Origin of the sequence: Mesoflavibacter zeaxanthinifaciens DSM 18436 (assembly GCF_000422365.1) — a bacterium.
Taxonomy (GTDB): domain Bacteria; phylum Bacteroidota; class Bacteroidia; order Flavobacteriales; family Flavobacteriaceae; genus Mesoflavibacter; species Mesoflavibacter zeaxanthinifaciens.
In genome coordinates this window covers 519,044-576,714 of record NZ_AULQ01000001.1, presented here as the reverse complement: position 1 = coordinate 576,714, position 57,671 = coordinate 519,044, and the positions used below count along the sequence as shown (strand labels likewise).

Annotated in this window: 45 protein-coding genes and 3 tRNA genes (1 of these 48 cut by a window edge); 27 read left to right on the top strand and 21 right to left on the bottom strand. The window is 30.9% G+C overall.

The window, feature by feature from the left end; genetic code table 11:
* From H574_RS0102725 to thrA, 4 genes are all read right to left on the bottom strand, one after another.
* Positions 1 to 6, bottom strand: the 5' portion of a protein-coding gene (locus H574_RS0102725) for a serine hydrolase domain-containing protein (RefSeq protein ID WP_027879084.1). Its footprint begins 1,026 nt before the window's first position; the window shows 6 of its 1,032 coding nt (coding positions 1-6); it begins with the start codon at positions 4 to 6; its stop codon lies off the left edge, out of view.
* Between the two features lie 92 nt (positions 7 to 98).
* Positions 99 to 1,391, bottom strand: a complete 1,293-nt coding sequence (gene thrC / locus H574_RS0102720; protein WP_027879083.1) for a threonine synthase — start codon at positions 1,389 to 1,391, stop codon at positions 99 to 101.
* 25 nt (positions 1,392 to 1,416) lie between these two features.
* Positions 1,417 to 2,337: a homoserine kinase gene (locus H574_RS0102715; protein ID WP_027879082.1), complete on the bottom strand. Its 921-nt coding sequence runs from the start codon at positions 2,335 to 2,337 to the stop codon at positions 1,417 to 1,419.
* 1 nt (position 2,338) lies between these two features.
* Positions 2,339 to 4,780, bottom strand: a complete 2,442-nt coding sequence (thrA, locus tag H574_RS0102710; RefSeq protein WP_027879081.1) for a bifunctional aspartate kinase/homoserine dehydrogenase I — start codon at positions 4,778 to 4,780, stop codon at positions 2,339 to 2,341.
* 268 nt (positions 4,781 to 5,048) lie between these two features.
* On the opposite strand from thrA, the gene H574_RS0102705 reads away from it, so the two are divergent.
* Complete coding sequence (locus tag H574_RS0102705; protein ID WP_027879080.1) at positions 5,049 to 6,608, top strand: bifunctional ADP-dependent NAD(P)H-hydrate dehydratase/NAD(P)H-hydrate epimerase; 1,560 nt, start codon at positions 5,049 to 5,051, stop codon at positions 6,606 to 6,608.
* A gap of 53 nt (positions 6,609 to 6,661) precedes the next feature.
* Here the strand turns inward: H574_RS0102705 and H574_RS0102700 are convergent, their stop codons facing one another.
* Positions 6,662 to 7,696, bottom strand: a complete 1,035-nt coding sequence (locus tag H574_RS0102700; RefSeq protein ID WP_027879079.1) for a TlpA family protein disulfide reductase — start codon at positions 7,694 to 7,696, stop codon at positions 6,662 to 6,664.
* A 129-nt stretch (positions 7,697 to 7,825) separates the two neighbouring features.
* Here H574_RS0102700 and hutH point away from each other — a divergent pair, with 129 nt between their 5' ends.
* Positions 7,826 to 9,337, top strand: a complete 1,512-nt coding sequence (gene hutH, locus H574_RS0102695) for a histidine ammonia-lyase (protein WP_027879078.1) — start codon at positions 7,826 to 7,828, stop codon at positions 9,335 to 9,337.
* On the opposite strand, the gene H574_RS0102690 is transcribed toward hutH, so the two are convergent.
* On the bottom strand, positions 9,330 to 9,716 hold the full coding sequence (locus H574_RS0102690) for a hypothetical protein (RefSeq protein ID WP_051169812.1): 387 nt from the start codon (positions 9,714 to 9,716) through the stop codon (positions 9,330 to 9,332). The two genes, hutH and H574_RS0102690, sit on opposite strands and share 8 nt — an antisense overlap.
* An 83-nt stretch (positions 9,717 to 9,799) precedes the next feature.
* Positions 9,800 to 12,346, bottom strand: coding sequence for an ATP-dependent Clp protease ATP-binding subunit (locus H574_RS0102685; protein ID WP_027879076.1), 2,547 nt, complete (start codon positions 12,344 to 12,346; stop codon positions 9,800 to 9,802).
* Positions 12,347 to 12,604: 258 nt separating this feature from the next.
* Between H574_RS0102685 and gyrA the strand changes: the two genes are divergently transcribed.
* Positions 12,605 to 15,154, top strand: a complete 2,550-nt coding sequence (gene gyrA, locus H574_RS0102680; protein ID WP_027879075.1) for a DNA gyrase subunit A — start codon at positions 12,605 to 12,607, stop codon at positions 15,152 to 15,154.
* Positions 15,155 to 15,186: 32 nt separating this feature from the next.
* The gene (locus tag H574_RS0102675; protein WP_027879074.1) at positions 15,187 to 16,419 is read left to right on the top strand and encodes a tetratricopeptide repeat protein; all 1,233 of its coding nucleotides are present in this window, start codon (positions 15,187 to 15,189) and stop codon (positions 16,417 to 16,419) included.
* Positions 16,420 to 16,470: 51 nt separating this feature from the next.
* Here H574_RS0102675 and H574_RS0102670 read toward each other — a convergent pair whose 3' ends face one another.
* Together H574_RS0102670 and H574_RS0102665 are read right to left on the bottom strand one after the other, a co-directional pair.
* Positions 16,471 to 17,220, bottom strand: a complete 750-nt coding sequence (locus tag H574_RS0102670) for a C40 family peptidase (protein WP_027879073.1) — start codon at positions 17,218 to 17,220, stop codon at positions 16,471 to 16,473.
* 9 nt (positions 17,221 to 17,229) lie between these two features.
* Entirely contained in the window at positions 17,230 to 18,408 is a 1,179-nt protein-coding gene (locus tag H574_RS0102665) for an acetyl-CoA C-acyltransferase (protein ID WP_027879072.1), read from the bottom strand.
* A gap of 205 nt (positions 18,409 to 18,613) precedes the next feature.
* On the opposite strand from H574_RS0102665, the gene H574_RS0102660 reads away from it, so the two are divergent.
* From H574_RS0102660 to pdeM, 9 genes are all read left to right on the top strand, one after another.
* On the top strand, positions 18,614 to 19,015 hold the full coding sequence (locus tag H574_RS0102660) for a hypothetical protein (RefSeq protein ID WP_027879071.1): 402 nt from the start codon (positions 18,614 to 18,616) through the stop codon (positions 19,013 to 19,015).
* Positions 19,016 to 19,062: 47 nt separating this feature from the next.
* Positions 19,063 to 21,105: an HD family phosphohydrolase gene (locus H574_RS0102655; RefSeq protein WP_027879070.1), complete on the top strand. Its 2,043-nt coding sequence runs from the start codon at positions 19,063 to 19,065 to the stop codon at positions 21,103 to 21,105.
* A gap of 94 nt (positions 21,106 to 21,199) precedes the next feature.
* Positions 21,200 to 21,281, top strand: a tRNA-Ser gene (locus H574_RS0102650).
* A 19-nt stretch (positions 21,282 to 21,300) separates the two neighbouring features.
* Positions 21,301 to 21,375 (top strand) — tRNA-Pro (locus tag H574_RS0102645).
* Positions 21,376 to 21,384: 9 nt separating this feature from the next.
* Positions 21,385 to 21,458, top strand: a tRNA-Arg gene (locus H574_RS0102640).
* Positions 21,459 to 21,563: 105 nt separating this feature from the next.
* Positions 21,564 to 22,586: a ligase-associated DNA damage response exonuclease gene (locus H574_RS0102635; RefSeq protein ID WP_027879069.1), complete on the top strand. Its 1,023-nt coding sequence runs from the start codon at positions 21,564 to 21,566 to the stop codon at positions 22,584 to 22,586.
* The gene (locus H574_RS0102630) at positions 22,586 to 24,187 is read left to right on the top strand and encodes an ATP-dependent DNA ligase (RefSeq protein ID WP_027879068.1); all 1,602 of its coding nucleotides are present in this window, start codon (positions 22,586 to 22,588) and stop codon (positions 24,185 to 24,187) included. The genes H574_RS0102635 and H574_RS0102630 overlap by 1 nt, the downstream gene beginning before the upstream one ends.
* Entirely contained in the window at positions 24,180 to 26,636 is a 2,457-nt protein-coding gene (locus tag H574_RS0102625) for a ligase-associated DNA damage response DEXH box helicase (protein WP_036226929.1), read from the top strand. The genes H574_RS0102630 and H574_RS0102625 overlap by 8 nt, the downstream gene beginning before the upstream one ends.
* Entirely contained in the window at positions 26,633 to 27,286 is a 654-nt protein-coding gene (pdeM, locus tag H574_RS0102620) for a ligase-associated DNA damage response endonuclease PdeM (RefSeq protein ID WP_036226928.1), read from the top strand. The genes H574_RS0102625 and pdeM overlap by 4 nt, the downstream gene beginning before the upstream one ends.
* Here pdeM and H574_RS0102615 read toward each other — a convergent pair.
* The 8 genes from H574_RS0102615 to tsaD all read right to left on the bottom strand — a co-directional run bounded on the left by H574_RS0102615 (position 27,283) and on the right by tsaD (position 33,727).
* Complete coding sequence (locus H574_RS0102615) at positions 27,283 to 28,473, bottom strand: THUMP-like domain-containing protein (RefSeq protein ID WP_027879065.1); 1,191 nt, start codon at positions 28,471 to 28,473, stop codon at positions 27,283 to 27,285. The two genes, pdeM and H574_RS0102615, sit on opposite strands and share 4 nt — an antisense overlap.
* A complete protein-coding gene (locus tag H574_RS0102610; protein ID WP_027879064.1) occupies positions 28,466 to 29,560 on the bottom strand; it encodes an AI-2E family transporter in 1,095 nt (364 codons plus the stop codon). The genes H574_RS0102615 and H574_RS0102610 overlap by 8 nt, the downstream gene beginning before the upstream one ends.
* A gap of 14 nt (positions 29,561 to 29,574) precedes the next feature.
* Positions 29,575 to 30,081 carry a TrmH family RNA methyltransferase gene (locus tag H574_RS0102605; protein WP_027879063.1) on the bottom strand — a complete coding sequence of 169 codons (507 nt, stop codon included), beginning with the start codon at positions 30,079 to 30,081 and terminating at the stop codon, positions 29,575 to 29,577.
* A gap of 168 nt (positions 30,082 to 30,249) precedes the next feature.
* Positions 30,250 to 30,891: a DUF4159 domain-containing protein gene (locus H574_RS0102600; RefSeq protein WP_027879062.1), complete on the bottom strand. Its 642-nt coding sequence runs from the start codon at positions 30,889 to 30,891 to the stop codon at positions 30,250 to 30,252.
* 2 nt (positions 30,892 to 30,893) lie between these two features.
* On the bottom strand, positions 30,894 to 31,598 hold the full coding sequence (locus H574_RS0102595) for a 16S rRNA (uracil(1498)-N(3))-methyltransferase (protein ID WP_027879061.1): 705 nt from the start codon (positions 31,596 to 31,598) through the stop codon (positions 30,894 to 30,896).
* Between the two features lie 78 nt (positions 31,599 to 31,676).
* Positions 31,677 to 31,895, bottom strand: a complete 219-nt coding sequence (locus H574_RS0102590; protein WP_027879060.1) for a hypothetical protein — start codon at positions 31,893 to 31,895, stop codon at positions 31,677 to 31,679.
* Between the two features lie 91 nt (positions 31,896 to 31,986).
* Positions 31,987 to 32,613: a peptidylprolyl isomerase gene (locus H574_RS0102585; protein ID WP_027879059.1), complete on the bottom strand. Its 627-nt coding sequence runs from the start codon at positions 32,611 to 32,613 to the stop codon at positions 31,987 to 31,989.
* Between the two features lie 91 nt (positions 32,614 to 32,704).
* A complete protein-coding gene (gene tsaD / locus H574_RS0102580) occupies positions 32,705 to 33,727 on the bottom strand; it encodes a tRNA (adenosine(37)-N6)-threonylcarbamoyltransferase complex transferase subunit TsaD (RefSeq protein ID WP_027879058.1) in 1,023 nt (340 codons plus the stop codon).
* Between the two features lie 183 nt (positions 33,728 to 33,910).
* Between tsaD and H574_RS0102575 the strand changes: the two genes are divergently transcribed.
* The 5 genes from H574_RS0102575 to H574_RS0102555 all read left to right on the top strand — a co-directional run bounded on the left by H574_RS0102575 (position 33,911) and on the right by H574_RS0102555 (position 41,783).
* Complete coding sequence (locus H574_RS0102575) at positions 33,911 to 38,287, top strand: translocation/assembly module TamB domain-containing protein (protein ID WP_027879057.1); 4,377 nt, start codon at positions 33,911 to 33,913, stop codon at positions 38,285 to 38,287.
* Between the two features lie 162 nt (positions 38,288 to 38,449).
* Positions 38,450 to 39,436, top strand: coding sequence for a 6-phosphofructokinase (gene pfkA / locus H574_RS0102570; RefSeq protein WP_027879056.1), 987 nt, complete (start codon positions 38,450 to 38,452; stop codon positions 39,434 to 39,436).
* Between the two features lie 33 nt (positions 39,437 to 39,469).
* The gene (gap, locus tag H574_RS0102565) at positions 39,470 to 40,471 is read left to right on the top strand and encodes a type I glyceraldehyde-3-phosphate dehydrogenase (protein WP_027879055.1); all 1,002 of its coding nucleotides are present in this window, start codon (positions 39,470 to 39,472) and stop codon (positions 40,469 to 40,471) included.
* Positions 40,472 to 40,547: 76 nt separating this feature from the next.
* The gene (locus H574_RS0102560) at positions 40,548 to 41,408 is read left to right on the top strand and encodes an N-acetylglucosamine kinase (protein WP_027879054.1); all 861 of its coding nucleotides are present in this window, start codon (positions 40,548 to 40,550) and stop codon (positions 41,406 to 41,408) included.
* 12 nt (positions 41,409 to 41,420) lie between these two features.
* Positions 41,421 to 41,783, top strand: coding sequence for a methylglyoxal synthase (locus H574_RS0102555; RefSeq protein WP_027879053.1), 363 nt, complete (start codon positions 41,421 to 41,423; stop codon positions 41,781 to 41,783).
* 19 nt (positions 41,784 to 41,802) lie between these two features.
* On the opposite strand, the gene H574_RS0102550 is transcribed toward H574_RS0102555, so the two are convergent.
* The 3 genes from H574_RS0102550 to H574_RS0102540 form a co-directional block, all read right to left on the bottom strand.
* On the bottom strand, positions 41,803 to 42,843 hold the full coding sequence (locus H574_RS0102550; protein WP_027879052.1) for a GMP reductase: 1,041 nt from the start codon (positions 42,841 to 42,843) through the stop codon (positions 41,803 to 41,805).
* 109 nt (positions 42,844 to 42,952) lie between these two features.
* Positions 42,953 to 43,333: a RidA family protein gene (locus tag H574_RS0102545; protein WP_027879051.1), complete on the bottom strand. Its 381-nt coding sequence runs from the start codon at positions 43,331 to 43,333 to the stop codon at positions 42,953 to 42,955.
* An 8-nt stretch (positions 43,334 to 43,341) separates the two neighbouring features.
* Positions 43,342 to 46,122 carry a putative LPS assembly protein LptD gene (locus H574_RS0102540; RefSeq protein WP_027879050.1) on the bottom strand — a complete coding sequence of 927 codons (2,781 nt, stop codon included), beginning with the start codon at positions 46,120 to 46,122 and terminating at the stop codon, positions 43,342 to 43,344.
* Between the two features lie 87 nt (positions 46,123 to 46,209).
* On the opposite strand from H574_RS0102540, the gene H574_RS0102535 reads away from it, so the two are divergent.
* The 9 genes from H574_RS0102535 to bshA all read left to right on the top strand — a co-directional run bounded on the left by H574_RS0102535 (position 46,210) and on the right by bshA (position 57,039).
* Positions 46,210 to 47,319 carry an N-acetylmuramoyl-L-alanine amidase family protein gene (locus H574_RS0102535; protein WP_027879049.1) on the top strand — a complete coding sequence of 370 codons (1,110 nt, stop codon included), beginning with the start codon at positions 46,210 to 46,212 and terminating at the stop codon, positions 47,317 to 47,319.
* 51 nt (positions 47,320 to 47,370) lie between these two features.
* Positions 47,371 to 48,327, top strand: coding sequence for an MlaD family protein (locus H574_RS0102530; protein WP_051169811.1), 957 nt, complete (start codon positions 47,371 to 47,373; stop codon positions 48,325 to 48,327).
* 21 nt (positions 48,328 to 48,348) lie between these two features.
* Positions 48,349 to 49,662 carry a 4Fe-4S dicluster domain-containing protein gene (locus H574_RS0102525; RefSeq protein ID WP_027879047.1) on the top strand — a complete coding sequence of 438 codons (1,314 nt, stop codon included), beginning with the start codon at positions 48,349 to 48,351 and terminating at the stop codon, positions 49,660 to 49,662.
* A 17-nt stretch (positions 49,663 to 49,679) separates the two neighbouring features.
* Positions 49,680 to 50,000, top strand: coding sequence for a hypothetical protein (locus H574_RS0102520; RefSeq protein ID WP_081653162.1), 321 nt, complete (start codon positions 49,680 to 49,682; stop codon positions 49,998 to 50,000).
* A 12-nt stretch (positions 50,001 to 50,012) separates the two neighbouring features.
* Positions 50,013 to 50,801, top strand: a complete 789-nt coding sequence (locus H574_RS0102515; RefSeq protein WP_027879045.1) for a (Fe-S)-binding protein — start codon at positions 50,013 to 50,015, stop codon at positions 50,799 to 50,801.
* Between the two features lie 219 nt (positions 50,802 to 51,020).
* A complete protein-coding gene (locus H574_RS0102505) occupies positions 51,021 to 51,503 on the top strand; it encodes a hypothetical protein (protein WP_027879043.1) in 483 nt (160 codons plus the stop codon).
* An 11-nt stretch (positions 51,504 to 51,514) separates the two neighbouring features.
* Positions 51,515 to 52,738, top strand: coding sequence for a phosphoserine phosphatase SerB (gene serB, locus H574_RS0102500; protein WP_027879042.1), 1,224 nt, complete (start codon positions 51,515 to 51,517; stop codon positions 52,736 to 52,738).
* A gap of 113 nt (positions 52,739 to 52,851) precedes the next feature.
* The gene (locus H574_RS0102495; protein ID WP_027879041.1) at positions 52,852 to 55,812 is read left to right on the top strand and encodes a serine hydrolase domain-containing protein; all 2,961 of its coding nucleotides are present in this window, start codon (positions 52,852 to 52,854) and stop codon (positions 55,810 to 55,812) included.
* 90 nt (positions 55,813 to 55,902) lie between these two features.
* A complete protein-coding gene (gene bshA, locus H574_RS0102490) occupies positions 55,903 to 57,039 on the top strand; it encodes an N-acetyl-alpha-D-glucosaminyl L-malate synthase BshA (RefSeq protein ID WP_027879040.1) in 1,137 nt (378 codons plus the stop codon).
* Positions 57,040 to 57,090: 51 nt separating this feature from the next.
* On the opposite strand, the gene H574_RS0102485 is transcribed toward bshA, so the two are convergent.
* Positions 57,091 to 57,579, bottom strand: a complete 489-nt coding sequence (locus H574_RS0102485; protein ID WP_027879039.1) for a hypothetical protein — start codon at positions 57,577 to 57,579, stop codon at positions 57,091 to 57,093.
* Between the last annotated feature and the right edge of the window lie 92 nt (positions 57,580 to 57,671).

Here is a 57,671-nt window from a genome sequence, read left to right as displayed (position 1 = left end):
TTTCATTAGTTGAAATTAAAAGTTGAAGCAAACTTATCTCTAATTTGAAAAATACTAAATATTATATCACCGAATTGTAGAAGTTAGATGATGAATTGTTATTTCAATAAGAAACGTTTCAATTCTTCATAAGAACTAATTTTAGTCGCCTTTTTCTTTTTATCCATGACGCTTAAAATTTGTGGTGGTAATTCTATATTTTCTTTAATTACATCTTCCACAACATCTAAAAACTTGGTTGGATGCGCTGTTTCTAAAAAGACACAATGCGCGTTTGGATTAGTTTTTAAATAGTCTTTACAGCCTAAATAACCAACAGCGCCATGTGGATCTGCAACGTAGTTGTAATCGTTATACATTTCTTTTAAAGCTTCGCAAGTTTCTTCATCTGTATAGCTGTAAGACGTTAGGTTGTTTTTTAATTCGTTGAAATCTTGATTATAAATTTCTTGTATACGAATAAAATTGCTTGGATTACCAACATCCATCGCATTACTAATGGTTTGAACAGATGGTTTAGGTTGATAATTTTCGGTTTTTAAAAATTCTGTCACAACATTATTTGCATTGTTAGCGGCAATAAAATGTTTGATTGGTAAGCCTAATTGTTGCGCCATCATTCCTGCACAAATGTTACCAAAATTTCCGCTTGGGACAGAAAATACAATGTCTTTATGTGAGTTGTGTAACTGTTTGTAAGCAAAGAAGAAATAAAACATTTGCGGTAACCAACGTGCAACATTTATCGAATTTGCTGAAGTTAATTGCATTTTTGAGGTTAATTCTTCATCTAAAAACGCACGTTTTACCATGTCTTGGCAATCGTCAAAAACACCATCTACTTCTAAAGTTCTAATGTTTTTACCAAGTGTAGTTAATTGTTTTTCTTGAATATCACTTACTTTTCCGCTAGGATAGAGGATCACTACATTTACGCCTTTTACACCTAAAAATCCGTTAGCAACAGCGCCACCAGTATCGCCAGAAGTAGCAACTAAAACTGTAACTTCGTTTGTGTTTTCTTTATTAAAATAACCTAAGCAACGCGCCATAAAACGAGCGCCAACATCTTTAAACGCCATAGTTGGACCATGAAATAATTCTAATGTTGAAATTTGCTCTGAAAGTTTTTCAACAGGAAAATCGAAAGACAATGTGTCTTCAACAATTCGTTTAAGTTCGGCTTCAGGTATTTCAGAGCTTACAAATTGTTTGATAGCTTCAAAAGCAATTTCAGCGTGAGAAAGATTATCAATAGTGTCAAAAAAGGATTGAGGTAAAGGCGTTATTTTTTCAGGAAAGTAAAGTCCTTTGTCTGGCGCTAATCCTTTTACTACTGCATTTTCGAATGTAGTAATTGGTGCTTTTTTATTTAAAGAGTAGTATTTCATATTGTTGTCTTAGCGAAACTTTTGTTTAAATTATTTTTATGCCTTCAGTATTGATTTTACACACGTAAGTATTAAATTTTATATCTGTTTTACTGTACACGTTTTGTATAGCTTTTTCAACGTCTTTTGCTGTTTTTTCGCCTTTACTTAAAGTAAAAATTGAAGGTCCAGAACCAGAAATTCCTGTTCCTAATCCACCAGCGTTTATTGCAGCATTTTTTACATCATCAAAATAAGGTATAAGCTTGCTTCTGTATGGTTCTACAATTTTATCTTTTAAAGATTCACTTAACAAATTATAATCGTTAGTATGCAATGCATGTACCAAACTACCAACATTTGCCCATTGCGATATGGCATGTTGCAATTCTACTTTTTTAGGTAAAATGGCTCTAGCTTCAGCAGTTTTTACTTCTATTTGAGGATGAATTATTGTAGCATATAAATCCGCTGGTGTTGGTAACGACAGTACTCCCAATGGTTGCGTACTTTTTACCAAAGTAAAGCCACCAAAAAGTGCAGGAGCAATGTTATCTGCATGCTCACAACCACTAGCAACAGCTTCACCTTTCATTGCAAATTGGGTTAATTGCGTTGCATTGTATGGTTTGCCTAATAATTGGTTGATAGCAAAAACAACTCCAGATGCACTAGCAGAACTACTACCAATACCACTTCCAGGTTTTATATTTTTATAAATTTCAATCTCAAAACCATAATCTGGTTTTGCGTGATTATAAATAGCCAAAGCAGCAACTCCGGCAACATTTTTTTCAACTTCAAAAGGAAGGTTTGCACCTTCAATTTTTGTGATTTTAATGCCTTTTTCTTTAGTCTTTTTTATAATCATTTCGTCACCAATATGATCTAAACAAAACCCAAGGACGTCAAAGCCGCAAGACACATTGGCAACAGTCGCAGGAGAAAATATTTTAATACAATCCATATTATTTACTTCCGATTTTAATAATATCTGCAAATAATCCAGAAGCAGTTACATCTGCGCCAGCACCTGCACCTTTTACAATTAAAGGTTGTTCTGGATAGCGCTGTGTATGGAACATTACAATATTATCTTTACCTTCTAAATTATAAAATGGATGACCTTCTGGTATTTCTTGTAAGCCAACAGATGCTTTACCATTTTTATATTCTGCAACATATTTTAGTTGGCAATTATTTGCTTTAGCAGACGCATATAACTTTTGAAAATGAGCTTCGTCTTCAATTAATGTTTCATAAAAATCATCGACAGTGTCACTTTCTAAATTCTTTTTGGTTAAAAATGATTTGTTTTTAATATCCTCAATTTCCATTTCTATTCCATTTTCACGAGCAAGAATTAGAATTTTTCTAGCCACATCAATGCCGCTTAAATCAATTCGCGGATCAGGTTCTGTATAACCTTCAAATTGCGCTTGTTTTACAGTGTCATGGAAGTTTTTCTTGTCACTAAAATTATTGAACACAAAATTTAAACTACCCGATAAAACGGCTTTAATACTTATCACTTTATCACCAGAAGCAACTAAATTACTTAAGGTATTTATTATTGGTAATCCTGCGCCAACATTAGTTTCGTATAAAAAAGGTGCGTTATATTTTAATGATAAATCTTGTAACTTTTTATAATTAGCAAATGCGCTAGAACACGCTATTTTACTACAAGCCACAACCGCTACACTTTGTTTTAGGTATTTTTCGTAGATGTTTGCTACATCCTCGTTTGCTGTTACGTCTACAAAAATGCTGTTACGTAAATTAAGATTAACTACTTTTTGATAAAAACCTTCTATACTTGATTTGTCTGCATGATGAAAAAGTGAAGCCCAATTATTTAAATCGATACCTTCTGGTTTAAAGACCATTTTACGAGAATTTGATAGTCCAATAATTCTAACATCAAGTTTTAGGTTTTTCTTTAAATAACTGCGTTGTTGTTTAATTTGCTCTATTAGCTTTTCGCCAACATTACCTACGCCTGTTATAAATACATTAAGTTGTTTAGTGTTGCTTTCAAAAAAACGTTCGTGTAAAGCGTTTAATGCTTTTTTTACATCTTTTTCTGATACAACTGCAGATATATTTTTTTCTGAAGCACCTTGTGCAATAGCGCGAATATTTATATTGTTTTTACCTAAAGTGCTAAACATTTTTCCGCTAATACCTTGATGGCTTTTCATATTATCGCCAACTAAAGCAATGATAGATAAGTCTTTTTCAACTTCTATTTGATTTATTTTATGAAGCGAAATTTCATAATCAAAAGCAGTATCAATAGCTTTCTTGGCACGTTCAGCATCCGATTTATCAATTCCGAAGCAAATAGAATGTTCAGAAGACGCTTGTGTTATAAAAATTACATTGATTTTTTCGGTAGCTAAAACTTCAAATAATCGTTTAGAAAATCCAGGAATACCAATCATTCCACTTCCTTCAAGTGTAAGTAAAGCTACGTCGTTTATATTACTTATACCTTTAACGGTTAAGTTTTTCTCGTTGTCTTGTTTGGTGATTACTGTTCCAATAGCGTCAGGATCAAAAGTGTTTTTTATGTGAATTGGTATGTCTAAATCTAACACAGGTTGTACTGTTGGAGGATATAATACTTTGGCTCCAAAATGCGATAATTCCATAGCTTCTTGATACGATAAATTATCAATAGGAAATGCTTGTTTTACTAGTTTTGGATTGGTTGTATACATACCGCTTACATCTGTCCAAATCTCCAATTGATCTACTTTTAATGCAGCAGCAATAATAGCAGCAGTAAAATCTGATCCGCCACGACCTAACGTTGTTGGTTCTCCAGAAGTAGTTTTTGCCACAAAACCAGGTAATACTGTAATTTGTTTAGGTGTTTTGAAGTAGGATTTGATATTATTGTTAGTTACTTCAAAATTAACTTGGGCACGTGTAAAATTATCGTCAGTTACAATTAAATCTTGGCTATTTTTTAATTCTACATCAAAACCTTGAGTTTTCATTGTTTTAGCAATGATAGTAGAAGATAAGTGCTCACCAAAACTCAATAGTTTATCAGATGTTTTTGGCGATAATTCGTTTATCAAATAAATACCATTCAATAATTCTTTTAATTGATTAAGTTTATCTTCTACAACAGTCGTTATGGGTTTACTTGGTTGTGGTAATAATTGGTTTATTGTTTTAAAATGAATGTCTTTAATAGTTTCAAATTCATTTAAATAACTTTTATCTTTATTTTTAGCTAATTGTCCAGCTTTTAATAATTTATCTGTGATGCCACCAATTGCAGAAACTACGCATATTACAGTATCTTCTTGCGATTTTTCTTTTAAAATGGCTATAACTTTATTTATGTTTTGACTAGAACCTACAGAGGTTCCTCCAAATTTTAGAACTTTCATCTAGTTTGTATGTAATTAATTAAAATTTGTAGTTTTTTAAACTACCTTAAACGGAAGATATATAGAAGCATAACCCTAACGGGTCATTGTCATAAAAAAAGTAATAATTAAAGAAGTTGTTTTCATCTTTTTGCTTCAATACTTATCAAATGTATTACTTTTACCTTAATAAACAAACCTAAGTTTGATTTTTGATAGATTAATAAATTTAAGCTTAAATTTTATTAATAATGAAACTTAAAATGAATGTTATAATAAATTTTTATAGATGAAAATATTTTCGAAAGAACAGATTTATGAAGGTGATGCATTAACCGCTAAAAAACAAAATATAAGTTCTACAGATTTAATGGAACGTGCTGGCATACAAATTTTTAATTGGTTACACATGCGTATGCATGGTGCGCAAGTACCAATTCATATATTTTGTGGTATTGGTAATAATGGAGGAGATGGTTTAGTAATTGCTAGGCACTTAATAACTCATGGTTATAATGTTAAAACGTATATTGTTAATTACAGTACGTCAAGATCAAAAGACTTTTTAATTAATTACGATCGTATTAAAAATACAACTAAAGATTGGCCAATATTACTAAATGAAGAAAGCGAATTACCGCAAATAGAAGAAAGAGATATTATTGTTGATGCTATTTTTGGTATAGGTCTAAACAGACCAGTAGCTAATTGGGTAGTAAATATTTTTGATCATTTTAGAGCTACAAAAGCTTTTGTTTTATCTGTAGATATACCATCAGGTTTGCAAACAGATGCTGTGCCAACATCACCAAATAATGTTGTTAATGCAGGATATACATTAAGTTTTCAATCACCTAAATTAGTTTTTTTCTTACCAGAAACTGCAAAATACACAGTACAATGGGAAGTGTTAGATATTGGTATAGATCCTGAATTTTTATATACGACACCAACAGAAGCAGACTTAATTGGTAAGAATGAAGTCTTAACAATATACAAACCAAGAGAAAAATATAGTCATAAAGGTACTTTTGGTCACGCACTAATAATTGGAGGTAGTTACGGTAAAATAGGAGCAGTAAATTTAGCAGGAAGAGGCGCGTTAAGTGCAGGAGCAGGTAAAGTAACAGCTTTTACACCCAAATGTGGATATATTCCTTTACAAGGCGCTTTTCCTGAGTTAATGTTAATTACAGATAAAGATGAAGAAAAGCTTACCGAGATTAATTTTGATATAGATGTAAATGTTATAGCTTTTGGAGTAGGAGCAGGAACAGATAATGCGTCTATAGATGCTTTTGAAGCTTTCTTAAAAACAAATAAAAACCCTTTAGTCATTGATGCAGATGGTATAAATATGTTGGCTAAACGAGAGTCACTATTAAAGCTTTTACCAGAACGACAAACTATTTTAACACCACATCCTAAAGAATTAGAACGTTTAATAGGGACTTGGAAAGATGATTTTGATAAATTACAAAAAACAAAAGCATTTAGTAAAAAGTATAAATGTATAGTAGTTATAAAAGGCGCTAATACAATAACGGTTGCAGAGGATAAACTATATGTAAACGTTACGGGTAACCCAGGATTAGCAACAGCAGGTACAGGAGATGTTTTAACTGGTATGATTGCAGGTATGATAGCACAAGACTATGATTTATTATCTGCAACAGTATTTGCCATTTATTTACACGGTAAAGCGGCAGACTTACTTGTAGATGAGTTAGGTTATCAAAGTTTTATAGCTACACATGTTGTTGAGGGAATACCATTAGCTTATCTAGATTTATTTAAAAAACCAGAACAACCTCAAGTAGAAGAAGAGGATGATGGCGAACAAGATTAAATAAAAAAAGCGAGCATATAAAGCTCGCTTTTTTTATTTTAAATTATAATAGATTAGATATTTAAAGTATCTAATAAAGTTCTTAGTTGTTCGTCAGAAGGTCTTGGTGCATCTGGTGTTACAATTTTTCCTTCTGGATCAATTAATATAAACCTCGGTATACCATTAATTTTATAGTCTTTAATAAAATCACTTTGCCATCCATTAGGAGCAAATAATTGCACACCAGTTAACTCTTTATCGGCTACCATAGCTTTCCAAGCTTCGTTTGCGTTTTCCATAGATCCTTTGTGTGCTCTTGCGTCATCAATTGATATGCTTACAAAAGTTATGTTTTTGTCTTTGTAGTCTTCATCTAATTTTTTTAATGAAGGAATTTCTACTTTACAAGGTGCGCACCAAGTAGCCCATACATCTATATAAACATATTTTCCTTTTAATTCTTCTAAAGATGTAGTACCACCAGCATAATTTTCGTAGTCTTTAAATGAAGGAGATTCAGAACCTTTTGGTAACTGTGATCTTAGTTTAATAGACTCTCCAACATATCTTTTTAAAGACATAAGCATTGGATTAATTTGACTTTTTGATGTAGCTATAATACTAGAATCTATATTTTTGTTTTTATCATAAAAAGCCATCATTTCAGATTTAAGGCTTTCTAGTTTTTTTTCAAAACCTAAAGAGTCAAGATTTTTTAGAGCTTCTAAATCAATTAAACCGCTTTCAAACCTTGCCTTTTCTACTAAAAAGTTTGAGTTTTCTACGTCTTTACCTTCATATTTAATGGTTTCTCTAAAGTTTTTTGCATCAACAGAAAGTTTGATATCTGCATCATTTTTAAGGTAAACAAAAGCTTGTTCCTTTCCATCATAAATACCATAAACTCCAGGATTTACTTTTAAAGTGTCACTAAAAGTTCCATCTTCATTAACCTTAATAGTTTTTTTGTAATTTCTTGATTGAAATACAAATAAAGAATCACTATTAGCGTTTTCGATTTTACCAGAAAAAGTAGCGTAATCTTTAGGTTCTTGTTTGCAGGCTATTATGGCCAAACCTGCTAAGCACATTAAAACTTTCTTCATTATTGATTATTTAATTTTCAATCAAAAATAAAAGAATAATTTGAGGATTTCTTATTTTGACGAATTATTAACAAAAACTTGCAGAATTTATCTCAAATTATGACTTTTGGGACACAATAAAATATGTCCATGAGTTCAATTCATTATATATCATCACAGCCATTAGATTTGGCAACCATTCAATCAATAATTTTAGAAGAAAAGCATTTAGAGTTGTCTAATGAAGCTATTGACAAAATTGAAAATTGCCGTGCGTATTTAGATGAAAAATTAAAAACAGAAACTAAGCCAATTTATGGTATAAATACTGGTTTTGGATCGTTATATAATGTAAAAATTAATAAAGAAAACTTAACTAAATTACAAGAAAACTTAGTCATGTCTCATGCTTGTGGTACAGGAGATGTTGTGCCTAATGAAGTTGTTAAGTTAATGCTGTTACTTAAAATACAATCTTTAAGTTATGGACATTCTGGTGTACAATTACAAACTGTACAGCGTTTAATTGAGTTTTTTAACAATGATATCTTACCTGTAATTTATACACAAGGATCATTAGGTGCTTCAGGTGATTTGGCTCCTTTAGCGCATTTAGCTTTACCTTTAATAGGAAAAGGAAAAGTGTGGTATAAAGATGCAGTTTTAGAAGCAGAAGATTTAAACACATACTTTAAATGGGATGCTATTAAACTAATGTCTAAAGAAGGTTTGGCATTGTTAAATGGCACGCAATTTATGAGTGCTTACGGTGTGTTTTTATTATTAAAGTCTTATAAATTATCTTATTTAGCAGATTTAATAGGAAGTATTTCTTTAGAAGCTTTTGATGGAAGAATAGAGCCTTTTAATGAATTAATACACTTAGTAAGACCGCATAACGGACAATTAAAAACTGCAGAAAGAGTAAGAGAATTTTTAGAAGGTAGCGAAATTATAAGTCAAGAAAAACAACACGTACAAGACCCTTATAGCTTTAGATGTATACCACAAGTGCATGGTGCAACAAAAGACACTTTATCTTTTGTAGAAAAAACATTTATAACAGAAATAAACTCTGTGACTGATAATCCAAATATTTTTGCAAACGAAGATGAAATTATTTCTGGAGGAAATTTTCATGGTCAACCCTTAGCATTAGCATTAGATTATTTAAAAATAGCAATGTCAGAATTAGGAAATATTTCTGAAAGACGAGTTTTTCAATTAGTATCAGGACTACGTGGTTTACCTGCATTTTTAGTAGATAATCCTGGTTTAAATAGTGGGTTTATGATACCGCAATATACCGCAGCAAGTATTGTTAGTGCTAATAAACAGTTAGCAAGTCCTGCTAGTGTAGATAGTATTGTATCAAGTAATGGTCAAGAAGACCATGTAAGTATGGGTGCAAATGCAGCTACACAAGCTTTTAAGTTAATAGATAATGTAGAGCGTGTTTTGGCTATAGAGTTATTTAATGCTTCTCAAGCTATATACTTTAGAGCACCATTAAAATCTTCTGATTTTATAGAATTATTTTTACAAAGTTATAGGGTAGAAGTGCCTTTTGTTAAAGAAGATGAAATTTTACACGATGATATAGAAAAATCAATACTATTTATTAATAATTTAGGTATTGATGCAAGTGAGTTATTTAGTTAATTCTCTTTGGATTTTTATCTAAAATGTTTTTTGCCCATTTAAGACCTTCGTCTAAATCGTCAAATATTGCAAAAGGAAGATCTAGGAAAAGGCTTTCTATTTCTGCATTTCTTGCAGATAATGAAGTGGAAATAACTCCAAAACCTTTAAGGTTTTCCATTTGATTAACTAAAGTACTATATTTTGTAACGTCAACAGAATATGAGTTTGTTCTAAGCGATAAATATACAAAAGGTGCTTGTTTAAAGTAGTTTGTACAAGCTTGGGCTATAGCCTTACTAATTTCATAGTCTACGTGCACACCTTCATTAATAACTGCAATAGCAATTTTATCAATAAATTCTAAAGTGCAAAAATCTAATGTGATTTTTATAGGCATATAGGTTGGTTTTAACTCTTATAAAGATAGAAAAAACCTGTTAATATAAATAATCAACAGGTTTTTATTATAATTTTATATTGTTATTTAGCTTCTTCAGATGATTGAATAGAAATAACTATTTCGTTATTGTCTTTATCTAAATCCATAACTATATTATCTCCTTCTTTTAATTTAGAAGTTATAATTTCTTCAGCTAAAGCATCTTCAATGTATTTTTGAATAGCACGTTTTAATGGTCTTGCTCCGTATTGCTTATCAAATCCTTTTTCTGCTATAAAGTTTTTAGCATCTTTAGTTAATTGTAAGTTGTAGCCTAAACCATCAATACGTTTTAATAGTTTTTCTAATTCTATATCAATAATCTTATTAATGTCTTCTTGCTCTAAAGCATTAAAGACAATAACGTCGTCTATTCTGTTTAAAAACTCTGGTGCAAAAGATTTTTTAAGTGCATTTTCAATAACGCTTCTAGCATTTGCATCTTCTTGAGCTTTTTGAGACGATGTACCAAAACCTATACCAGTACCAAAATCTTTTAATTTTCTGGCACCAATGTTAGAGGTCATGATTATTATAGTGTTTCTAAAATCTATTTTTCTACCTAAACTATCTGTTAAATAACCATCATCTAATACTTGAAGCAACATATTAAATACATCAGGATGCGCTTTTTCAATTTCGTCTAAAAGTACTACAGAATAAGGTTTACGTCTTACTTTTTCTGTAAGTTGTCCTCCTTCTTCATAACCTACGTATCCTGGAGGCGCACCTACTAATCTAGATATAGCAAATTTCTCCATATATTCACTCATATCTATTCTAATAAGAGATTCTTCGCTATCAAATAATTGTTTTGATAAAACTTTTGCTAATTGTGTTTTACCAACACCTGTTTGACCTAAAAATATAAACGATCCAATAGGCTTGTTAGGGTCTTTTAATCCAGCACGATTACGTTGTATTGCTTTAACAACTTTAGCAACAGCATTATCTTGTCCAATAACTTTACCCTTAATTAATTCTGGTAATTGTGCTAGTTTATTACTCTCGGTTTGTGCTATTCTGTTTACCGGAACACCTGTCATCATAGAGATAACATCTGCTACATTATCTTCTGTTACTGTCTCACGATGTAATTTGGTTTCTTCTTCCCATTTTTCTTGTGCAACAGCAAGTTCTTTTTCTAAACGTTTTTCGTCATCACGTAATCTTGCAGCTTCTTCGTATTTCTGCTTTTTTACAACCGAATTCTTAGTTTCTCTAACTTCTTCTAGTTTCTTTTCTAATTCTAGAATTTGTTTAGGGACATCAATATTGGTAATATGAACACGTGATCCCGCTTCATCTAAAGCATCTATAGCTTTATCTGGCAAGAAACGATCTGTCATATATCTATTAGTTAACTTAACACAAGCTTCAATAGCTTCATCTGTATATTCTACATTGTGATGATCTTCATATTTAGCTTTAATGTTGTTAAGTATTTGAATAGTTTCTTCAACAGTAGTAGGTTCTACAATAACTTTTTGAAAACGACGCTCTAAAGCACCATCTTTTTCTATGTATTGTCTGTACTCATCTAAAGTTGTAGCACCTATACATTGAATTTCGCCACGTGCTAAAGCAGGCTTAAACATATTTGAAGCATCTAAGCTTCCTGTTGCGCCACCAGCTCCAACTATGGTATGAATTTCATCAATAAAAAGAATAACATCATCATTCTTTTCAAGCTCATTCATCACAGCTTTCATACGTTCTTCAAACTGTCCACGGTATTTAGTACCAGCAACTAAACTTGCAAGATCCAAAGTAACTACACGTTTGTTAAAAAGTATTCTAGATACTTTCTTGCTTACAATTCTGTTAGCAAGTCCTTCTGCAATAGCAGACTTACCAACACCAGGTTCGCCTATTAAGAGAGGATTGTTTTTCTTACGACGTGATAATACTTGAGACACTCTTTCAATCTCTTTTTCACGTCCAACTACTGGGTCTAATTTACCTTCTTCTGCCATAGCAGTCAAATCGCGACCAAAATTATCTAAAACAGGAGTTTTAGACTTTTTGTTGCTTTTTGATGAAGGCGTATTAAATATATCTTTTGATGCATCATCTTGTTGTGCATCATCTTCAGGAAACTCGGCTTTAGGGCTTCCTGTTATATCTTCAAAATTATCATCGTTTGTAATCATTGACTTAAATTGTTCTTTTACATTATCATAATCTACTTTAAGCTTATTTAAAAGCTTTGTAGTAGGATCATTTTCGTTTCTTAAAATACATAGCAGTAAATGTGCTGTGTTTATTGATGTGCTTTGAAAAAGCTTAGCTTCTAAAAAAGTAGTTTTTAAAGCACGTTCTGCTTGTCGCGTTAAGTGCAAGTTTTTCTTTTCGTTAGAAGTTATTGATGTATTTGGGTTGGCAGGACTTAAAATTTCTACTTTACGCCTTAAATGATTTAAATCAATATCTAATGCGTTTAAAATATTAATAGCCTTACCGTTTCCGTCTCTTAAAAGACCAAGCATAAGATGTTCTGTGCCAATAAAGTCGTGTCCTAATCTAAGCGCTTCTTCTTTACTGTATGCAATTACATCTTTAACTCTTGGTGAAAAATTATCGTCCATATTTATTTCCTTTCTGCTTTAAAAATAGTAAACATAATTAGTATAGGCAAAAACTGTACCTTAAATAATATGTTAATTGTTTTTGGTTTGAAAGTAAGAATAATCTACAAATTAACAGTGATTAAGTTATTAACTAAAAAAGGGGCTGAAATTGTTAATAAAAAACACTAAAAAAACCTAGTAAAAGGCTTACCGTTACTAACGAAAGTTTTATATTAGCGTGTTTTGAAATAATGAATATAACAAATTAAATTATATATGGCAGAAGGAGAAAAACTCATTCCGATTAACATTGAAGATGAAATGAAGTCGGCTTACATTGATTATTCAATGTCAGTCATTGTGTCACGTGCTTTACCAGATGTAAGAGATGGTTTAAAACCAGTACACAGACGTGTGCTTTTTGGTATGCACGAATTAGGTGTTAGGTCTAACACTGCACATAAAAAATCTGCAAGAATAGTTGGTGAGGTTTTAGGTAAGTATCATCCACATGGTGATACCTCAGTATATGACACTATGGTGCGTATGGCTCAAGAATGGAGCTTACGTTATATGTTAATAGATGGTCAAGGTAACTTTGGATCTGTAGATGGAGATAGTCCTGCAGCAATGCGTTATACAGAAGCGCGTATGCGAAAGATATCTGAAGACATGTTGGCAGATATCGATAAAGAAACTGTAGACCATAAACTAAATTTTGATGATACTTTAGAAGAACCAACAGTTTTACCTACACGTATTCCTGGTTTATTAATTAATGGTGCTTCTGGTATTGCGGTAGGTATGGCTACAAATATGCCACCTCATAATTTAACAGAAGTTGTTAATGGTACTATTGCTTACATTGACAATAACGATATTGAAGTAGACGAGTTAATGCAACATATTAAAGCTCCAGATTTTCCTACAGGAGGAACAATTTATGGCTATGATGGTGTAAAAGAAGCATTTCATACAGGTCGCGGACGTATTGTTATGCGTGGTAAAGCTAATGTAGAAGAAGTTAACGGAAGAGAATCTATAGTAGTTACCGAAATACCTTATCAAGTTAACAAAGCAGATATGATTAAAAAGACTGCTGATTTAGTTAACGATAAAAAATTAGAAGGTATTTCTACAATTCGTGATGAATCTGACCGTAACGGAATGCGTATTGTTTACGTGCTTAAACGTGATGCAATACCAAATATCGTATTAAATAAGTTATACAAATACACAGCATTACAATCTTCTTTTAGTGTCAATAATATTGCATTAGTAAACGGTAGACCAGAGCTTTTAAATTTAAAAGACTTAATCTATCACTTTGTAGAGCATAGACATGATGTTGTAGTAAGACGTACTAAATACGAATTACGCAAAGCTGAAGAACGTGCACATATCTTAGAAGGTTTAATAATAGCTTCAGATAATATAGACGAAGTAATCTCAATAATTAGAGCATCGTCTAATGCAGAAGAAGCAAGACAAAAATTAATAGATCGCTTTGAGCTTTCAGAAATTCAAGCTAAAGCAATAGTAGATATGCGTCTACGCCAATTAACCGGTCTAGAACAAGATAAGCTACGTAGTGAATATGAAGATATTATAAAGACTATAGCAGATCTAAAAGATATTTTAGAAAAGAAAGAACGTCGTATGGACATTATCAAAGAAGAACTTATCGAAGTAAAAGATAAGTATGGTGATGAGCGTCGTTCTACAATAGAATATGCTGGTGGAGATTTAAGTATCGAAGATATGATTCCGGATGAGCAAGTAGTTATTACTATTTCTCATGCTGGATATATCAAGCGTACATCTTTAACAGAGTATAAAACACAAAATAGAGGTGGAGTTGGTCAAAAAGCTTCAAATACAAGAAATGAAGACTTCTTAGAAGATTTATTTGTTGGGACAAACCATCAATATATGCTATTCTTCACCCAAAAAGGAAAATGTTTCTGGATGCGTGTTTACGAAATACCTGAAGGTTCAAGAACATCAAAAGGTAGAGCAATACAAAACCTTATAAATATTGAACAAGATGATAAGGTTATGGCATTTATTTGTACTCAAGACCTAAAAGATGAGGATTACATAAATTCTCATTATGTCATAATGGCTACTAAACAAGGTCAGGTTAAGAAAACAGCTTTAGAGCAATACTCTAGACCTCGTACAAACGGAATTAACGCAATTACCATTAAAGATAATGATGAGTTACTAGAAGCAAAACTAACAACAGGTAACAGCCAAGTTATGTTAGCCTTAAAATCTGGTAAAGCTATTAGATTTGAAGAAGCAAAAACACGTCCTATGGGTCGTAATGCTTCAGGAGTAAGAGGTATAACTCTAGGAAATGATAATGATGAAGTAATAGGAATGGTAACTGTTAACAATCCGCAAGAAGAAACTGTATTAGTCGTTTCAGAAAACGGTTATGGTAAACGTACTTTTATTGATGATCCAGAAGATGGAGAAGCAGTTTACCGTATCACTAATAGAGGTGGAAAAGGTGTTAAAACTATTTCTATCACAGAAAAAACAGGAAGCTTAGTTGCAATAAAAAGCGTTACAGATTCTGATGATTTAATGATTATTAATAAATCCGGAATTGCTATTCGTTTAGCGGTAGAAAACTTAAGGACTATGGGTAGAGCAACTCAAGGTGTTAAGTTAATCAATTTAAAAGGTAACGATTCTATAGCTGCTGTAGCTAAAGTAATGAAAGATGAAGATGAAGAAGAAATAGATATTGACAACCTAGAAGACACTGCCAACACAGAAGATGGCACAACTATTGCTACTAACGAAGAAGAATAAATAATTTATAAAATTTAAAACACAAATTTAAAATGAAAAAACAAGTAATTATTGCTTTAGCATTATTTGTATCTGTTTTTACTTTTGCCCAAAAAAAAGAAGTTAAAGCATTAGAAAAAGCAGTAAAAAAAGACAATTTTGCAGAAGCTAAAACTATAGCAACACAATTAGATTCTCAAGTGTCTGCTATGGATGATGACTTAAAAGAAGATTATTACCTAGCTGCAGCAAAAGCATATTATGCTAACGGGACTTCTACTAATGCAGATACTAATAAAGCTATAGAAAATATACTTAAAGTAGAAGGAGAAGGAGCAGAGTTTAAAAGAATCATAGAAAATGATCTGTTAACAAAAGCAAATAATTTTTACTCAAGTAAAAAGTTTAATAAAGCAGCAGAAACTTTTAACATGATGTATCAAGTTAATCCAGAAGCACAGGACTATTTATATTACACAGCAGTAAGTTATATAGGTGCTCAAAACTTTGATAAAGCATTAGAGTCTTACTTAGAGTTAGATAAATTAGGTTATACAGGAGAAAAAACAATGTTTGTTGCTACAAACAAAGAAACTGGACAAGTAGATAGCTTTAACAGTAAATCTGAAAGAGATATATATGTAAAGAGTGGAACACACACAGATCCAGAGACCCAAAACACAGAATCTAGAGCTTCTGAAATCACTAAAAATATTGCATTAATTTATATTAATAAAGGTGAAAAAGACAAAGCTTTAGCAGCTATAGAAAAGGCAAAACAAGCAAACCCAGATGACGTTAATTTATTAATTAACGAAGCAAACATTTATTTTGAAATGGGTGATGAGAAAAAGTTTCAATCAATCTTGCAAGAAGCTATACAAAAAGAGCCTAATAATGCAGACTTACATTATAACGTAGGTGTTATTTACATGAATAACAAAGAGATTGAAAAAGCAAGACAGTCTTTTGAAAAAGTATTAAGCTTAAAACCTGCTAATGCAGATGCAGCACTAAACTTATCTACATCATACCTTGAAGAAGGAAATGCTTTAGTAGAGCAAATGAATTCTTTAGGAAACAGTAGAGCAGATGATTTAAAATATGAAGAACTTAAAAAGAAGAAGTCTTCTTTATTTGATCAAGCAGCACAAACGCTAGTAGATTTCAAAAACAATAACACTTCTGTACCTACATCTGTTTTACAACAGTTAAAGAATATATATAATGCTTTAGGTGAAGTAGAAAAAGCAAAAGCAATTAATGCAGAGATTGAAGGGAAATAAAACCTTTAACCATTATAATAAAAAAGCCTCCTAAATTTTAGGAGGCTTTTTTTATATTATCTTTTTAATAACTCTAAGTTTATGGGTATGCATCCGTCTATCTGCATTGTAAATACCTGTATGATCTAAACGATCTATCCTTACTTTTCCATGTGCATGTATAATATAATTGTCTTGCATTATTATGCCAACATGAATAATTTGGCCTTCATTATTATCAAAAAAAGCTAAATCACCTGGTTCACTTTCTTCAATAAAACTTAAAGCTTCACCTTGTGTGGCTTGTTGTGAGGCATCACGCAATAATTTATAACCATTAAGTTTATATACCATTTGTGTAAAACCACTACAATCGATACCGAAAGGAGTTTTTCCTCCCCAAAGATAAGGAGCATTTAAATATTTAAATGCAGTTTCAATTAAATGATTTTTTTCTTGTGTTTGATCTACAAAAGCACCTTCATATTTATGATTTAATAGACTAACACCATTTAAGCTAGAACCTAAAACAATTGTATGAAGTTGCTCATTTTCATCCTGAATAAACTCAACTAAATCTGTTGAGATTTTTAAAGGTTGATTATTTAAGTCATTATAATGTTCTTCTGTAATTTCTACATATTGTTTATTATCAATCCAGCCTTCATATTTATCAAAAGCTAATCTGATTTTACTCCATTTTTTTCGTTGCTCTAAAACTTTAAAAACATCACCGTAAATGACCTGAGAAACCATTTCACTTGTGTCTGATGCTTCTAATCTTAAAGGAACAATGCTTAAATTACAAATTCCGTATTGCATTAGTTGTATTTACTGACGTTGTAGTACTAAAGCTGATGCGCCACCGCCACCATTACATATAGCTGCTGCACCAATTTTTGCATCATTTTGTTCTAAAACATTTAATAAAGTGATTAGTATTCTTACACCAGAACAACCTAATGGATGACCTAAAGATACAGCACCACCATTAACGTTTACTTTGTCGTCTGATAACCCTAAAATTTTCATATTAGCTAATCCAACAACAGAAAAAGCTTCATTAAACTCAAAGTAATCTACATCTTCTAATTTAATTCCCGCTTTATCTAAAGCTTTAGGTAATGCTTTTGCAGGAGCAGTAGTAAACCATTTTGGCTCTTGTGCTGCATCTGCATAAGATTTAATAGTTGCTAATGGTGTTAGGCCTAATTCTTTTGCTTTATCAGCACTCATTAAAACCATTGCTCCAGCACCATCGTTTATTGTAGAAGCATTAGCAGCAGTTACTGTTCCGTCTTTAGTAAAAGCAGGACGTAATGCAGGAATCTTCTCAAGTTTAACATTTGTATATTCTTCGTCTTTAGATACTATTTTTGGTTCACCACGACGCTGAGGTACTTCTACAGGTACAACTTCATTATCAAACTTTCCTGCGTCCCAAGCTGCTGCAGATCTACTGTAAGATTGAATAGCAAAAGCATCTTGTTCTTCTCTAGAAAAATTATATTCTGTAGCACAATCATCAGCACAAACACCCATTGCATTTTGGTCATAAGCATCTACCAAACCATCTTTTTGCATACCATCGATTAAACTTGCAGGACCAAATTTAGTTCCAGTTCTTGCATGTAAGTAATGAGGAATCAAACTCATGTTTTCCATACCTCCAGCAACAACTATTTCTGTGTCGCCTAAAGCAATGCTTTGCGCAGCTTGCATTACAGCCTTCATCCCAGAAGAGCAAACTTTATTTACAGTTGTACACGGTACAGTATTTGGTATACCTGCATAAATAGCTGCTTGTCTTGCTGGTGCTTGTCCAGTACCAGCTTGTACTACATTACCCATTAAAACTTCATCAACCAATTCTGGTTTTAAATTAATTTTATCTAATGCACCTTTAATAGCTACAGCACCTAATTTAGGAGCAGGGACAGTACTTAAAGCACCTAAAAAACTACCTATTGGTGTTCTTGCAGCCGAGACAATTACAACTTCTTTACTCATATATTTATTTAGTTTTTATTATGTCCACGAAATTACTAATTTTTTAATAAAATTTAGACCATTCTGTGCATTATAACTAATCAAAACTGTATTTATTTATTACATTTGAAAAACTACAGTTTTTTAATAGAAGTCAATGGATAACTTAAAATAAGTTAATTTAATGCTGGTTAAGAAATATTAAGAATCTAACTAACTAGTAAAAATGTTTAAACTAAACAAAAAGGATAAAATAGGCATTCCAATTTTTTTGATTTTTATTATTATTTGTTTAATAATTAATCTTAAAAGAGATAAAAAATTGTTAAACGAAGGGAAGTTCACAATAGCAACTATTGATGATATTTATGCTATGAAAGGTGGTGTGACTTGTAAATATACCTATAGTTACAATTCTATTACTTACACTCAAAATAATTATATAGGGAGATCTAAACCAAAAGAGAGTGAAAAGTATTTTGTAACTTTTTTACCAGATGATCCTGAAGTTAGTACTATATTCCTAGAAATTAAAGTGCCTGATAGCATTTACAATAAAGATGAAATTTTTTGGTCTAAAATTCCCATTAAATACAACCAAAAAGATTTTGATATAGAATTTGAATAATAAATTAGTGTAACATACAAGCTTAAAAACTTATTAGTTAGTTGAACATGAACAACAACATAAATATTTTTTACAAAAACCATTCTAACATATACAAAGTATTACTTTTTATAGCTACTACTTTTTTAATTGTGTTTTTATTTCCTAAAAGTGGTCGTTTTAAATATAACTTTGAAAAAGGAAAACCTTGGCAAACAGAAAATCTTTACGCACCATTTAACTTTGCTATAAAGAAAAATAAGTCTGAAATTGATAAAGAAAAAGAGCTTCTAAAAAGTCAATCTATAGCATATTTTAATAGAAATGAAAAAGTTAAATCAAGCGTTTTTAATGCTTTTGAAAAGTCTTTTAGTAATGTTTTTTCAGATTCAATACCAAATTATAACATTCTTAAAGAAAAAAGTAGTCAGATTTTAAATGAGTTTTATGAATATGGAATTTTAAGCGAAAACATCAAGTTAAAGCCTGAAAAAACTGTAATTATACTTGAAAATAATGTTGAAAAAGAAACTACAAATTTTAAAAATTTATTCAACCAATCTGAAGTAAAATCTACCGTTGAAAACGAACTAAAAGATATTTTTACACCAAAAGAAATAAATTCTATAACAGCGCTTTTCTTTAATGTTATAAAACCAAACTTAACCTATAATAGAACATTAACAGAAAATGTTTTAAATGAAGCTTTGCAATCTATTTCGGTAAATAGGGGAATGATTGAAAAAGAGACTTTAATTATTTCTAAAGGAGAAATTGTAAACGATAATAAATTTCAAATTTTAAACTCTTTGGTCAATGAATATGAGTCTAAAGATTGGACAAAATCTAACTATTATTGGATTGTTTTTGCTTACACATTATTAGTCGCTTTAGCCCTATTAATGTTATTGTTATTTATAAGAAAATATAGAATAGATGTTTTTAACAATAATACTAAAGTTACCTTTATATTCTTTAACATATTTGTGGTTGTCTTGCTTACAACCTTGGTGGTAAGTTACAAATCAGAATATGTCTATATTGTACCTATAGCTATTTTACCTTTAGTTTTAAAAGCTTTTTTTGATGCTAGATTAGGTTTGTTTGCACACGTTATTACAGTGCTTTTACTTGGATCAATAGTGCCAAATAGTTATGAGTATATGTTTTTGCAAATTATTGCAGGTATTGTAACCATATTAACAGTTTCAGAACTTTATAAAAGAGCAAATCTATTCATATCAGTAGGTCAAATTACATTAATTTATATCATTGCTTATTTTGCCTTTTTTGTTATACATGAAGCAAGTATAGAAAACATACATACCCAAACCTTTGTACTATTTATACTTTGCGGGTTGGCTACATTGTTTGTCCAGCCATTAATTTATGTTTATGAAAAGCTATTTGGATTAGTATCAGATGTTTCTCTTTTAGAATTGTCCGATACAAATTCTAAACTTTTAAAAGAGCTGTCAAATAAAGCTCCAGGTACATTCCATCACTCATTAAACGTTGCAAATTTAGCAGAAGCTTCTGCAAATGAAATAAATGCAAATGCGATGTTGGTTAGAGTAGGAGCTTTATATCATGATATTGGGAAGATGAAAAACCCTACTTATTTTACTGAAAATCAATCGTCAGGAATAAATAGTCATGACGAATTATCTCCAAAAGAAAGTGCTCAAATCATAATAAATCACGTTATAAACGGAATTGAAATTGCTAAGAAAAATAATCTACCCGACAGAGTAATAGATTTTATAAGAACACACCATGGTACCAGTCAAGTTTATTATTTCTACATGAAAGAAAAGGCTAATAATGAAGGTGTAAACATAGAAGACTTTAGCTATCCAGGACCAAAGCCATTTAGTAAAGAAACTGCAATACTAATGATGTGTGATAGTGTAGAAGCAGCATCAAAAAGTTTAAAAGAACCTACATCAGCAAAAATTGATAATTTTGTAGAAAATATAATAAATAAACAAAAAGACGAAGGACAATTTTTAAATGCAGACATAACCTTTAAAGAAATTGAAGCCATAAAAAAAGTGCTAAAACGCAAGTTAGCAAACATTTACCATTTAAGAATTGAGTATCCGGAATAAAATTTCAAAAAAATCACTAAAAATGTTGTGTTCTACGAGATGAAATCATACATTTGCATCCGCAATTTTATTGCAAAGTTCATTAAATGATTTAGGAGAGGTGGCAGAGTGGTAATGCAGCAGCCTGCTAAGCTGTCATCCTTCGGGATGCCCGGGTTCGAATCCCGGTCTCTCCGCAATATAGATAACCAATTTCGGGGTGTAGCGTAGCCCGGTTATCGCGCCGCGTTTGGGACGCGGAGGTCGCAGGTTCGAATCCTGCCACCCCGACATTTTATCGGTCGCGTAGCTCAGTTGGATAGAGCATCTGCCTTCTAAGCAGACGGTCACAGGTTCGAATCCTGTCGCGATCACAAAAAGCCTTACTAATTTTAGTAAGGCTTTTTTGTTTCTGGTTAAAAATTAGTTAAGTCTACTATAATTTTATGATTTTGGTTGTATTTTGTAGTTAAAAACGCTTGAAATTCATAAAATTCACTAAAAAAGGTATTTACTGCATACCAGGAAAATTTTATTTAGATCCATGGTATCCTGTAGATTATGCTATAATTTCTCACGGTCATGCAGATCATTCAAGATGGGGAAATAAGCATTATCTGTGTCATCAGAACTCAAAAAACATACTGCTTCATCGTTTAGGAAAAGACATTTCGATAGAAACTTTAAATTTCAACCAAATAAAAACTGTAAATGGTGTAAAAGTTTCATTTTTTCCTGCTGGACATATTATCGGTTCTGTTCAAATAAAGCTTGAATATAAAGGAAAAGTTGTTGTGTTTTCTGGAGATTACAAAACTAATCCAGATTTTATAACGACACCATTTGAGCCTGTTAAGTGTCACGAATTTATTACAGAAAGTACTTTTGGTTTGCCAATTTACAGTTGGAAAACAGAAGCCGAATTACAATCTCAACTACAGCAATGGATTGTAAATAATCAAAAACAAAATAAAACTAGTGTCTTTTTTGGTTACTCTTTAGGTAAAGCGCAAAGAATTATGTCTTTAGTAGATGGAATTGATGAGGTTTATGTACATTCAGCAATTAACAATCTAAATCAAGCTATTTCTAAATCTGGAATTGTTTTACCAAAATCAAAACTTATCACTTCAGATTTCAATAAAAAAGACATTCATAACAAAATCGTAATTCTTCCTCCAGCTTTATTGGGTTCTAAACTACTTAAAAAGATTCCTAATGCAGCAACTGCAATTTGCTCTGGTTGGATGCAAATAAGAGGAAATAGACGTTGGAAAGGCGTTGATGCTGGCTTTGCAGTTAGTGATCATGCAGATTGGAATGGACTACTTTCTGCTGTTAAAGCTACCGAAGCAGAGAAAGTTTACGTCACTCATGGTTCGCAAGCTGTATTTTCAAAGTATTTAAATGAAATTGGTATAGAAAGTCAAGAAGTCGTTACAGAATATGGTACAGAAGACAACGAAGACGCCAAAGACCAACAATTAACAACTACTAGCTAATGAAACAGTTTTCGCAACTCATAAATTCATTAGAAATTACCAATAAAACTAATGCTAAATTAGATGCATTAGTCAATTTTTTTGAAACTGCTTTAGATAAAGATAAACTCTGGTTAATTGCTTTATTTACAGGAAAAAGACCTAAAAGACCTGTAAAAACATCTTTATTAAAACAATGGTGTATTGAAGAAACAGGTTTGCCAGAATGGTTGTTTTTAGAATCTTACAGCACTGTTGGAGATTTAGGAGAAACCTTATCCTTATTATTACCAGAACCTTCTAATACAATTGATAAACCGTTACATATTTATATGGACGAGCTTAAGCAACTTTCAACTAAATCTGATGATGAAAAAAAAGCCTACGTGTTGAATGCTTGGCGACATTTAGATACGCAACAACGCTTTATTTTTAATAAGTTAATTGGTGGAAGTTTTAGAATTGGCGTTTCTAAAAAAACTTTAGTAAATGCACTTTCTAAACTAACTAATATCGATGCTAATCAATTGATGCATAGTATTATTGGGCAATGGGACATCAATTCTATTTCGTTTGAAGACTTAATAAACGGTTCGCATATCAATTACGATAATTCAAAACCTTATCCGTTTTGTTTAGCGTATAGTTTGGAGAAAAATCTTGACGAATTAGGCTCAGTTTCAGACTGGCAAGTCGAATATAAATGGGACGGCATTAGAGGTCAAATTGTAAAACGAAATAACGAAATTTACATTTGGTCAAGAGGCGAAGAGTTGGTCACAAAACAATTTCCGGAGCTAGTTGAAATTGTTTCAACCATAAAAGAAGATTTTGTTTTAGATGGCGAAATCCTAGCTGTTAAAGATCAATCTGTGTTATTATTTAACGATTTACAGAAGCGATTAAATAGGAAAACCATCTCAAAAAAACTATTACAAGACGTACCAATTGGTTTTTTTGCTTACGATATTTTAGAAATTAATGATGAAGATTTAAGAGCAAAAAGCCTTCAGTTTAGACGAAATACACTTGAGCAACTCTTTAGCGATAATCAATTATCAAAACCAAATTTTAAACTTTCAGAAGTGATTCAATTTAATAAATGGGAAGAATTAGATGCGATAAGAAATGAAGCCAGATTGCATAATAGCGAAGGATTAATGCTGAAACAAAAACAATCTGAATATCACGTTGGTCGTAAAAAAGGCGATTGGTGGAAGTGGAAAGTAGAGCCTTTAACCATTGATGCTGTGATGATTTACGCGCAAAAAGGTAGCGGTAGACGAAGTAGCAAATACACAGATTATACGTTTGCGGTAAAAACAGAAGACGGTTTAGTTACAGTTGCTAAAGCCTATTCTGGCTTGACAAACGATGAAATTACCGAAATTTCTAGGTGGGTTAATAAAAATGCTATCGAAAAATTTGGTCCTGTAAGAACAGTAAAACCAGAATTAGTTTTTGAGATTGCTTTTGAAGGTATTGCTTTTAGTAAGCGTCATAAAAGTGGAGTAGCACTACGTTTTCCAAGAATAAAACGCTGGCGAAAAGATAAACCAGTTTCAGAAATTGATACTATAGAAACTGTTAAACAACTCATTACAAATCCGTTAGATGTCTAAGTTTAAAAATTCTACTGGTTATAAAATTATTGAGAATTGGATGCATCAAAACGATTGGCAACCATTTGATTTTCAGTATACAACTTGGTCTAAATATTACACTAAACATTCTGGTTTAGTTGTAGCTCCGACTGGTTTTGGTAAAACGTTTTCGGTGTTTTTAGCGGTTGTTATCGATTATTTAAATCATCCAGAAGCCTATAAAAAAGGACTAAAATTAATTTGGGTTAGTCCGCTTAGATCTTTAGCTAAAGATTTGGCCAAAGCAATGACAAATGCGGTTGAAGATATTGGATTAGATTGGCAAATAGAAGTTAGAAATGGTGATACGCCAACAAACATAAAACGCAAGCAAGAACGTTTAATGCCCGATGTATTGATTACTACGCCTGAAACGTTGCATTTAATGTTCTCACAAAAGAAAAATTCACGTTGGTTTAAACATCTTAATTGTATTGCGGTAGATGAGTGGCACGAGTTATTAGGTAATAAACGTGGTGTTTTAACCGAATTAGCTATAGCAAGATTAAAACAGTTATCTCCAAAACTTCAAATTTGGGGAATCACAGCAACTATTGGTAATTTAGATGAAGCTCAGCAGGTTTTAATGCCTTATAAAGATTTAAAAACCATTCAAATTAAAGCGAAATTAAAGAAGAAAATCGACATAATTTCAGTCTTACCAGACCAAGTCGAAACACTTCCTTGGGCAGGACATTTAGGTCGAACAATGAGTTCTAAAATTATACCGATAATTTATGAAAATACTACGACGTTAATATTCACTAATACAAGAAATCAAAGTGAATTATGGTATCAAATCATTCTTGAAGAAGCACCAGATTTGGCTGGATTGATTGCTATTCATCATGGATCTATAGATAAAAAACAACGTAATTTTATTGAAGACGCCATTGCTTCAGGTATTTTAAAAGCGGTAATTTGTACAAGTTCTTTAGATCTTGGTGTTGATTTTAAGCCTGTAGATTGTGTCATCCAAATAGGCTCAGTTAAAGGTATAGCACGCTTTTTACAACGTGCTGGTCGTAGCGGTCATTCGCCTTTCGAGACTTCAAAAATATATTTTGTTCCAACGCATTCTTTACAATTAATCGAAGTTGCTGCTGTTAAAGAAGCAGTAAAACAACAACAAATCGAAACACGATCACCAATTGTTTTGGCGTACGACGTTTTGGTACAATTTTTAGTCACTTTAGCTGTTGGCGAAGGATTTAAAAAGGACGAAATTTTTAAAATTTTACAACAAACTCATGCTTATTCGTATTTAACGGAAGACGATTTTAATTGGGCAATTCACTTTATAACAAAAGGCGGTAATACCTTATCCTCATATGAAGAATTTCATAAAGTCATTTTAGATACAGATGGTTTATTTAAGGTAAAAAGTAGACGAATAGCCATGCTACATCGCATGAATATTGGTACAATTGTTAGTGACGCGATGCTAATGGTAAAATTCTTTTCTGGCGGTTATATTGGTATGATAGAAGAGTTTTTTATCTCAAAATTAAAAAAAGGCGACGCATTTGTTTTGGCTGGTCGTGTATTGCAACTAAAACAAATTAAAGATATGACGGCTTTGGTAACTTTAAGTAAGTCTAAAAAAGCCATTACACCAAGTTGGAAAGGTGGCTCGTTGCCATTAACATCGTATTTGACGCACTTTTTAAGGTTGAAGTTAAGCGATGCTTTACTTGCTAAAACATCCGAAAAAGAATTAAAGTTTTTAAGACCGTTATTGCAACGTCAAAATAAAGCGTCACAAATACCTAAAGCTAATCAGTTTTTAGTCGAATTAATCACCACAAAAGACGGATTTCATCTATTTATGTATCCGTTTGAAGGCAGATTGGTTAACGAGATTTTCGCTGCATTAATGGCATATCGTATTAGTAAATTTAAACCGTTAACCTTTAGTATTGCATGTAACGACTATGGTTTTGAATTATTAAGCGATCAAGAATTACCTTTAGATAAGGCTAAAATTCATCAAATATTATCTGTTGAGAATTTAATGGAAGATGTTGTGGCAAGTATAAATGCTAGTGAAATGGCTAGCCGAAAATTTAGAGATATAGCAGTTATTGCTGGTTTGGTTGTGCAATCGCAACCAGGACAACGCAAAACTAATAAAAGTTTGCAATCGTCTTCTGGTTTGATTTTTAGAGTTTTAGAAGAAAATGAGCCTTCTAACTTATTAATCAGACAAGCTTATGCCGAAGTTTTTAATCAAGAATTAGAAGAAGTGAGATTACGTGAAGCTTTTAATAGGATTAAAAACAGTGAGATTATTATTAAGCATTCAAAATCGTTTACACCATTGAGTTTTCCATTAAAAGTAGATGGATTAAGAGGCACGATGACAAACGAAGATTTGCAAAAACGTATCGAGCGCATTAAAAAACAGATGCTTAAATTTGAAGCATGAAACAATTAGCGACGATTAGTTTAAAATTTGCCAATCAAAACTTAGTGTTTACCAACCAACGTGCACTTTTTTTGGAAACAGAAAACGCATTGGTTTTAAGTGACTTACATATTGGTAAATCGGCTACATTTAGAAAAAATGGTATACCAATTAGTCAATCTGTTTTAATTGAAGATTTACAGCGTTTAAAGGCTTTAATAGATCATTTTAAAGCTGAAAAACTAATAATTGTTGGTGATTTATTTCACGCAGAATTTAATACAGATATAGACTATTTTAAAGATTGGTTGTTGCAATTTGATAACTTGAAATTGCAGTTAATTATTGGTAATCACGACAGACTTTCAGCTACATTATACGAAGACTTAAATATCGACATTTTTAAACCAAGCTTAAAATTAGATCCATTTACTTTTGTTCATGATTTAAATGAATGTGAAGACGATGCATTTTATATTTCAGGACATATTCATCCAGGATATGTGTTGAAGGGTAAAGGCAAACAGTTTATAAAATTACCATGTTATCAAGTGTTTGATAATCATATCGTATTGCCAGCTTTTAGTAAGTTTACAGGTTTAAACACTAATAAAACGGATAAAAAAAACACTAATATTGTGTTTACAGAAGATGCGATTTTTAAAATTTAAGCTTTTGTGCAGTGAATCACTATTTTGTTGTTGTCTTCATCTGTAGTAAAAAACAAATAGTCAGTTCCGCCATCTTTAACTTTAAGTTTTTGTCTTAATTGTGCAACAGTTTCAGGGAAGTTTCTAGTTGTAAAGTTAGCTTTATCTAGTTTAAATTGTTGTTTAAACTTTTTCTTGTTGTAAGGCGCAATTGTTTCAATTTTAAAACGTCTTCCAGGGAAATCTATTAATTGCTCACTTGTGTATAAATGCGAATGTTTATGTAGTTTAAACACACTTAATTGTTCTGCAACGCTATTAAACGCTCCAGATTTTAATACTGCCGAATTTGGCTCGTATAAATAGGTTAGTGGCTTACTGTAATTAACCGTTGCATTAGCTTCTTCATCTAAATAAAACTCGAAATTATGTTTTTTATCCTTTTTAATATTTGTGGTTATAATTTTAACTGATTGGTCAAAACCTTTGTCTAAAATCCATAACAGTTCTTTGACCTCATTATTTACCGCAATACAATGAATTTCTTTTACAAAATCAAGTTCTTTTATGCCCAAAGAAATGTCTAATAACGGTGATGTTTTAATCATGATGTTATTAGTTTTTTTGAATAGATTATCTAAATGTTGCGGGACATTAGGTAAACAATCAGACAACATAAATACTTTACCTTTTGCATCGTTACGACGTGAAGGATCAATGTAAATCCAGTCGTATATAGTATCGTTATTTATGATGTAATCTATTCCATTTGTAGCAACACAATCTATATTTTCAATTTTAAAAACGGAATTATTGTGAGCGACAATTTTAGATAAATCGTTATTAAGCTCACAATGTGTTACACTTTCAATTTGTTTAGCAAAGTAAAAACAGTCTACACCAAATCCGCCAGTTACATCAATTAGGCTTTTTCCTTTGATTAAAGACGCTTTGTGTTTAGCGGTAATTTCAGAAGATGTTTGCTCAATATTAAGCTTGTTTGGATAGTAAATATTATCAGTTTCAAACCAAGTGTTCAGCTTGTTTTTGCAACGGTTTTTGGCTTCAATTTGATTAATAATTTCAGAAGAAATTTCAGAAGGAAAGGGTAGACCTTTCAATATTAATTCAGAGATATTTGAATTAATATTATTTTTTATAAATTCTTGAATTTCAATATTTAGTATTTCTTTATTGAAACTAATCATTTAATCCTTCTGTAAGCTTGTTTACAACACGATATTCACTTAGAAATTCTTTAGCAATTACTTTTATTGCAGTATAAACTGGAATAGCTATAATTAGTCCAACAATACCAGAAATTAGTCCAGCAATAATGATTACTAAAAAGATTTCTAATGGATGAGATTTTACACTTTTAGAGAAAATAAAAGGTTGACTAAAAAAGTTATCTACTAATTGTGCGATAATAAAACCAATCATAACATAAATGGTTTTTGGTAAAATTACATCGCTAAAGCTTTCGCCTAAATTACTAGACATGCTTAATAATATTAATAAAGCTGCGCTAATTACAGGACCTAAATAAGGAATAACATTAAGTAAAGCACAAAGTGTAGCTATTATTATAGCGTTTTCTATACCAAAAATGAACAATACGATAGAGTATATTGTAAATAATATAAGTAGCTGTAATAACAACCCGCCAAAATATCTAGTTAGTAAATCTCTAATCGTAACAAACGATTTTCTAAGTTTTTTTTCGTGTTTTTTAGGTAATATGGTAATTAATCCATTGCTCATTAATTTACTGTCTTTAAGGAAGAAAAACGAAATAAATAACACAGAAAATAATCCCATACTAAAGCTACCAAAACCAGAAATAACCGAATTTAAAAAGTCTGGAATAAATCCAAAATTGAGATTAGACATAAATTTTGAATCTTTTAAAGACGCTTCAACATCAGAAGTATTTAATCCAAAATGGCTAATTGCTTCTACGTATAAATTTTCTATGTTTTTTTGTAACTCATCAATATCTAATAGTGACAAATTGTTACCTTGCTCAATTATTAAAGGAATAAATAGACTTATAATACCAAAAATAAAGATCAAAAAGAGAGTAATTGTAAATACAACAGCAAGTGTGTCGTTAAATTTTAATTTGCTTTTTAAAAACACAACAATAGGTCTACCTAATAAAGCTACAACACCAGCAATAGCAAGGTAAACAATTACGCTTTGTACTTTATAAATAAACCAACCTAAAAGTACTACACCTATAATTATAGCTACAGCACGAAGGATTCCGTTAGAGATAGTTTTTGATGTCATAACGTAAAGATAAACTATTTGTGGCTTAGTTGTTTAGTTATTTGGTAAAGTGCAATACTAGTAGCTTGTACCACATTCATGCTGCTATTTTGACCAAACATATCTATGTGAATAATAGCGTCACTAATGCTTAAAATATTATCTGAAACTCCAAAATTTTCATCACCAATCACTAATACAATTGGCGTATTTAAGTTGAAATTAAATTTATGTAATGCTTGGCTATTATCTGTAATTTCTAATGAAATAATTTGATGACCTTCGTTTTTTAAATTAGAAATAAAGCCGAAAGCATCTTCTACAACCTGATAATTCACAACTTTTTCGGTAGCTCTAGACGTTTTGGTCATTTTTCTACCTAACGGAATTTCGGTTCCTGTAAACACTAATTCTTTTACACCAAATGCATCTGAAGTCCTGAATAAACTACCAATATTAGGCGCGTTAGTTACATTTTGACAAACAATGGTAATAGGAAATGTTTGTTGTTTAAAGTTGGTATTGTAATGGTTTAGTTGCAAATGGAGTTTAGATTTATTTTAATATGAAATATAAAATGATAGTTGCTATTATTAAAAATATAACAACTTTAAAAAGAGTTTTTAATATTTGAGTATATGAGTTTTTTTGATCATAATCTGAATTTAAAAAAATAAAGTCAATAAGAGCTGTTATTAAATCATCCATTTTTAATGTTCAAACGCATATTTTACAATGTTTGCGCCCATTTTTAAAGCTTTTAAACGCACGTCTTCAGGATCATTGTGTACTTCCTGATCTTCCCAACCATCACCTAAATCACTTTCAAAAGTAAATAAAACCAGTAATCTGTCTTCATGATACAATCCAAAAGCTTGTGGTCTTTTACCATCGTGTTCGTGTATTTTTGGTAAACCATCTTTAAATTGAAATGCTGCGCTAAAAATCTCGTGTGTATTAGGTAATTCTGCCAACTCTTGATTTGGAAATACTTTTTTTAAAGCTTCTACAACGTAAGGCTGCATTCCGTAATTATCATCAATGTGAAGAAATCCGCCAGAAATAAGATAGTTTCTAATGTTTTCAGCTTCAGCATCATCAAAAATAACGTTTCCGTGACCAGTCATGTGAAGCATTGGATATTGAAAAATATCAATACTGCCAGCTTCAACAACTTCTGGTTTTGTGTTCATCGCTGTATCAATGTTTTCGTTACAAAACTTGATTAAGTTTGGTAAAGCAGTTGGATTACTATACCAATCGCCGCCACCTTTATATTTTAAGACTGCTAAATCTTGAGAAAACCCAAAGATAGAACACAGACAAAAACATAAGATAAGTTTAAACTTCATAATTATTCGTTTATAAAAGCAACGCTGTGACAGGCAACAATAGCAGCAGTTTCTGTACGTAAACGCGTATTACCCAAAGTTACAGGAATAAATTTATTTTTTATTGCTGTTTCAATTTCATTAACAGAAAAATCGCCTTCAGGACCAATTAAAATTGTGATTTCTGTGTTGGGTTTAATTTCGCTTTTTAATGATTTTTTATCTGTTTCTTCGCAATGCGCGATAAATAAATCTCCAGAAAAACCTTGATTTATATAGTCTTTAAAAGATATAGGTTGATTTAAAGTTGGCAGATATAAATGAAGCGATTGTTTCATTGCCGATTGTAAAATTTTTTCAAAACGATCTAATTTTACATTTTTTCTTTCGGAATGATCGCAAAAAATAGGCGTGATGCTAGTAATGCCAATTTCGGTAGCTTTTTCTAAAAACCATTCGTAGCGGTCATTCATTTTTGTTGGTGCAACAGCTAAATGAAGTTTGTAATCTGTTGGTTTTTTAAATTCGGAATTTTCGATACTTACCACGCAGTTTTTTTGATCTGCAATAGTGATTTTTGCAGTAAACAGAAATCCGTTTCCGTTAGTGATATAAAGAATATCACCAACTTTTTTACGTAAAACTTTTACAATGTGTCTGCTTTCGTCTTTAGGAAAAGTAAACGTATTGTTTTGTTCTGAAATATCTGAATTATAGAATAACTGCATATAATTTTTAAAAATACAAAAATAAAAAAGAGTCTTACTTTTGGATAAAATAAGACTCTTTATTTTAATAAATTTTAATTATTGGTCTTGTCCTGTACAAATAAAATCTCCATGATCTAAATGTGTTTGTAATGCGTTATTACTTATTGTTATTTTATGCATATTTCCAGGATTACCTGGCGGAACATGACAAATTGTAATTTTTTTGTCGTTATTTGGTTTTTTACCAGAATTAAGGGAAAAAGCTAATGGTAATAACGATACAGTTACCATCGCTTTAATTAAAAATAGTTTCATAATAGCTTGTTTTACGTTTACTAATGTAAGTTACGTCAAACTATTAACTAACAGTAATTTATACGATTAAAAGCTAAATTATTCTTTATAATTAATCTATAACTTTTAAAACTTTAATTTCTTTAATTTTTTTAATTCTGTGCGTTTTTAAAATTACAAAATAAGCTTGTGGCTCTGGTATTCTAACCGTGTAAATTTGTCCTACTTTGTGTTCTAGATTAAACGCTTCGGTTTCTACTTCAACAGGAAGATTACCTTCTTTTAACCAACCAGAATCGCCACCACGTAACGCATTTTTATCCATTGAATATTTTTTTGCTAAATCATCAAACCTAACACCATCTTCGTAAGATTGAAGGATTTCGTTTTTATATTTTACAATGGTTTCGGCATCTAATTTATTACCATCTAAATACACGTAACTTAGTCTGTAATGACGTTGGTTATCTTTTTCTATGACTTTGTAAACTGTCGTATCAAATTCACCTTTAACCACTTTTGTGCTACCAACAGATGTGCTTAATAATGCGTTAGCTAGTTTGGATTGGTGCTTTTCTTCATTAAAAATAAGGATCTTGTTTTTTCTAGATTTTTTGGTTTCTAAAAATTTTTCTGCTTGTTCTGTGTTGGTAATAGTATCTAAACTTTTAATCAGTTTTTTTTGAGCAGTTGCTGTAAAAGTGATTAAAGCTAGTGTTACTGTAAGTAGATATTTCATTAATTAAATTTTTAGAATTTTAGTTTTGATAGAACAAAAAAACAAAAAAAAGATGTTGTAGATAGGCTTTTTTAAAACGTTATTAACAAAATTAGATTTTTAGTCTTGCATTAGCCATTACATTTTGTGTAGTAAAATCTTTATCTAAATATTTTAAATAGCCAACAATAGCAATCATAGCTGCATTGTCTGTGGTAAATTCAAATTTAGGCACATATGTTGTCCAACCGTGTTTAGATTCGCCATCTTTTAAGGCTTGTCGTATTCCAGAATTTGCTGAAACGCCACCACCAATTGCTATGTATTTAATGCCTGTTTCTTTGCTTGCTTTTTTTAATTTATCGGTTAGAATACCAATAATGGTGTATTGTATGCTAGCGCAAATATCGTTTAGATTTTCTTCTATAAAATTTGGGTTATTTTTTACTTCACGTTGAATAAAATAAAGAATAGCCGTTTTTAAACCTGAAAAACTAAAATTAAGTCCGTCTACTTTTGGTTTACTAAATTTAAAAGCTTGTGGATTACCTAATTTAGCACGTTTGTCAATTTCTGGTCCTGCAGGATAACCTAAACCTAATAATTTTCCACTTTTATCAAACGCTTCGCCAACAGCATCGTCTATAGTTTCGCCAATAACTTCCATATCAAAGTGATTATTCACTTTTACAATTTGAGTATGTCCACCAGAAATAGTCATTGCTAAGAACGGAAAAGGTGGTTTATCAAAACCTACTTCATCTATAAAATGCGCTAAAATATGTGCTTGCATATGGTTTACGTCTATTAAAGGTATGTTTAATCCATATGCCAAAGATTTTGCAAAAGATGTACCAACTAACAAGCTTCCCATAAGTCCTGGACCTTTTGTAAAAGCTACTGCACTTAATTGATCTTTGGTAACTCCAGCTTTTTTAAGTGCTTGGTCAACAACAGGAACAATATTTTGTTGGTGAGCACGACTGGCTAATTCTGGCACAACGCCGCCATATTCTTCATGTATTTTTTGATTAGCAATAATGTTACTTAAAATTTTTCCGTTATGGATTACAGCAGCAGCAGTATCGTCGCAAGAGCTCTCAATACCAAGGATATAAATATTTTGTGAGTTCATTAGCTTTTTTTAGGCATAATAATTGTTAATTTTGAAGTGTTAATTAACAACTAGATTACATTTGTTAACGTATATGCAAATGTAAGATTTCTTTTAAAATTATAATTTTAATTCAATATCAAAAAAGCACTTAAAATATTTGGTAAGATAATAGCAATAATTGTATTGCTATTTATTATTTTAATGCTTGTGTTATCAATACCTGCTGTACAAACAAAGATAGGTAAATATGCTACAGATAGATTAAATCAAGATTTTAAGACTAATATTAATATAGATAAAGTTGGTCTTGCTTTTAATGGAGATGTACAGATAAAAGGTGTTTTAATAAAAGATTACAAACTAGATACTTTAATTAGTGCATCAGAGATTAAAACTTCTATAATTAATTTTAAGAATCTTTATGATGGCACATTAAATTTTGGCGATATAAGTTTAGATGATTTGGTGTTTAATATTAAAACCTACAAAGATGAAACTGATACTAATCTAGATGTTTTTGTAGCAAGATTTGATGATGACCAACCTAAAACATCTAAAAGTTCTTTTTTAATGTCTTCTAGTGATATTACCATAAATAATGGTGTGTTTAGAATGATTGATGAGAATAAAGAGACACCAAAAATACTTCAGTTTGATAATTTAAACATAAATGCAACAAACTTTTTAATTGATGGAAGTGATGTAAGTGCACGTATTAATACCATGCAATTTGTAGATAATCGTGGTTTAGCACTTCAAAATTTATCAACAAACTTCTCTTATACTTTAACACAAATGCGTTTTGATGATTTAAGTATTAAAACCAAAGCATCTTATGTAGAGGGAAATTTAAATTTTAATTATAATAGAGAAGATTTTAAAGATTTTGAAGATAAAGTAAATGTAGATGCAAATTTTACAGAAGCTAGCATATTACTTGATGATTTAAATAAATTTTATAATGAATTTGGTACTAATCAAAGAGTTAACTTTAGTACTAAACTTTCAGGGACTTTAAATAATTTAAACACTACAAATTTAAGATTAAACACAAGTAGTAACACTAAAATTTATGGTGATATAAATTTTAAAAACCTTTTTAATAGTGAAGCTAATAATTTTGAAATGGATGGAAGCTTTACTAATCTGTCTTCAAATTATAGAGATTTAAAAGCGTTGTTACCTAATGTTTTAGGCGAAGCCATACCTTCAATTTTTGATAAGCTAGGTAATTTTACAGCAAAAGGGACAAGCCATGTAACGCCAGATAATATAATTGCAGATTTAGAGATTATCACAGATTTAGGGTATGTAGACTCAGATTTAAAGATGTATAATGTTAATAATATTGATAACGCTTCTTATAGAGGAACCATTATTTTAGATCAATTTAATATAGGCAAATTATTAGACGATCCTAAATTAACAACAACATCTCTAAATGTAGAAGTAGATGGTGTTGGGTTTAAAAAAGAAAACTTATCTACACAATTAAAAGGTGATGTTTATAGTATAAACTACAATGCTTATAATTACCAAAACATTGCTGTTAATGGTGTTTATAAGCAGAGCAAATTTAATGGTAAGCTTGTTGTTAACGATCAAAATTTAAAATTAGAATTTAACGGATTAGCAGATTTATCTCAAAAAGTAAACACTTTTGACTTTATTGCTAATGTAGATTATGCCAACCTAAAAACTTTAAATTTTTATAATAGAGACGAACAGTCTGAATTTTCAGGAATTGTAGAAATGAAAATGAATGCAAACACTATTGATGATGCAGTAGGATACATTCAATTTAAAAATACTACCTATAAAAATGAAAATGATACATATAATTTTAAGGATTTCGAAATTAACTCTCAATTTATTGATAACGAACATATAATAGATATAAACTCTCCCGAAATTATTGAAGGTAGCTTAAGCGGAAACTTTAAATTTAATGATTTAGAGTTGCTTTTTGAAAACTCTTTAAAAAGTATATACACAAATTACAAGCCTAATAAGATAGAAGGTAATCAATATATAGATTTCAATTTTAAAATTTATAATAAAATAGTAGAAGTATTCTTACCAGAGGTAGAGTTAGCACCAAATACATTTATAAGAGGAAGAGTAGAAAGTAACGAAAAAGAGTTTGAGTTAACCTTTAAATCACCAAAAATAAAGCTATTAGAATATTTTGCTAACGAAATTGAGATACAAGTAGATAACAACAATCCATTATTTAATACTTACGTAGAAATTGATAGTATAAATACAAACGTCTACAATATTTCAAAATTCAACTTAATTAATGTAACCTTAAATGATACGCTTTATATGCGTAGCGAATTTAAAGGAGGTAAACGAAATGATGACCTTTACGATTTAAGTTTTTATCATACAATAGATCAAGACAACAATTCGGTTGTAGGTTTTAAAAAGAGCGATGTCACCTTTAAAGGTAATAATTGGCATATTAATGAAGACCGTAACAACTTTAATAAAATAATTTTTGATAGAGATTTTAAAGATTTTAAAATTGAAGACATTTTACTTAACCATCAAAATGAAGAAATTAAGTTAGCAGGTGTTTTAAAAGACTCTACCTACAAAGACTTAAACCTTAATTTTAAAGATGTAGATTTAAATAAAATTATTCCAGAGATTGATAGTTTAAGTCTTGCAGGTACGATTAATGGAAAACTTAATGTATTACAAGAAAACGGTAGTTATTTACCAAGTTCTAACATCACCATAGATAATTTAGAACTTAACAAAACATATCTAGGTTCTTTTGATGCAAAAATTGAAGGAAACTCAGACTTATCAAACTATACGGTAAATGCAAAAATAAAGGATGATGTAACAAACTCTTTTGAAGCCAATGGTAATATAAAAGTGTCAGGACAAGAGCCTTCTATAGATTTAGATATTGCGTTTAGAGATTTTAGTTTAAAACCATTAAATCCATTTTTAGATGGAATTCTAAGCAATATAAGAGGTAAGGTTACAGGAAACACTCAAGTAGTAGGTAATCTTAACCAACCAAATTTTAATGGAGAATTATTAATTAATAATGGCGGATTAGGTGTGCCTTATTTGATGGTTGATTATAAATTTCAGGATAACACAAAAGTCATTTTGAAAGACCAAAGTTTCAACTTTCAAAAAACAAATATTACAGACACTAAACACAATACAAAAGGAAGCTTCAGTGGTAGTATAAGCCACAATAATTTTTCTAAATGGAAATTAAACTTAGGCATAAACACACAAAAACTCTTAGTGTTAGATACCAAATATACAGAAGAATCTATGTATTATGGTACCGCATTTATAGGTGGTAGTGCAGAAATTGTTGGTGCAACAGAAGCATTAAGTATAAATGTAATTGCCGAAACTAAAGAAGGTACTGTATTTAAAATTCCACTAAATGATAACGAGTCTTTTGGAGATAATTCTATCATTCACTTTTTAACACCAGAAGAAAAACAAGCAAAAGAAGAAGGTAAAGAAATAGATTTTGAAATAGATGAAGGTTTAGACTTAAATTTTGAATTAGATGTTACACAAGATGCCGAAATTGAAATTTTAATAGATAAAACTTCAGGAAGTACAATAAAAGGTCGTGGTGTTGGTGGTTTATTGATAGAAATAAACACTAATAATAAGTTTGATATGTACGGTGACTTTGTAATTTATGAAGGTGTTTACAATTTTCTATACAGCGGTGTTGTACAAAAACAATTTGTTGTAGAGCCTTATGTAAGTACACTTGCATGGAATGGTCCACCGTTAGACGCCTTAATAGATATAAAAGCAAAATATAGTACACGTGCTAATCCATCACCATTGTTAGATAGTGGTATTAACAGAAGTATACCTGTAGATTTAACCTTAGAGTTAACAGATCAACTAGAACGACCAACAATAAATTATGCGTTTGATTTTCCTAATACAAGCTCAACAATAAAATCAGAGTTAAATTATAGATTAGACTCAAGAGAAGATAGAGAAAATCAAGCACTTTTCCTTTTAGCTACAGGATCCTTTAGTCGTGGATTAGAAAACCTTAATTTTACAGGAACATTAACCGAGCGTTTAAATGGATTAGTTAACAACCTACTATCTTCAGGAGACGGTAAGTTTAATGTTGGATTAAATTTTGAAGCAGGACAAACAAGACCAGATTTTCAAACAGATAATAGAGTAGGTGTAACTTTACAAACCAAAATATCAGACCGTGTTCTTATTAACGGTAAAGTTGGTGTGCCAGTTGGTGGATTAGGAGATTCTGTTATCGCAGGAGATGTTCAGGTTGACTTTTTATTAAATGAAGAAGGAACTTTAATAGCAAAAGTATTTAATAGAGAAAACAGCATTCGTAACTTTGGAGAAGAAATAGGCTACACTCAAGGTGTAGGAATTGCATACAATGTAGACTTTGATACTTTTGGAGAATTACTGCGTAAAATTTTCAATCCAAAAAAAGAAAAAGAAGAACAAAATCTTAATCAAGATCCAAACGAAAATGCAACCGAACCAGAATCGGTTTTTAAGTCTGATAATACTTTCAAAAAAGACTAATTTTTCACTTTTTAAACATAAATATCCGTAGCAAAACGTCTTCAAAATTAAATAGTTATTAACGAAAACGATATAGTTTGCGGCACTTCGCAAAATTTTAGTAAAACTCATGTCAATAATAAAATTTGTTTAGTAGCTTTACAATACTAACAAATTAATTTTATGTCAAATACTATAAAAAAAGTAGCTGTTTTTACCTCTGGAGGAGATTCTCCTGGTATGAATGCAGCTATTCGTTCTGTGGTTAGAACCTGCGCTTTTTACAAAATAGAATGTGTAGGAATATATAGAGGTTACGAGGGTATGATTGAAGGCGATTTTAAACCCTTAACAGCAAGAAGTGTAAAAGATATTATCAATAAAGGAGGTACATTTTTAAAATCTGCTAGATCTGATGAGTTTAGAACTAAAGAAGGTCGTAAAAAAGCCTATGACGCTTTAGTTGCCGAAAACGTAGATGCATTAGTTGTAATTGGTGGTGATGGAAGTTTTACAGGAGCATTAATCTTTAACGAGGAATTTGGTTTTCCTGTAATGGGTATACCAGGTACAATAGATAATGATATTTATGGTACATCACACACTTTAGGTTATGATACAGCACTTAATACTGTAGTAGATTGTGTAGATAAAATTAGAGATACAGCTAGTTCTCATAATCGTCTATTTTTTGTAGAAGTAATGGGAAGAGATGCAGGTCATATAGCCTTAAACGTTGGTGTAGGAGCAGGAGCTGAAGAAATTTTAATACCAGAAGAAGACTTAGGTTTAGATAGACTTTTAGAATCTTTAAGAAGAAGTAAACAATCAGGTAAATCTTCTAGTATAGTAATTGTAGCAGAAGGAGATAAAACAGGTAAAAACGTATTCGAACTTAAAGACTATGTTGAAGAAAACATGGAAGAATACGAAGTAAGAGTATCTGTTTTAGGTCACATGCAACGTGGCGGATCACCATCATGCTTTGATCGTGTTTTAGCTAGTAGAATGGGTGTAAAAGCAGTTGAAAGTCTTTTGGAAGGTAAATCTAATTACATGGTAGGATTACTTAAAGACGAAATAGTTTTAACACCATTAGAACAAGCAGTAAAAGGAAAGTCAGAGATTGATCACGAGTTAATTCGTGTATCAGATATAATGACAACATAAATAATAACTAACAATAAAATAATTAATAGAAATATGTCAACATTAAAATTAGGAATTAACGGTTTTGGTCGTATTGGGAGAATCGTTTTTAGAGCAACTTTAAAAAGAGATAATGTAGAAGTAGTAGCAATAAATGATTTATTAGACGTAGAGCATTTAGCATACTTATTAGAATACGATTCTGTACACGGACGTTACGATGGTAAAATAGAAGTAAAAGACGGTAACCTAATAGTAGAAGGAAAAACTATACGTGTAACTGCAGAAAGAGACCCAAAAAACTTAAAATGGGATGAAGCAGGAGTAGATGTGGTTGCAGAGTGTACAGGTATATTTACAACATTAGAAACAGCAGATTACCACATTCAAGCAGGAGCTAAAAAAGTAGTAATTTCAGCACCAAGTAAAGACGCACCAATGTTTGTAATGGGTGTAAATGACAACAAATTACAAGCATCAGACAATATTGTGTCAAATGCATCTTGTACAACTAACTGTTTAGCACCAATCGCTAAAGTGATAGAAGAAAACTTTGGTATAGAAGAGGCATTAATGACAACAATTCACGCTGCTACATCAACACAATTTACGGTAGATTCACCATCAAGAAAAAACTATAGATTAGGTCGTTCAGCTTTAAATAACATTATACCAACATCAACAGGAGCAGCAAAAGCTGTAGGTAAAGTTATTCCAGAATTGGACGGAAAATTAACTGGTATGGCATTTAGAGTGCCTACTGTAGATGTTTCTGTAGTAGATCTTACTGTAAAAACGAAAAAAGAAACTTCTTTAGAAGAAATTAAAGCAGCAATGAAGAAAGCTTCTGAAGGAGAAATGGAAGGTGTGTTAGGTTACACAGACGAAATGGTAGTTTCTCAAGACTTTGTAAGCGAAGAAAGAACAAGTGTATTTGACTCAGAAGCGTCAATCGAATTAAATTCTGGATTCTTCAAGTTAATATCTTGGTATGATAACGAATTTGGATACTCAAACAAATTAGTAGATTTAGCTTTAAAAGTAAACTCACTATAATCCATAATTATTCAATTAAACAAAAGCGTAGTATATTTATAAAAAAGTGCTACGCTTTTTTGTTAAAACTAATTTTATGATTTTAATTGTTGATAGCGGATCTACAAAATGCGACTGGAAAGCGGTAGATAACCAAGGAAATCAGTTGTTAGAAAAAATCCGTACAAAAGGATTAAATCCTGCGCTTCTTTCAGAAAAGAAAATAAAAAAAGTTCTTAAAAAAAGTGAAGCTTTAAAAAAACATAGAAAAGAAGTAACTAATATCTATTTTTATGGAGCTGGTTGTGGTACAGAAAACCCAAAATTAGTACTAAAATTAGTACTTCACGAGTTTTTTCCTAATGCAGAAATTTCTGTAGAAGAAGATACTATGGCTGCCGTATTTGCAACAGTAAACGAGCCAACCGAAGCTGCAGTAGTCTGTATAATGGGTACAGGATCAAACTGTAGTTATTATGATGGAAAAAAACTACACCAACGTGTAAAATCTTTAGGTTATACATTAATGGATGATGCTTCTGGTAACTATTATGGTAAAGAATTAATACGTGATTATTACTTTAACCACATGCCAGAAGAAATAAAAGTAGCTTTTGGAGACAAGTATAATTTAGATGCAGATTATATTAAATATAATTTATACAAACAGCCAAATCCTAACGCGTATTTAGCAAGTTTTGCAGAGTTTATGATACTTAATAAAGATTCTGATTACGTAAAAGAATTAATAAAAAAGGGTATAAGACGTTTTGCTAAAAACATGATTTTGCAGTACGAAGAAGAGCTAAAAACTGTTCCTGTACATTTTGCAGGTTCAATAGCTTTTTTCTGTCAAGAAGAAATTAAAGAAGTTGCTAAAGAGCTAAACTTTAAAGTGGGAAATTTTGAAAGAAGACCTATTGAAGGTTTAGTTAGCTTTCATACTAATGCTTCTTAATACCAAAGACCTATGGAAATAGCAATTATAGCACACGATGGTAAAAAAGCAGAAATGGTTCAGTTTTTAAACCAGCACAAAGACTTATTACTAAATAAAAATATAACATTAATTTCTACAGGTACAACTGGTAAAAAAGTAAAAAAAGCAGGATTTGATGTTACTAGACTTTTATCAGGACCTTTAGGAGGAGATGCACAAATTGCAGCAAGAGTAGCAGAAGGAAAATGTAATATGGTATTGTTTTTTAGAGATCCTTTAGAAAAACATCCACACGAACCAGACGTTTTAATGCTAATGCGATTATGTGATGTACATGATGTACCATTAGCTACAAATCCTGCTACAGCAGATCTTTTAATGAAAGCACTTTAACTTAATAAAGTGCTTTTTTTTATGAGTTATAAACTTGATTTTCTTGTTCTGCAACACGAATAAAAGTAGTTCTTTTTGTTAGCTCTTTTAGTTTTGCAGCACCAACATACGTACATGTGCTTCTTATGCCTCCTAAAATATCTTGCAATGTGTTTTCTACATCACCTTTAAAAGCAACTTCTACAGTTTTACCTTCACTAGCTCTATAATCTGCTACGCCACCAACATGTTTATTCATTGCTGTTGCAGAGCTCATACCGTAAAATTGCTTATACTTTTTTCCGTCTTTTTCTATAGTAGTACCGCCACTTTCTGTATGACCAGCAAACATACCGCCAAGCATAACAAAATCAGCACCTGCTCCAAAAGCTTTAGATAAATCTCCAGGAATAGTACAACCACCATCACTAATTATTTGTCCACCTAACCCATGAGCTGCATCAGCACATTCGATAATTGCAGATAATTGCGGGTAACCAACAGCTGTTTTAACACGTGTTGTGCAAACACTACCTGGTCCAATACCTACTTTTACTATATCTGCTCCTGATATTAATAGCTCTTCAACCATTTCTCCGGTTACAACATTTCCTGCCATAATAATCTTATCAGGAAAATTATCTCTTGTTTTCTTTACAAAATCAACAAAATGCTCTGAATAGCCATTAGCAACATCTATGCAAATAAACTTTAAATCAGGATGAGCATTAAAAATTGAATTTAGCTTTTCAATGTCATTTTTTCCTGTTCCTGTACTTACTGCTATATAATTACTAATGTCGTTACCTGAAGTAGATAGAAATTGATTCCATTGCTCTAAAGAATAATGCTTATGTATTGCAGTAAATAGTTTGTGTTTAGATAGGGCAGAAGCCATTTCAAACGTACCAACAGTATCCATATTAGCTGCCATAATAGGTATACCTTTCCAGGTATGGTTACTGTGTAAAAATTTAAACTCTCTTTCTAAGTCTACTTGCGATCTACTTTTTAATGTAGATCTTTTAGGTCTTATCATTACATCTTTAAAACCTAATTTAATATCTAATTCAATACGCATTGATAGTAATGTTTGGGTTACTATCAAAAATACAAGTAATTAAAAAAGAAGCCTTATCTTTTTTTAAAAAGATAAGGCTGTTTTATTAACAATTGTTTATAGTTATAGCTTATTTTGAAGCAATCATACTAATTTCTACATTTACAAATTTTGGTAAGTTTGCTACTTCTACGGTTTCTCTTGCTGGAGCAGTGTCTTCATTAAAATAACTTCCATAGACTTCATTAATTAAAGAAAAGTTATTCATATCACTAATAAATATTGAAGTTTTTATCACATTTTCAAAAGTCATTTCTGCAGCTTCTAACACTGCTTTTAGATTTTCCATGACTTGTTTAGTTTCTGTTTTAATATCATCTAAAACAAGCTCATTAGTTTCAGGATTAAAAGCAATTTGACCTGATGTGTATAAAGTATTTCCGTTTAAAACCGCTTGGTTATATGGTCCTATTGGAGCTGGTGCTTTTGTTGTTGTTATGATTTTTTTCATAATTAATATTATAATTGTTCGTCTGGTCTACGACGTTGTTCGTATTTTAAATCTTTAAGTAAGCTTGATTTTATTCCTATGAAAAAATTCCAACGATTATAAGTACCAAAAGGTACCCAACTAAAGTTCATTCTCCAACTTAATAAATCACGTTGAAATCTTAATTGAGTTAAACCAAATCCTTTGTTTTTAAAATCATAACTTGATGATCCACCAATGGACCATTTTGGTGAAATTTCTATATCACCAGAGAACATTAATGAATGTGAGGATATTTCATTTTGTCTTGCTGCGTTAGAGTAGTTTACAGCATAGGCAAGTCTTAGGCTCCATGGTATTTTGTAATTGTAGAGTTCGGATTCTTCTTCTTCCTCTTCTTCTTTATCGACACCATCTCTATTAAATTGTTGATCTGCAAAATCTTCAGATACACCAAATAAGTCATCTGCACGTCCACCACCTTGTAACCTTTCGTTAATAGAGCTTTGACTTTCGTTAGTAGAATTGCTTATACCATCACTGCTTAGGCTGTAGTTTAAAGTAAGGTTAGCGCTGGTCATTCTAAATAAACTTCCACCATTATCTATATTAAAAGTGTTTATTCTTCTGTTGTTAGCATCTAATGCATATGGGTCTAATGTAGCACCAAAGTTAATGTTCATTTTATTATTTAAAATTTGCATACCACCGGTAACTCTTACAGGACTCCAATTTAAAGAGTCTCCTGCCACATTATATGATGTAGAAAAATTTAAGTTATTTAATAGTGTAATTTTTTTTGGTTCTACTTTTGTGGTGTCTCTGTCTCTTACTTTTGCTTCAAAGTTATTTGCTATACCAATACCTATAGAACTAGAAAAGGTATTGTTTGGACTACCAAAAAGACTGTTTTCAAAACGAGTATATTCTGACCTTGTTGTTCCATCTGCGTCAATAACTTCTACGGTGTCATAATAATTATCAAAAGCTGGATTAATATTATAACTTATAGATGGTCTAATAACGTGTCTTATTTTTTGTAATCTTTTGCCTTCTCCTTTTTTGTCAAAGTCAAACATACCATAAATGGTTGTACCAACACTTGTGCTAAAATTATAGGTTCTAAAAGAATCAAATTTGTTTAGTTCTTCTGTAACGATATCATCTAGCACAGGATCATAATATTTTCTAATTGGATTTAATGTCCATACTTCTTCATAATTAGCATTAGCACTTACACTAAAATAGTCAAACACTTTAAAGTTTGTAGAAATTGGTATAGAATGCCTTGCGCCAACTTGCGCATCATCAAACATTTCACTTTTAAAGAAAAATTCTTCTTCTGTACTTATTCTATTTTCTGCTCTAACATTATACTGTAAGTTAATGTTTTGAATAATTCCTTTTTTAACTCCAGTTTTTGGTGCAAAAGGAAATATACGACTTATACTACCTTGAAACGTTGGTAGTGTCATATTTACAAGTCCTGTTTGTGTGTTTTGAGAGTGAGTAGCTGTTAAACTAATATTTGCTTGTGGTTCTCCTTGAAATGTTTTAGAATAGGAGATAGAAGATGCTAGTGTGTTGTTTTGAGTGTTAGGTAAGTTTACTTGATTTACAGATTGTTGATAATAATTACTACTACCAAGGTTTACAGACGCAGAAAAACGTGAGTTAGGATTGGCTTTACTATCTTGATTGTGAGACCAACGTATGTTATAAATAGTAGTTTTTGCATAATCAGGAAAGCCACGCTCGCTAGTAATTAAATTTTCATATCTAAATCCTACGTTACCATTAAACTTATAACGTTTGGCATATTTACTTTCTAGTCTTAATCCATAACTACCATTGGTGTAATAATCTCCGATAGTAGCTAAATCTACATAATCACTAATCGCAAAATAATATCCACCATTTTGTAAAAAGTAACCACGTGTACCATCTTCTCCAAAACTAGGAAATATTACCCCAGATGTACGTGTTTTGGTTAACGGGAAAAAAGCAAAAGGTATCCAAACAGGAGTAGGGACATCATATATATGCATTTGTGTTGGACCAGTAATAACTTTTGAGTTTGGTACAATTTTACCTTTACTGATTAAAAAATAATATTCCGGATCGTCTAAATCTTCTGCAGTAGTAAATTTTGCATTTCTTACATAATATACAGAATCATTAATTTTTTTAGTAGTTTCTGTGATTAAAGTACCTCCGTTTTGTTCTGTTTGTGAGTTGTAAATTAACCCTTTTTTTGTCACTGTGTTAAATATAATAGAATCTGGCTCTATTAAGTTTTGACCTTGCTTAAAGCTTGGTCTTTGTGTATAACTACCTAATGTATCCTTTATACCGTAAGCATATACTAGATCTTTATCAAAATCTAAAATAATACTACCGGCTTTAATTTCCATATCTTCATAATAGACTTCAGCTTCATTATAAAGATACATTTTAGATTCTTTTTTCTTGTAAGCCATATAATCTGTAGCCTTATAAGTTACAGTACTTGATAAAAGTTGAGTTTTAGGCTTTATAGTATCGTTTTTGGTAGAGTCTATTTCTTTATTACTTGCCAAAAAGCTTTCTGCATCAATGGTTAGACTATCATTAACTTCTTCTTCAGGTAATTCTTCTGTGTTTTCTACAGGCGGAATTTTTGTTCCTTCCTTAGGCAAATCTTTTTGTGCAAAGCAAACAATGTTAATAAACATTGTAAAACTCAGGGTAAAAAGTATGTTAAGACGTTGTGTATGCAATGCTTTTAAATGTATTTTTGTAAAAGTATGGCTTGGTTTTTGAAATGACAAAACTACATATATTTTTTATTGAAATATTTATATTTCGTTAAAATTTATATTCCATAATAAACCTATAAAAAAAAGGTTATAATATCTATGCAAACGAACACTTTAAAACATTTCGTATCTTTTATTATAGTATTAACATTTTTTACATTAAATAATGTTTTTGCTCAAGTTGATAAAGATAAATTTATAGTAGTCTTAGATGCTGGTCATGGTGGTAAAGATCCTGGTAAACATGCTAAATCTGGACTAAAAGAAAAAGATATAGCTTTAAAAGTTGTATTAGGAATTGGTCAGATTTTAGAAAAAGAACATGATATAAAAGTAGTTTATACCAGAAAAACAGATGTATTTGTAGATTTATTTAAAAGAGGTAAAATAGCAAATGATGCTAATGCAGACTTGTTTGTCTCTGTACATTGTAATGCTCATACTAGTCAAGCTTATGGCTCAGAAACCTATGTTTTAGGATTGCATAGAAATAAAACCAATTTTGAGGTTGCTAAAGCAGAAAACGAAGTGATCTTTTTAGAAGAAAACCATGAAGAAAATTACGCTGGTTTTAATCCAAACTCACCAGAATCTTTTATTGGTTTGTCCTTTATGCAAGAAGAGTATTTAGATCAAAGTATTAAGCTAGCAACTAACATTCAAGGTAACTTTACAAACAAACTAAAACGAAAAAATAGAGGTGTAAAACAAGCAGGTTTTATTGTTTTGCATCAAACAGTTATGCCAAGTGTATTGATAGAAACAGGTTTTGTAACCAACACGCACGAAGGTAAATACCTTAACTCTAAAAAAGGTCAAGCAGAGTTATCAACAGCTATTGCTAATGCAATTAAAGATTATAAAAAAGATTTAGATTTTAATGTAGGTAACCATATAGAAAAACCTATTGCCGATACGATACCAACAACAGAAAACACCATTACAAATGTTGTTTTTAAGGTACAATTGGCTGCAAGTAGTAAAGCTTTAGACCCTAAACCTTATAATTTTAAAGGTTTAAAAGATATTTCTAGACAAAAAGTAGGTAAGCTTTACAAATATTATTATGGATACACATCAGACTATAATCAAATACAAAAGCTTCAAATTCAAGCAAAAAACAAAGGTTATAATACAGCATTTATTACTGCATTTAAAGATGGTAAACAGATAAAAGTTTCTGAAGCTTTAAAAACAGAAAAAAAATAGCAGTCCATTAATAATTTTATTTCTAATTTTGTTACATAACCAAGTTCTAATATGATAAAAATTACAAAAGAAGTCAAAACCTCTATAATTGTTCTTACAGGTATTTTCCTGTTTATATTCGGTTATAACTACTTAAAAGGAAATAATATTTTAGAAAATGACGATGTATATTATACCGAATTTGAATACAATGCGCTTTCAAAATCTTCTTCTGTAACTATTAAAGGAAATAGAGTTGGTAAGGTAAAAGATATTGTTTACGATATAAACACTGGTAAAACAAGAGTGTCTTTTACTGTTGATGAAGAAATAAAATTTTCAAAAAATAGTATTATAAGACTTTACAAGCCAGGTATTATGGATGGTAATGCTTTGGCTTTAATTGCTGCTAATGATAATGATTATGCTAAGGATGGTGACTTTTTAAAGTCTGAAGTAGAGCAAGGATTAGTAGATAAACTAACAGGAAACTTTTCTGAACTTAGTACAGACCTAAATTCAACATTAAAATCTGCAGATACATTATTAATTAACCTAAATGGTTTAGTTACAGATACATCAGAAAACGGATTAAAAAATACAATTGCAGAGTTAAATTCAACTTTAAAATCATTTAAAAATCTTTCATATTCAATAAACGGAGTTGTTAAGAAGAATGATGAGAATATAGCTCAAGTTTTAGAAAATTTTAAAACCGTAAGTCAGGATTTAACTACATTATCAAAAGAGTTAAAAGAAGCTCAAATAAGTAATAGTATTGAAAAATTAGAGAATACATTAAACAGTGTTAATGGTATATTAGCAAGTGTAGAAAATGGAGAAGGCTCTTTAGGAAAACTTTTAAAAGACGATAAATTATATAATAATCTTGAAGGCGCAGCATTGCAAATGGAACAACTTCTGCAAGACATGAAGTTAAATCCAAAGCGTTATGTACATTTTTCATTATTTGGAAAAAAACCGAAACGTTATGATGCTGAAGGTAATGAGATTAAAGACAATAACTAACTAAATTAAAATTGACTAACTATGGAATATATTCCTAATATTCTATTTGCAATTGTCCTTATTTTAGGCATTGGCTACTTTGTAAAAAACGTAAAAAAATTATCAAGAAACATTAAGCTAGGTAAAGATTTAGACGTTTCAGATAACAAACCACAACGTTGGAAAAACATGGCTTACATTGCTTTAGGGCAAAGTAAAATGGTAAAAAGACCTATAGCAGGATTGTTACACATAATTGTTTACGTAGGCTTTGTTATTATAAATATTGAAGTTTTAGAAATTATTCTTGATGGACTTTTCGGGACGCATAGAATAGGATTAAAAGTATTACCAACATCTGTTTACGGATTTTTAATAGGTAGTTTTGAAATCCTTGCAGCATTAGTATTTGTTACAGTTGTTATATTTTGGTTAAGACGTAACGTTATTAAATTAAAACGTTTTTTAAGCGCCGAAATGAAAGGTTGGCCTAAAAATGACGGTAATTTTATCCTTTATTTTGAAATGGTATTAATGACCTTGTTTTTGGTTATGAATGCAACAGATACAACATTTCAATCCTTAGATTCAGGTAATGTAATTAGTCAATTTATTTCACCTTTATTTTCTGGATTATCAGAAGGAACATTACACATTATAGAAAGAGCTGCTTGGTGGTTACACATTGTAGGTATTTTAGTATTCTTAAATTATTTATACTTCTCTAAGCATTTACATATCTTACTAGCGTTCCCAAATACGTATTACGGTAAATTAACGCCAAAAGGACAGTTTCCTAATAACCCAACAGTAACTAAAGAAGTACAGTTAATGATGGATCCAAATGCAGATCCATTTGCTACGCCAGCAGAAGACGAAAACGCTGCAGAACCAGAAAAATTTGGAGCAAGCGATGTGCAAGACTTAAGTTGGTTAAACTTATTAAACGCCTACACCTGTACAGAATGTGGTCGTTGTACTAGCGAATGTCCTGCAAACCTTACAGGTAAAAAATTATCACCACGTAAAATCATGATGGATACCAGAGATCGTTTAGAAGAAGTTGGTAAAAACATTGATGCAAACGGTGGTAAATTTGTAGATGACGGTAAACAATTATTAGGAGATTATATTACTAATGAAGAACTTTGGGCATGTACCAGCTGTAACGCTTGTGTAGAGGCTTGTCCAGTTAGTATTGATCCATTAAATATTATCATGCAAATGCGTCAATATTTAGTTATGGAGCAAAGTGCGGCACCAATGGAATTAAATAATATGATGACTAATATAGAAAATAACGGTGCACCTTGGCCATACAACCAAATGGATCGTTTAAAATGGAAAGACGAGTAGACTAAAATTTTTAAAAATTGAAATACAGAGTTCTAATATTAATCATATTCATCTTTAGTTTAAACCAAACCAAAGCGCAAGATTATACAAAAGACTCATTACAATTTAAAATAATCACAGCAATAAAGTATTATAAAAGTAAAGTAGAAGATATAAAATTGAAAAAAGTACTTTGTGATTATTGTACCGAAGAACAAAAAAAACAATTAGGATTACAAGCGATTAAATTATCAGAACTTGAACAAAACGATCCTAAAAACCGTAGAGATAACGGAATAAAAATATTATCAATATACATAAGGCTTTCAAAAGAAGATTTTAAAGCTTTAAACAAATAAACTCCTAATAGTATGAGCGAGCAATTAAATGTGCCAACAATGGAACAAATGATGGCAGAAGGTAAAAATCCAGAATATTTATTTTGGGTAGGTTCTGCAGGTGCTTTTGATGATAGAGCAAAAAAAATAACCAAAGCATTTGTAAAATTATTAAATAAAGCTAATGTAGATTTTGCTGTTTTAGGAACAGAAGAGTCAGACTCTGGTGATGCTGCAAAAAGAGCTGGTAACGAGTTTTTATTTCAGATGCAAGCTGTAACTAACATTGAGGTAATGAATATGTATGAGGTGAAAAAAATTATAACAACAGATCCTCATGACTATAATACCATAAAAAATGAATATCCTGGATTAGGTGGTAATTATGAGGTATTTCATCATACCGAATTTTTGTCACAATTAATTTCTCAAGGAAAACTAAAAGTTAAAGAATCAGAATTTAAAGGAAAAAAAGTTACTTTTCATGATCCATGCTACCTAGGTCGTGCTAACGAAGTGTTTGAAGCTCCTAGAGATTTAATTCAAACATTAGGTGTAGATTTTAAAGAAATGAAACGTAACCAACGTCACTCTTTATGTTGTGGTGCTGGTGGTGCACAAATGTTTAAAGAACCAGAAAAGGGAGATAAAGACATTAACGTTTTAAGAACAGAAGACGCTTTAGAAACTGATCCAAAAGTAATTATTACTGCATGCCCATTCTGTAATACAATGATGACAGATGGTGTTAAAGCCAAAGAAAAAGAAGCAGAAATAGATGTTATGGATATTGCAGAACTAATAGCTAACACACAAGAGTAAATAAGCTTTGGAAAACCAACAAAAACCACCGTTAAAACAAAGAGTTATAACTGGTTTTATAATGGCTATTATAGGGACATTAATAGTTACATTTATTAACTATTTAAGAGATATGCCGTTCAATAGCTTATATACTACTATTAGCTTTTTCTTATTTTGGATTTTTGGCATTTTTATGGCAAAACGTAAACCTAACAACAAAAACAAAAATTTAGATTAATGTTAGTAGAATTTAATACGCTACCAGAACATTCAAGAGTTTGGATATACCAAGCCAATAGAAGTTTTTCTGAAGAAGAGCTTACAGAAATCAAACAAAAATTAGATACATTTATTACCAATTGGACAGCTCACGGTTCAGATCTTAATTCGGGGTATGAGATTAGATATAAACGTTTTATCATATTGGCAGTAGACCAAACATCACAATCTGCAACAGGTTGTAGTATAGATGCTTCTGTTAGATTTATTCAACAATTAGAACAAGACTACAATGTAGATTTAATGGATAAAATGAATGTATCCTACAAACAAGGTCAATTTGTTGCCCATAAAACATTACTTGATTTTAAAAAAATGGTAAAAGATAAAGCAGTATCAAAAAACACCATAGTTTTTAATAATTTGGTAACAAATATTGGAGAGCTTAACGAAAATTGGGAAGTTCCTGCAGAACAAAGCTGGCATAGCAGGTTTTTCTAAACACAAACAACATGACCAAAGACATTTTTCTGCTAAACATTTCTGGACAAGATAAACCAGGTTTAACCTCTAGTTTAACTAACGTTTTGTCTCATTATGGAGCCAAAATTTTAGATATAGGACAAGCAAATATACATGACACGTTATCTTTAGGTTTTCTTTTTGAAATAGAAACAGGAAATAAGTCTTCAGCAGTATTAAAAGATTTACTTTTTAAAGCTTACGAGTTGGGTGTAAAAGCAAAATTTACGCCTATTTCTTTAGAAAATTATGAAAATTGGGTAACACTACAAGGTAAAGACAGATATATTGTAACTATTTTAGGAGAACAATTAACAGCAGAACAAATATCTAAAGTTACTCAAGTCATTTCAGATAAAAATTTGAATATTGATGCGATAAAACGACTAACAGGTCGTACATCTTTAGTTAAAGAAGACGATTATCCTCGTGCATCAATTCAACTTTCTATTAGAGGAAAAATTGATAATAAAGCTGAGTTTACAGAAAAATTCATGCAGATATCTCACGATTTAGATGTAGATATTGCTTTTCAAGAAGATAATATTTATCGACGTAACAGACGCTTAGTATGTTTTGATATGGATTCTACGTTAATTCAAACTGAAGTTATAGATGAGTTAGCTGAACTTGCAGGCGTCGGAGCAGAAGTAAAGGCTATAACAGAATCTGCAATGCAAGGCGAAATAGATTTTAACCAAAGTTTTAAACGTCGCATGAAATTGTTAGAAGGTTTAAGTGAAGATGTTTTAAAAAATGTAGCTGAAAATTTACCCATAACTAAAGGTGCAAAACGACTAATAGATACTTTAAAAACTTACGGATTTAAGACAGCAATACTATCTGGTGGATTCACTTATTTTGGATACTATTTACAAAAAAAATTAGGTATTGATTATGTGTATGCCAACCAATTAGAGGTTAAAAACGGTGTCTTAACAGGCGGATATCTTGGAGAAATTGTTGATGGTAATAAAAAAGCAGAATACCTTAAAGAAATAGTAAAAAAAGAAGGTATCCATATAAATCAAACCATTGCAGTTGGAGATGGTGCTAATGATTTACCAATGCTAAATTTAGCAGGTTTAGGTATTGCTTTTCATGCAAAACCTAAAGTTAAAAACAATGCACAGAGTTCTATTTCAAGCGTAGGATTAGATGGTGTGCTCTATTTGTTAGGGTATCATGATAGACATATAGATCTAGTAGATTAATATTGTTTATAACGCTTTTATAAAACAATCTTAAAGTCCTTTATTTATCCTGCAAAATATACTAATTTGGCATAGTTTTTAGTTGAATATATAAAAACAGACAACTCATTTTTATGCATAAATTATTTTTCTTAGCTATATTTTGTTTATTCTCAATTTTCTCTATTTCTCAAAATAGTGATAACCCTTTATTAACTAAAGACAAAGAAGCCCAAAAAAAATGGGTAGATAGTGTGTATAATAGTTTATCATTAAACGAGAAAATTGGACAATTATACATGGTTCAAGTATTTTCTAACGGAGATGGCCCATCAAAAGATGATATATTAAAACTTATTGAAGACAATAAAATTGGCGGAATTATCTACAGTAAAGGAGGACCAGTTAGACAAGCTCAATTAAATAATCAGTTGCAAGCAGCTTCAGCTACACCTTTATTAATTGGTATGGATGCAGAATGGGGATTAAGTATGCGATTAGATTCAACCTATTCTTTTCCTTGGAATATGACACTTGGCGCCGTAAAAAACAACGAATTAATTGAACAAACAGGAAGACAATTAGGCGAGCATTGCAAACGTTTAGGTGTCCATTTTAATTTTGCTCCTGTAGTAGATATTAATACCAATCCTAACAACCCAATTATAGGTAATCGATCTTTTGGGGAAGATAGAGATAATGTTACAGAAAAAGCTTTGGCTTTTATGAAAGGTATGCAAAGCGCAGGCGTTTTAGCTAATGCAAAACATTTTCCTGGTCATGGCGACACGTCTTCAGATTCACATAAAACCTTACCAACAATAGATTTTTCAGCAAAAAGAATTGATTCTATAGAGCTTTATCCATATAAAAAACTAATAAAAGAAGGACTATCTAGTGTTATGGTAGGACACTTAAATGTACCAAGCCTAACAGGTCAAGAAGGTTTACCATCTTCAATATCTAATATAATTATCAAGGATATTTTAAAAGAACGTTTAAAGTTTGAAGGATTAATTTTTACAGATGCCTTAACAATGAAAGGTGTTTCAGAATATGTAAGTCCTTCAATCGACGGAAATAAAGTTAATAAACTTGACACAGCAGGAGAAGTTGATTTAGCTGCTTTTTTAGCAGGTAATGATGTAATGCTAATGTCAGAAAATGTTGCTGCTGGTATTAATAAAATTGCTGTAGCATATCAAACAGGTAAAATTTCTGAAAAACGTTTAGCACATTCGGTAAAAAAAATATTAATGGCTAAATACAAAGTTGGATTAAATAACTATAAACCAATTTCTACTAAAAATTTAGTTGAAGATTTAAACCGAATTAAAGATGATGTTTTGTATGAAAAATTAATGGAAAATGCCATTACCATTGCTAAAGACTCAACAAAACAGTTGCCATTTAGACACTTAGAAACTAAGAAAATAGCCTATGTAAAACTAGGTGATGATTCTGGTGATGTTTTTTATAATGAGTTAAAAAAATATACAGATGTTCATATAATTTCGGATGATAATTTAGATAATTTAATTACTAAACTTCAAAATTATAATACTGTAATTGTTGGTTTTCATAAGTCAAATGATAACCCTTGGAAGTCATACAAATTTTCAGATAAAGAATTAACCTGGTTATATGAAATAGCAAGAACTAACAATGTAATTTTAAATGTTTTTGCAAAACCATATGCGTTAATGGATTTAAAAACAATTTCTAATTTTGAAAGTATTATTGTTAGCTATCAAAATAGTGATATTGCACAACAAAAATCAGCTCAGTTAATTTTTGGTGCTATTCCTGCTAGAGGTTGTTTACCTGTTTCTGCAGGTCCTTATTTTTCCGTTGGAGATGGAGTCCAAACAAATAGTTTAGAACGATTAGGATATTCTACACCAGAGCGAGTTGGTATGTCTAGTGCTATATTAAAAAAAGTAGATTCTATAGCCAATTATGCGATAACTAATAAAATGACGCCAGGTATTCAGTTAATTGTAGCTAGACACGGTAAAGTAATTTACAATAAAAACTTTGGTAAACATACATATGAAGGTGATGAACAAGTAAAGTTTAATGATATTTATGATGTAGCTTCTCTTACTAAAATTGTAGCTACATTACCATTATTAATGGAATTAGAGGAGCAAGGTGTTGTAAGCTTAGACACAAAACTTTCCGATATTATACCAGAATACAAAAATTCTAATAAAAAAGATGTGACTTTAAAACGCATGTTATCACATTATGCACAGTTAAAACCTTGGATTCCTTTTTATTATAAAACATTAGATACACTTACTAAAAAACCGTCTTTAAAATATTATAGAAAAGAAAAAACAAAGGGATTTACAGTTAAGGTTATGCCTGACTTATATATGCGAGACGATTATAAAGACTCTATAAATGGTATTATTAAAGACACAGATTTATTATCAAGATTAAGATACAGATACAGTGATTTGCCGTATTATATTTTAAAACAATATATAGAAAAGCACTACGATAAACCTTTAGATGAACTTGTTCAAGACCATTTCTACAAATCATTAGGTGCTAATTATACAACTTATAATCCTTCAGAAAAATTTAGTAACAAGCATATAGTTCCATCAGAAAATGATGATTATTACCGTTTCCAAACCGTGCAAGGATATGTACATGATATGGGCGCAGCAATGCAAGGTGGTGTTGGTGGTCACGCAGGTATTTTTAGTAATGCTAATGATATTGCCAAAATCATGCAGTTGTTTTTACAAAAAGGATTTTATGGCGGAAAACGCTATTTTAAAAGTGAAACATTAGATAAATTTAATACATGTTATTTCTGCGAAAGTGATAACCGTCGTGGTATTGGTTTTGACAAACCACAATTAGGAGATGTAGGACCAACTTGCGGTTGTGTTAGTATGACTAGTTTTGGACATTCTGGCTTTACAGGCACTTATGCATGGGCAGATCCAGAAACAGAAATTGTATATGTTTTTATGGCAAATAGAACCTATCCAACATCTATGGGAAAAAACATGTTACTTAGAGAAAACATAAGAACAAATATTCAAGAAGTTATATATGAAGCAATTATTGAATAACTATGATCTTTTGTAAGTTTTAATTAAAATTATTGACCAACTTATAAATATTTGAAAATTAAAACCTTTCAATTAAAACCAATCAAATAAATGAGAATAGCCATAGTATGTTATCCAACCTTTGGCGGTAGTGGTGTAGTTGCAACAGAATTAGGTTTAGAATTATCCAAGCGTGGACATCAAATTCATTTTATAACCTATAATCAACCAGTGCGATTAGAGTTATTAGGTAATAATGTGCATTTTCACGAAGTAAATGTTCCAGAATATCCATTATTTCATTATCAACCATACGAGTTAGCTCTATCAAGTAAATTGGTAGATATGGTAAAGCTTCATAAGATTGAAGTTTTGCATGTACATTACGCAATTCCTCATGCATATGCTGCATATATGGCTCAAAAAATGTTGTTAGAAGAAGGTATTTATGTACCAATAGTAACAACTTTACACGGTACAGATATTACACTTGTAGGTAATCATCCATTTTACAAACCAGCAGTAACATTTAGTATTAACAAATCTGATGCTGTTACAACAGTATCACAAAGTTTAAAAGAAGATACGCTGCGTTTGTTTAATATAAAAAAGGAAATAAATGTGGTTGCTAACTTTATAGATATTTCTAGGTTTAATCATGATTTTACAGATTGTCAACGTGCTATGATGGCAACAGAAGATGAAAAAATTATAACGCATATTAGTAATATGCGAGAAGTTAAACGTATACCAGATGTAATTAAAGTGTTTTATAATATTCTAAAAGAAATACCAGCCAAATTAATGATGGTTGGAGAAGGACCAGAACGCGAACCTGCAGAACGTTTATGTGAAGAATTAGGTATTGCAGATAAAGTAGTTTTCTTTGGGAATAGTAACGAGATTGATCGCATACTATGTTTTTCAGATTTATTTTTACTACCTAGTAAAACCGAAAGCTTTGGGCTTTCTGCTTTAGAAGCTATGGCGTCAGGTGTTCCTGTAATTTCAAGTAATACAGGTGGAATACCAGAAGTTAATAAAGAAGGTTTTTCTGGATTTTTAAGTGAAGTAGGAGATGTTGAAGATATGAGTAAAAATGCGATTTATATTTTAAAAGATGAAAGTAGATTTAAGGAGTTTAAGAAAAATGCTAAGTCACAAGCCAAAACTTTTGATATACAACAAATCGTTCCAAAATACGAAGCTATTTATCAAGAAACCCTTAATAAATGTAAAGTATATTAATAAAAAAAGCCATCTAAATTAGATGGCTTTTTTATTTGTATTTTAATTGGTTTAGAATCTATATCTAATTCCTAAAGCGATGTCAAAATCTAAATCATCTCTATAATCTCCAAATCCTAATTCAGGTCTAGCATCTAAAGATAACTGTAACGGAATATCAAAATTATATTCAATACCAATATCTCCAGCTACAAATAAAAATGTTTCGCTATCATCATCAAGACCAGGTATATCATTGTCAAAACTATAAGAACCTAATCCTCCACCAGCACCTGCATACCAGTTAAAACCACCATCAATATTCCATACCCATTGGTATAAAGCAGCTAATTTAAATCCATCGTAGTTATTCCCGCTTCTTAAACCTAAGTCAGCTTCTAAACGATTGTTATCTCCTAAAGCTCTTTGATAAGATATTTCTGCCCCAAAACCATCACTATCTCCTAAACGTAATCCAATTGCGTTTGGAGAAATGTCTTGAGCAAACGTAAATGTTGCAAAACCTAATAATGCAACAGTTGTAATAATAAGATTTTTCATAAATTTTAATTGTTTTGGTTTTACGTAAAATTAATTATAAAACGTTTCAAATGTTAAAATTCGTTCATAAATCGTTGTTAATATTAGTTAAC

Bases quoted from the DNA above. Each gene is read 5' to 3' on its own strand.
- thrC (WP_027879083.1), bottom strand. From the start codon at position 1,391: ATGAAATACTACTCTTTAAATAAAAAAGCACCAATTACTACATTCGAA.
- H574_RS0102715 (WP_027879082.1), bottom strand. From the start codon at position 2,337: ATGGATTGTATTAAAATATTTTCTCCTGCGACTGTTGCCAATGTGTCT.
- thrA (WP_027879081.1), bottom strand. From the start codon at position 4,780: ATGAAAGTTCTAAAATTTGGAGGAACCTCTGTAGGTTCTAGTCAAAAC.
- H574_RS0102705 (WP_027879080.1), top strand. From the start codon at position 5,049: ATGAAAATATTTTCGAAAGAACAGATTTATGAAGGTGATGCATTAACC.
- H574_RS0102700 (WP_027879079.1), bottom strand. From the start codon at position 7,696: ATGAAGAAAGTTTTAATGTGCTTAGCAGGTTTGGCCATAATAGCCTGC.
- hutH (WP_027879078.1), top strand. From the start codon at position 7,826: ATGAGTTCAATTCATTATATATCATCACAGCCATTAGATTTGGCAACC.
- H574_RS0102690 (WP_051169812.1), bottom strand. From the start codon at position 9,716: ATGCCTATAAAAATCACATTAGATTTTTGCACTTTAGAATTTATTGAT.
- H574_RS0102685 (WP_027879076.1), bottom strand. From the start codon at position 12,346: ATGGACGATAATTTTTCACCAAGAGTTAAAGATGTAATTGCATACAGT.
- gyrA (WP_027879075.1), top strand. From the start codon at position 12,605: ATGGCAGAAGGAGAAAAACTCATTCCGATTAACATTGAAGATGAAATG.
- H574_RS0102675 (WP_027879074.1), top strand. From the start codon at position 15,187: ATGAAAAAACAAGTAATTATTGCTTTAGCATTATTTGTATCTGTTTTT.
- H574_RS0102670 (WP_027879073.1), bottom strand. From the start codon at position 17,220: ATGCAATACGGAATTTGTAATTTAAGCATTGTTCCTTTAAGATTAGAA.
- H574_RS0102665 (WP_027879072.1), bottom strand. From the start codon at position 18,408: ATGAGTAAAGAAGTTGTAATTGTCTCGGCTGCAAGAACACCAATAGGT.
- H574_RS0102660 (WP_027879071.1), top strand. From the start codon at position 18,614: ATGTTTAAACTAAACAAAAAGGATAAAATAGGCATTCCAATTTTTTTG.
- H574_RS0102655 (WP_027879070.1), top strand. From the start codon at position 19,063: ATGAACAACAACATAAATATTTTTTACAAAAACCATTCTAACATATAC.
- H574_RS0102630 (WP_027879068.1), top strand. From the start codon at position 22,586: ATGAAACAGTTTTCGCAACTCATAAATTCATTAGAAATTACCAATAAA.
- H574_RS0102625 (WP_036226929.1), top strand. From the start codon at position 24,180: ATGTCTAAGTTTAAAAATTCTACTGGTTATAAAATTATTGAGAATTGG.
- pdeM (WP_036226928.1), top strand. From the start codon at position 26,633: ATGAAACAATTAGCGACGATTAGTTTAAAATTTGCCAATCAAAACTTA.
- H574_RS0102615 (WP_027879065.1), bottom strand. From the start codon at position 28,473: ATGATTAGTTTCAATAAAGAAATACTAAATATTGAAATTCAAGAATTT.
- H574_RS0102610 (WP_027879064.1), bottom strand. From the start codon at position 29,560: ATGACATCAAAAACTATCTCTAACGGAATCCTTCGTGCTGTAGCTATA.
- H574_RS0102600 (WP_027879062.1), bottom strand. From the start codon at position 30,891: ATGAAGTTTAAACTTATCTTATGTTTTTGTCTGTGTTCTATCTTTGGG.
- H574_RS0102595 (WP_027879061.1), bottom strand. From the start codon at position 31,598: ATGCAGTTATTCTATAATTCAGATATTTCAGAACAAAACAATACGTTT.
- H574_RS0102590 (WP_027879060.1), bottom strand. From the start codon at position 31,895: ATGAAACTATTTTTAATTAAAGCGATGGTAACTGTATCGTTATTACCA.
- H574_RS0102585 (WP_027879059.1), bottom strand. From the start codon at position 32,613: ATGAAATATCTACTTACAGTAACACTAGCTTTAATCACTTTTACAGCA.
- tsaD (WP_027879058.1), bottom strand. From the start codon at position 33,727: ATGAACTCACAAAATATTTATATCCTTGGTATTGAGAGCTCTTGCGAC.
- H574_RS0102575 (WP_027879057.1), top strand. From the start codon at position 33,911: ATGCTTGTGTTATCAATACCTGCTGTACAAACAAAGATAGGTAAATAT.
- pfkA (WP_027879056.1), top strand. From the start codon at position 38,450: ATGTCAAATACTATAAAAAAAGTAGCTGTTTTTACCTCTGGAGGAGAT.
- gap (WP_027879055.1), top strand. From the start codon at position 39,470: ATGTCAACATTAAAATTAGGAATTAACGGTTTTGGTCGTATTGGGAGA.
- H574_RS0102560 (WP_027879054.1), top strand. From the start codon at position 40,548: ATGATTTTAATTGTTGATAGCGGATCTACAAAATGCGACTGGAAAGCG.
- H574_RS0102555 (WP_027879053.1), top strand. From the start codon at position 41,421: ATGGAAATAGCAATTATAGCACACGATGGTAAAAAAGCAGAAATGGTT.
- H574_RS0102550 (WP_027879052.1), bottom strand. From the start codon at position 42,843: ATGCGTATTGAATTAGATATTAAATTAGGTTTTAAAGATGTAATGATA.
- H574_RS0102545 (WP_027879051.1), bottom strand. From the start codon at position 43,333: ATGAAAAAAATCATAACAACAACAAAAGCACCAGCTCCAATAGGACCA.
- H574_RS0102535 (WP_027879049.1), top strand. From the start codon at position 46,210: ATGCAAACGAACACTTTAAAACATTTCGTATCTTTTATTATAGTATTA.
- H574_RS0102530 (WP_051169811.1), top strand. From the start codon at position 47,371: ATGATAAAAATTACAAAAGAAGTCAAAACCTCTATAATTGTTCTTACA.
- H574_RS0102525 (WP_027879047.1), top strand. From the start codon at position 48,349: ATGGAATATATTCCTAATATTCTATTTGCAATTGTCCTTATTTTAGGC.
- H574_RS0102515 (WP_027879045.1), top strand. From the start codon at position 50,013: ATGAGCGAGCAATTAAATGTGCCAACAATGGAACAAATGATGGCAGAA.
- H574_RS0102505 (WP_027879043.1), top strand. From the start codon at position 51,021: ATGTTAGTAGAATTTAATACGCTACCAGAACATTCAAGAGTTTGGATA.
- serB (WP_027879042.1), top strand. From the start codon at position 51,515: ATGACCAAAGACATTTTTCTGCTAAACATTTCTGGACAAGATAAACCA.
- H574_RS0102495 (WP_027879041.1), top strand. From the start codon at position 52,852: ATGCATAAATTATTTTTCTTAGCTATATTTTGTTTATTCTCAATTTTC.
- bshA (WP_027879040.1), top strand. From the start codon at position 55,903: ATGAGAATAGCCATAGTATGTTATCCAACCTTTGGCGGTAGTGGTGTA.
- H574_RS0102485 (WP_027879039.1), bottom strand. From the start codon at position 57,579: ATGAAAAATCTTATTATTACAACTGTTGCATTATTAGGTTTTGCAACA.